This is a genomic window from Bacillus sp. FJAT-27231, assembly GCF_001183975.1.
In the GTDB taxonomy this organism is placed as follows: domain Bacteria; phylum Bacillota; class Bacilli; order Bacillales; family Domibacillaceae; genus Pseudobacillus; species Pseudobacillus wudalianchiensis.
The window spans coordinates 4,090,248-4,147,918 of the sequence record NZ_LFZU01000001.1; the positions used below are offsets into that span (position 1 = coordinate 4,090,248).

At 39.4% G+C, this 57,671-nt stretch carries 48 protein-coding genes, 4 tRNA genes, 2 pseudogenes and 1 riboswitch (1 of these 55 only partly in view); of the genes and pseudogenes, 16 read left to right on the forward strand and 38 right to left on the reverse strand.

Annotated features, from left to right (window positions below; translation table 11 throughout):
• The 3 genes from AC623_RS19555 to AC623_RS19565 all read right to left on the reverse strand — a co-directional run.
• Window positions 1-938, reverse strand: the start of a protein-coding gene (locus tag AC623_RS19555) for a GAF domain-containing sensor histidine kinase (protein WP_049665805.1). Its footprint begins 1,183 nt before the window's first position; the window shows 938 of its 2,121 coding nt (coding positions 1-938); it begins with the start codon at window positions 936-938; its stop codon lies beyond the left edge, outside the window.
• Between the two features lie 383 nt (window positions 939-1,321).
• Window positions 1,322-2,788 carry a protein adenylyltransferase SelO gene (locus tag AC623_RS19560; RefSeq protein WP_049665807.1) on the reverse strand — a complete coding sequence of 489 codons (1,467 nt, stop codon included), beginning with the start codon at window positions 2,786-2,788 and terminating at the stop codon, window positions 1,322-1,324.
• 243 nt (window positions 2,789-3,031) lie between these two features.
• On the reverse strand, window positions 3,032-4,423 hold the full coding sequence (locus tag AC623_RS19565; RefSeq protein WP_049665809.1) for an amino acid permease: 1,392 nt from the start codon (window positions 4,421-4,423) through the stop codon (window positions 3,032-3,034).
• 468 nt (window positions 4,424-4,891) lie between these two features.
• Between AC623_RS19565 and AC623_RS19570 the strand changes: the two genes are divergently transcribed.
• On the forward strand, window positions 4,892-5,386 hold the full coding sequence (locus AC623_RS19570) for a hypothetical protein (protein ID WP_049665810.1): 495 nt from the start codon (window positions 4,892-4,894) through the stop codon (window positions 5,384-5,386).
• A gap of 71 nt (window positions 5,387-5,457) precedes the next feature.
• Here AC623_RS19570 and AC623_RS19575 read toward each other — a convergent pair whose 3' ends face one another.
• Complete coding sequence (locus AC623_RS19575; RefSeq protein WP_082174493.1) at window positions 5,458-6,075, reverse strand: DUF3298 and DUF4163 domain-containing protein; 618 nt, start codon at window positions 6,073-6,075, stop codon at window positions 5,458-5,460.
• 165 nt (window positions 6,076-6,240) lie between these two features.
• On the opposite strand from AC623_RS19575, the gene AC623_RS19580 reads away from it, so the two are divergent.
• The 3 genes from AC623_RS19580 (at window position 6,241) to AC623_RS19590 (ending at window position 8,392) form a co-directional block, all read left to right on the forward strand.
• A complete protein-coding gene (locus tag AC623_RS19580; protein WP_049665812.1) occupies window positions 6,241-7,467 on the forward strand; it encodes an NAD(P)/FAD-dependent oxidoreductase in 1,227 nt (408 codons plus the stop codon).
• Window positions 7,468-7,670: 203 nt separating this feature from the next.
• A complete protein-coding gene (locus tag AC623_RS19585; protein ID WP_049665816.1) occupies window positions 7,671-7,985 on the forward strand; it encodes a PepSY domain-containing protein in 315 nt (104 codons plus the stop codon).
• 182 nt (window positions 7,986-8,167) lie between these two features.
• Window positions 8,168-8,392, forward strand: coding sequence for a DUF5342 family protein (locus AC623_RS19590; protein WP_049665819.1), 225 nt, complete (start codon window positions 8,168-8,170; stop codon window positions 8,390-8,392).
• A gap of 351 nt (window positions 8,393-8,743) precedes the next feature.
• Here AC623_RS19590 and AC623_RS19595 read toward each other — a convergent pair whose 3' ends face one another.
• Window positions 8,744-9,484 (reverse strand): SDR family NAD(P)-dependent oxidoreductase, encoded by a 741-nt coding sequence (locus tag AC623_RS19595; protein ID WP_049665823.1) that lies wholly within the window; start codon window positions 9,482-9,484, stop codon window positions 8,744-8,746.
• Window positions 9,485-9,607: 123 nt separating this feature from the next.
• On the opposite strand from AC623_RS19595, the gene AC623_RS19600 reads away from it, so the two are divergent.
• Window positions 9,608-10,456 carry a LysR family transcriptional regulator gene (locus AC623_RS19600; protein ID WP_049665825.1) on the forward strand — a complete coding sequence of 283 codons (849 nt, stop codon included), beginning with the start codon at window positions 9,608-9,610 and terminating at the stop codon, window positions 10,454-10,456.
• Window positions 10,457-10,712: 256 nt separating this feature from the next.
• On the opposite strand, the gene AC623_RS19605 is transcribed toward AC623_RS19600, so the two are convergent.
• From AC623_RS19605 to yeiL, 4 genes are all read right to left on the reverse strand, one after another.
• Complete coding sequence (locus AC623_RS19605) at window positions 10,713-11,258, reverse strand: PadR family transcriptional regulator (RefSeq protein ID WP_049665829.1); 546 nt, start codon at window positions 11,256-11,258, stop codon at window positions 10,713-10,715.
• A gap of 82 nt (window positions 11,259-11,340) precedes the next feature.
• Window positions 11,341-11,949 carry an L-2-amino-thiazoline-4-carboxylic acid hydrolase gene (locus tag AC623_RS19610; protein ID WP_049665831.1) on the reverse strand — a complete coding sequence of 203 codons (609 nt, stop codon included), beginning with the start codon at window positions 11,947-11,949 and terminating at the stop codon, window positions 11,341-11,343.
• A 400-nt stretch (window positions 11,950-12,349) separates the two neighbouring features.
• Window positions 12,350-13,216: a CPBP family glutamic-type intramembrane protease gene (locus tag AC623_RS19615; protein ID WP_049665833.1), complete on the reverse strand. Its 867-nt coding sequence runs from the start codon at window positions 13,214-13,216 to the stop codon at window positions 12,350-12,352.
• A 161-nt stretch (window positions 13,217-13,377) separates the two neighbouring features.
• Window positions 13,378-14,049: a transcriptional regulator YeiL gene (gene yeiL / locus AC623_RS19620; protein ID WP_049665836.1), complete on the reverse strand. Its 672-nt coding sequence runs from the start codon at window positions 14,047-14,049 to the stop codon at window positions 13,378-13,380.
• Between the two features lie 79 nt (window positions 14,050-14,128).
• Between yeiL and AC623_RS19625 the strand changes: the two genes are divergently transcribed.
• Complete coding sequence (locus AC623_RS19625) at window positions 14,129-15,301, forward strand: MFS transporter (protein WP_049665840.1); 1,173 nt, start codon at window positions 14,129-14,131, stop codon at window positions 15,299-15,301.
• 134 nt (window positions 15,302-15,435) lie between these two features.
• Here AC623_RS19625 and AC623_RS19630 read toward each other — a convergent pair whose 3' ends face one another.
• Both AC623_RS19630 and AC623_RS19635 read right to left on the reverse strand, forming a co-directional pair.
• Window positions 15,436-15,588 carry a hypothetical protein gene (locus tag AC623_RS19630; protein ID WP_197091028.1) on the reverse strand — a complete coding sequence of 51 codons (153 nt, stop codon included), beginning with the start codon at window positions 15,586-15,588 and terminating at the stop codon, window positions 15,436-15,438.
• 103 nt (window positions 15,589-15,691) lie between these two features.
• A pseudogene (locus AC623_RS19635) lies at window positions 15,692-16,278 on the reverse strand (NAD(P)H-dependent oxidoreductase).
• A gap of 66 nt (window positions 16,279-16,344) precedes the next feature.
• On the opposite strand from AC623_RS19635, the gene AC623_RS19640 reads away from it, so the two are divergent.
• A complete protein-coding gene (locus AC623_RS19640) occupies window positions 16,345-16,776 on the forward strand; it encodes a MarR family winged helix-turn-helix transcriptional regulator (RefSeq protein WP_049665841.1) in 432 nt (143 codons plus the stop codon).
• A gap of 97 nt (window positions 16,777-16,873) precedes the next feature.
• Here AC623_RS19640 and AC623_RS19645 read toward each other — a convergent pair whose 3' ends face one another.
• Complete coding sequence (locus tag AC623_RS19645; RefSeq protein ID WP_269429931.1) at window positions 16,874-18,073, reverse strand: MFS transporter; 1,200 nt, start codon at window positions 18,071-18,073, stop codon at window positions 16,874-16,876.
• A gap of 568 nt (window positions 18,074-18,641) precedes the next feature.
• Window positions 18,642-18,725, forward strand: a riboswitch (cyclic di-GMP riboswitch).
• Between the two features lie 31 nt (window positions 18,726-18,756).
• Here AC623_RS19645 and AC623_RS19650 point away from each other — a divergent pair.
• The 5 genes from AC623_RS19650 to AC623_RS19670 all read left to right on the forward strand — a co-directional run bounded on the left by AC623_RS19650 (window position 18,757) and on the right by AC623_RS19670 (window position 23,309).
• A complete protein-coding gene (locus AC623_RS19650) occupies window positions 18,757-19,908 on the forward strand; it encodes a hypothetical protein (RefSeq protein WP_049665845.1) in 1,152 nt (383 codons plus the stop codon).
• A 273-nt stretch (window positions 19,909-20,181) separates the two neighbouring features.
• Complete coding sequence (locus tag AC623_RS19655; protein ID WP_049665847.1) at window positions 20,182-20,622, forward strand: GNAT family N-acetyltransferase; 441 nt, start codon at window positions 20,182-20,184, stop codon at window positions 20,620-20,622.
• Between the two features lie 334 nt (window positions 20,623-20,956).
• The gene (locus tag AC623_RS19660) at window positions 20,957-21,394 is read left to right on the forward strand and encodes a LytTR family DNA-binding domain-containing protein (protein ID WP_049665849.1); all 438 of its coding nucleotides are present in this window, start codon (window positions 20,957-20,959) and stop codon (window positions 21,392-21,394) included.
• A 14-nt stretch (window positions 21,395-21,408) separates the two neighbouring features.
• Window positions 21,409-21,840: a DUF3021 family protein gene (locus AC623_RS19665; protein ID WP_049665852.1), complete on the forward strand. Its 432-nt coding sequence runs from the start codon at window positions 21,409-21,411 to the stop codon at window positions 21,838-21,840.
• Window positions 21,841-22,004: 164 nt separating this feature from the next.
• On the forward strand, window positions 22,005-23,309 hold the full coding sequence (locus AC623_RS19670) for an alpha/beta hydrolase family protein (RefSeq protein WP_049665853.1): 1,305 nt from the start codon (window positions 22,005-22,007) through the stop codon (window positions 23,307-23,309).
• A gap of 154 nt (window positions 23,310-23,463) precedes the next feature.
• Here the strand turns inward: AC623_RS19670 and AC623_RS22045 are convergent, their stop codons facing one another.
• From AC623_RS22045 to AC623_RS19680, 3 genes are all read right to left on the reverse strand, one after another.
• The gene (locus tag AC623_RS22045) at window positions 23,464-23,985 is read right to left on the reverse strand and encodes a DMT family transporter (RefSeq protein WP_231603561.1); all 522 of its coding nucleotides are present in this window, start codon (window positions 23,983-23,985) and stop codon (window positions 23,464-23,466) included.
• Entirely contained in the window at window positions 23,982-24,248 is a 267-nt protein-coding gene (locus AC623_RS22050; RefSeq protein ID WP_331457023.1) for an EamA family transporter, read from the reverse strand. Before AC623_RS22050 ends, AC623_RS22045 begins: the two co-directional genes overlap by 4 nt.
• A gap of 452 nt (window positions 24,249-24,700) precedes the next feature.
• Window positions 24,701-26,002, reverse strand: a complete 1,302-nt coding sequence (locus AC623_RS19680) for a GHKL domain-containing protein (RefSeq protein WP_049665859.1) — start codon at window positions 26,000-26,002, stop codon at window positions 24,701-24,703.
• Between the two features lie 861 nt (window positions 26,003-26,863).
• Here AC623_RS19680 and AC623_RS19690 point away from each other — a divergent pair.
• Window positions 26,864-28,045, forward strand: a complete 1,182-nt coding sequence (locus tag AC623_RS19690) for a NupC/NupG family nucleoside CNT transporter (RefSeq protein WP_049665862.1) — start codon at window positions 26,864-26,866, stop codon at window positions 28,043-28,045.
• 315 nt (window positions 28,046-28,360) lie between these two features.
• Here AC623_RS19690 and AC623_RS19695 read toward each other — a convergent pair whose 3' ends face one another.
• A complete protein-coding gene (locus AC623_RS19695) occupies window positions 28,361-29,209 on the reverse strand; it encodes an MBL fold metallo-hydrolase (protein WP_049665865.1) in 849 nt (282 codons plus the stop codon).
• A gap of 349 nt (window positions 29,210-29,558) precedes the next feature.
• Window positions 29,559-31,031, reverse strand: coding sequence for a purine-cytosine permease family protein (locus AC623_RS19700; RefSeq protein WP_049665867.1), 1,473 nt, complete (start codon window positions 31,029-31,031; stop codon window positions 29,559-29,561).
• A gap of 423 nt (window positions 31,032-31,454) precedes the next feature.
• Between AC623_RS19700 and AC623_RS21290 the strand changes: the two are divergent.
• Window positions 31,455-31,730, forward strand: a pseudogene (locus AC623_RS21290) (flavodoxin-dependent (E)-4-hydroxy-3-methylbut-2-enyl-diphosphate synthase); the annotation flags it as partial.
• A gap of 344 nt (window positions 31,731-32,074) precedes the next feature.
• Here AC623_RS21290 and AC623_RS19705 read toward each other — a convergent pair.
• On the reverse strand, window positions 32,075-33,247 hold the full coding sequence (locus AC623_RS19705) for a DUF2515 family protein (protein WP_049665869.1): 1,173 nt from the start codon (window positions 33,245-33,247) through the stop codon (window positions 32,075-32,077).
• A gap of 73 nt (window positions 33,248-33,320) precedes the next feature.
• Here AC623_RS19705 and shc point away from each other — a divergent pair, with 73 nt between their 5' ends.
• The gene (gene shc / locus AC623_RS19710) at window positions 33,321-35,228 is read left to right on the forward strand and encodes a squalene--hopene cyclase (protein ID WP_049665871.1); all 1,908 of its coding nucleotides are present in this window, start codon (window positions 33,321-33,323) and stop codon (window positions 35,226-35,228) included.
• Window positions 35,229-35,584: 356 nt separating this feature from the next.
• Window positions 35,585-36,130, forward strand: a complete 546-nt coding sequence (locus AC623_RS19720; protein ID WP_049665878.1) for an HXXEE domain-containing protein — start codon at window positions 35,585-35,587, stop codon at window positions 36,128-36,130.
• A gap of 950 nt (window positions 36,131-37,080) precedes the next feature.
• On the opposite strand, the gene AC623_RS19725 is transcribed toward AC623_RS19720, so the two are convergent.
• The 20 genes from AC623_RS19725 to AC623_RS19815 form a co-directional block, all read right to left on the reverse strand.
• Window positions 37,081-37,608: a 3-phenylpropionate/cinnamic acid dioxygenase subunit beta gene (locus tag AC623_RS19725; protein ID WP_231603677.1), complete on the reverse strand. Its 528-nt coding sequence runs from the start codon at window positions 37,606-37,608 to the stop codon at window positions 37,081-37,083.
• 2 nt (window positions 37,609-37,610) lie between these two features.
• Window positions 37,611-38,969 carry an aromatic ring-hydroxylating oxygenase subunit alpha gene (locus tag AC623_RS19730; protein ID WP_442853545.1) on the reverse strand — a complete coding sequence of 453 codons (1,359 nt, stop codon included), beginning with the start codon at window positions 38,967-38,969 and terminating at the stop codon, window positions 37,611-37,613.
• Window positions 38,970-39,607: 638 nt separating this feature from the next.
• Window positions 39,608-40,087 carry a 23S rRNA (pseudouridine(1915)-N(3))-methyltransferase RlmH gene (rlmH, locus tag AC623_RS19735; protein WP_049665880.1) on the reverse strand — a complete coding sequence of 160 codons (480 nt, stop codon included), beginning with the start codon at window positions 40,085-40,087 and terminating at the stop codon, window positions 39,608-39,610.
• 287 nt (window positions 40,088-40,374) lie between these two features.
• Window positions 40,375-40,524 (reverse strand): CxxH/CxxC protein, encoded by a 150-nt coding sequence (locus tag AC623_RS21295; protein WP_082174495.1) that lies wholly within the window; start codon window positions 40,522-40,524, stop codon window positions 40,375-40,377.
• Between the two features lie 76 nt (window positions 40,525-40,600).
• Window positions 40,601-41,815, reverse strand: a complete 1,215-nt coding sequence (locus AC623_RS19740) for a S1C family serine protease (RefSeq protein WP_049665883.1) — start codon at window positions 41,813-41,815, stop codon at window positions 40,601-40,603.
• A gap of 169 nt (window positions 41,816-41,984) precedes the next feature.
• Window positions 41,985-42,779 (reverse strand): MBL fold metallo-hydrolase, encoded by a 795-nt coding sequence (locus AC623_RS19745; protein WP_049665885.1) that lies wholly within the window; start codon window positions 42,777-42,779, stop codon window positions 41,985-41,987.
• Window positions 42,780-42,800: 21 nt separating this feature from the next.
• Entirely contained in the window at window positions 42,801-43,589 is a 789-nt protein-coding gene (locus tag AC623_RS19750) for a two-component system regulatory protein YycI (RefSeq protein ID WP_049665887.1), read from the reverse strand.
• Window positions 43,576-44,910 carry a YycH family regulatory protein gene (locus tag AC623_RS19755; RefSeq protein WP_049665888.1) on the reverse strand — a complete coding sequence of 445 codons (1,335 nt, stop codon included), beginning with the start codon at window positions 44,908-44,910 and terminating at the stop codon, window positions 43,576-43,578. The genes AC623_RS19750 and AC623_RS19755 overlap by 14 nt, the downstream gene beginning before the upstream one ends.
• Window positions 44,907-46,730: a cell wall metabolism sensor histidine kinase WalK gene (gene walK / locus AC623_RS19760; protein ID WP_049665890.1), complete on the reverse strand. Its 1,824-nt coding sequence runs from the start codon at window positions 46,728-46,730 to the stop codon at window positions 44,907-44,909. Before walK ends, AC623_RS19755 begins: the two co-directional genes overlap by 4 nt.
• 5 nt (window positions 46,731-46,735) lie before the next feature.
• Window positions 46,736-47,446, reverse strand: coding sequence for a response regulator YycF (yycF, locus tag AC623_RS19765; protein WP_049665891.1), 711 nt, complete (start codon window positions 47,444-47,446; stop codon window positions 46,736-46,738).
• Window positions 47,447-47,744: 298 nt separating this feature from the next.
• Window positions 47,745-47,817, reverse strand: a tRNA-Phe gene (locus AC623_RS19770).
• Window positions 47,818-48,103: 286 nt separating this feature from the next.
• Window positions 48,104-48,180 (reverse strand) — tRNA-Asp (locus tag AC623_RS19775).
• Between the two features lie 266 nt (window positions 48,181-48,446).
• Window positions 48,447-48,518 (reverse strand) — tRNA-Glu (locus AC623_RS19780).
• A 13-nt stretch (window positions 48,519-48,531) separates the two neighbouring features.
• A tRNA-Lys gene (locus tag AC623_RS19785) sits at window positions 48,532-48,607 on the reverse strand.
• Window positions 48,608-48,998: 391 nt separating this feature from the next.
• The gene (locus tag AC623_RS19790) at window positions 48,999-50,291 is read right to left on the reverse strand and encodes an adenylosuccinate synthase (protein WP_049665893.1); all 1,293 of its coding nucleotides are present in this window, start codon (window positions 50,289-50,291) and stop codon (window positions 48,999-49,001) included.
• Between the two features lie 166 nt (window positions 50,292-50,457).
• Window positions 50,458-51,807: a replicative DNA helicase gene (gene dnaB / locus AC623_RS19795; protein ID WP_049665895.1), complete on the reverse strand. Its 1,350-nt coding sequence runs from the start codon at window positions 51,805-51,807 to the stop codon at window positions 50,458-50,460.
• A 122-nt stretch (window positions 51,808-51,929) separates the two neighbouring features.
• Window positions 51,930-52,379 carry a 50S ribosomal protein L9 gene (gene rplI / locus AC623_RS19800; RefSeq protein WP_049665896.1) on the reverse strand — a complete coding sequence of 150 codons (450 nt, stop codon included), beginning with the start codon at window positions 52,377-52,379 and terminating at the stop codon, window positions 51,930-51,932.
• Entirely contained in the window at window positions 52,376-54,346 is a 1,971-nt protein-coding gene (locus AC623_RS19805) for a DHH family phosphoesterase (protein WP_049665898.1), read from the reverse strand. The genes rplI and AC623_RS19805 overlap by 4 nt, the downstream gene beginning before the upstream one ends.
• A 37-nt stretch (window positions 54,347-54,383) precedes the next feature.
• Entirely contained in the window at window positions 54,384-55,322 is a 939-nt protein-coding gene (locus tag AC623_RS19810) for a YybS family protein (protein WP_049665900.1), read from the reverse strand.
• Between the two features lie 216 nt (window positions 55,323-55,538).
• Window positions 55,539-57,539, reverse strand: coding sequence for a methyl-accepting chemotaxis protein (locus AC623_RS19815; protein ID WP_049665902.1), 2,001 nt, complete (start codon window positions 57,537-57,539; stop codon window positions 55,539-55,541).
• Window positions 57,540-57,671: the final 132 nt, after the last annotated feature.

Sequence of the window (57,671 nt, forward strand, 5' to 3'; positions counted from 1 at the left end):
ACAACTGCTATTACGCCCAACACCTCTCCTACAGAAACAAACGGAAGCATTAACAGACTTTGAATATTAAAATGCCCACAAACATCATGATCAAGCCTTTCGTCTGCACAAACATCTGGGATCAAAATAGCATGTTTAGTCTTAATGACTTCTTGGATGATCGCTTTGTAGTTCTGGTCCATCCGAATATTATGATGAGTGTTCATCCACTCCACTTCTGTCCAGCCGCTGTCTTTGCTTAACTGCATCGTCTTTATTGTTTTTTTATCTATCGGATCTAATAGATAGGCAGCTATATGATGACTGTCTAGCACTTTTCCTACATAAAAAAAGCATGTGTTAAGGCTTTCCTGTACCGAGGAGCACATCGACAACTCACGTGTCACATCAAGCAGTAACTGCTTTTCTGCAATCAAGTTTTCCTTTTGAGCTAAATTATTTGCATTTTGAATAGCCACCGCAGCCATGTTCACATAAGCTTCAACACTTTGAATCTGAAACTCTTTTAAATTCATGGAAGTGCCATAATTAAATAAAAATACAAGCCCAAATAACTCTTCCTCAAATGAGATAGGCAGAGCTAATAAGGAGTTAATTTTAAAAGCGGTCACCGCCCTTTGGTCCGGCCGGTTATCCTTTGAGGTGTCAGGAATATAAATTGTTCTCTTTGTTTCAATCACCTCTTTGGCGAGTAAGTCCTTCTCAGGATCGATCACCTGCTTATCAAGCGTCATTCCATTGATAAATTCAGGCTTTCCAACAAATCCCCTGAACGTCCCATCTTCCTGAGGTAAATAAATGCCGACAGCATCGCATTGAACAATTTCTTCAGAGATAGCCTTTGTAACATGCTCCAGCACTTCACGCAGGTTTAACTTTGTATTAATCACTCTTGTTATATTTGCAAGACGAGAATATCTCATTTGTTCCCTTACCATTTGTACGTTCTCCAATCATAGGGATAATAAAATAAACCTTATGGTAATACCAAGGCCCAAGTACTTTCATCACGTATATTTATTATCTCTATTGTACATAGGTTCCATTGAATTGAATACAGGAAATCGGGAACTTTGAAAAATACCAAAAGAGTAAATCAGCAGCAGAGGCGTTCAGGCACTACAATAAAAAAGCGTCTAGGCTTAGATAATGATTGTGTATGGACTCTCTTTATGATTCACTCTTCTCGTTACTATTTTTTATATTTTTATAATAAATTCCCCATCTATCTATAACAAAAGGGACCATTCTTTTTGGCTATACTTCTTTATGTTTCACAAAAAAAGAGAGAATTATTTCTCTCTCTTTTGGTGCCCACCGATCAAGTACCGCAAAAAGTCCGATAAGGGCGGTTAGATGGTGCTGGCGGTGTAGTATAATCATTCTGCTCAGGAGAATAAGCGTAAGGATTCGAAAGGACAGTCAAAAGCTTTTCCATCACGCTGTAATCTCCTTGTTCCACCGCAGCTTCCAACGCTTCCTCTACCCGGTGGTTTCTTGGAATAACCGCAGGGTTGCTCTTTTGCATCAGCTGCTTAGAAGAGTCTTTTGATTCCTGCTGCCTGTCTAGCCTTGCTTGCCAGCGTTTATTCCATTCACTAAACTTCGATGTGCCACACGTGGATATCTCCTCCGTTGTGCCGAGAGTTAAGGCTCGGAAAGTATTCGTGTAGTCAGCCTTATTCTCTTGCATAATGCTTAGCAAGTCTTTAATAAGAGCTTCATCCTCCGCCTCTTCGTTAAATAATCCTAGCTTTGCTCTCATTCCCACGAGCCAGTTAGATTGATACAGCTTAGTATAGCTCTCCATCTCCCCTTGGGCTAATTCGACAGCCTTCTCTTCGTCCTCATTCAGTAGTGGCAATAACGTTTCCGCAAATCGCGCCAAGTTCCAGCCGCCAATATAAGGCTGATTGCCATAGGCATAGCGGCCTTGGACATCAATTGAACTAAACACGGTTGCAGGATCATACGTATCCATGAAGGCGCAAGGACCATAATCGATCGTTTCTCCGCTAATCGCCATGTTATCCGTGTTCATCACTCCATGAATAAAACCAACAAGCTGCCACTTAGCAATCAATTTAGCTTGGCGCTTGATCACTTCTTGAAGCAGCGATAGATATTGGTTCCCGCCGGTTTCAATATTAGGAAAGTGACGCTTTAATGCGTAGTCGGCCAACTTTCGGAGGTCCTCTATTTTCCCCCAATTGGCTATATATTGAAAAGTACCGACACGTAGATGGCTGGCTGCTACACGAGTTAAAATGGCACCAGGAAGCTCAGTTTCTCGAATGATCGTTTCGCCCGTTGTCACTACGGCTAAGCTGCGAGTAGTCGGAATACGAAGCGCATGCATCGCTTCACTAATAATATACTCGCGCAGCATCGGCCCAAGTGCCGCCCGGCCATCTCCTCCGCGGGAGAAAGGCGTTCTGCCCGAACCCTTCAGTTGAATATCGAACCGTTCACCATCAGGCGTTATTTGCTCACCCAGCAGCACAGCCCGGCCGTCCCCCAGCATAGTAAAATGTCCGAATTGATGTCCGGCATAAGCTTGAGCAAGGGGTGAAGCTCCTTCAGGAATTTGATTGCCGGCAAACACTTCTATGCCCTCCTTGCTTTGAAGTGCATCCACCTTTAATCCAAGCGATGCGGCTAACGAATGATTAAGAATAACCAACTGCGGCGATTGCACAGGTGTTGGGTTAGTGCTAGAAAAAAATAATTTCGGCAGACGGGCATAACTGTTGTCGAAGCTCCATCCTGTTTCTTTACTCTTTGTCATAGCGTCTCCTTTCTATTTATAAATGTTTTTTATTTAAGTAAAAATGTATGTGTAACGCTCCATACTCATAAAAACATCATATTATCTGTTTTAATGTCTACTTCTGCCAATTTATTATACCCTTTTCACTCGATGATGACGCTCTTTAAGCAAGGCGGAACAAATGAAAAGGTGGATACCTTAATAGATATCCACCTCTTTTAAATCTATTTTTATTATTTTACAACACCCTAACAAAGGAAGTTATTTATCTGTCAGATCATGATCCTCTTGAACCTCTAACGGTACATGTTTACCTATCTTAAAGGCATAAAAACTAATGATCATCATAATAAGGAAAACAATCCCGACAATAAGCGATATGCGTGTGTCGTCATTAAACCACATACCGACCAATACCATGACCAAAAAGGCAATGGTTAAATAGTTCGACACCGGCGCAAAAGGCATTTTAAACGGATGATCCTTTATTTCTGCTCCTTTTGTTTTCCTGAATTGAATTTGACTTATCAAGATAATAAACCATGGAACCATGCCTGGAAGTACACTGGCACTGTAAACATAGACGAACAGATTTTCCGGAGCGATATAACTTAAAACAACACCGATCGCTAAACCAATAAGCACCCCAAATGTACCGACTAACGGAACCCCATTGTGTGACAGCTTCGTAAAGAATTTAGGTGCCTGTCCATTCACTCCTAATGTATAAAGCATCCGGCCTGCACTATAAATACCGCTGTTACAGCCAGACATGGCAGCGGTGATGACAACAAAGTTAATCAAAGCAGCAGCCGCTGTAATTCCTACTTTGGCAAAGGTCGCTACAAACGGGCTGCCAATAGAACTTAATTGATCCCACGGATAAACCGTCACAATAACAAAAATAGCACCAATATAAAAAATTAAAATACGCCAAATAATGCTTTGAATCGCTTTTGTTAATGTTTTTTGCGGATCTTTTGCTTCACCCGCTGTGATCCCGATTAATTCAACACCTTGATAAGCTGCTACCACGAGGGACAAAGCAAAGAAAAAGCCTGACCAGCCGCCCGCAAAAAAGCCGCCGTGTCCCCATAGATTGGATAAGCCGATCGCATCCCCGCCGTTTCCGATTCCAAAGAAAATAAGCCCAATTCCCGCAATGATCATCAATACAATCGTAATAATCTTAATCATCGCAAACCAAAATTCAAACTCACCAAACGATTTAACAGAAATTAAATTGGCTGCACCGAGAATGACCATAGCAACCATGCCTGGAATCCAAGCAGGCAGATCCGGGAACCAGTACTGCATATATGCCCCGACCGCAATAATTTCTGACATGCCTACGATCACCCATTGAAACCAGTTGCTCCATGCCGTAATATACCCAGCCAATGGATGAATGTATTTATAGCCAAACGTTGCAAATGAACCTGTACTTGGCTCTACATACAGCATTTCTCCCATTGCACGCATGATGAAAAAAATAAAAATACCTGAAATTGCGTAAGCCAGCATAACAGATGGGCCTGTCCATTGAATCGTGCTGGCCGAACCCATAAATAAACCAACACCGATCGTTCCGCCTAAAGCAATCATCTGAATGTGACGCGACTCTAAGCCTCTCTTTAATTCTTTATTTGCCACTTTTATTTCCTCCTCTTTTACCAACGATCGCCGAAAATTTAAGCGGCATACACATACGCTTTTTTGACATCGAAGGAATCCATCCAGCGTCACTTCTTAATCTATACCATAATATTTCCTTGCTTCTTTCTGGCGTTCCAAACAAATAGAAAGGACTTTCATCTTCCTCTTTACGATTTAGACCTTAAACCTTCTTATTCTATAATAATATTTTTTCAGGAAAATACAACTGTCTTTCTCAGAAAAACACTTATTAATCAATGTAAATAAAGGTATTATCTTTCAAAAATAAAAATAATAACTATATTCAGATAATTTAGTACACAATTGCCTTCGCCTTATAAACGGCGAATAGCCGAGGAAAAAATTTTCCCTTGGCTCTTAGTGTTTTCCGTATAGATCACCTCTCACCATTCTAGGTAATTGTCATACATTATTTTGAAATGAAGCAGCATGGGAGGTATGAGAATGGTCAAGTTTAAGTCATACACAGGGACGATTACAATGATCAGCGATTTGATGAGCAGTCAAAATGATACAGGTGCAGGCTGCTATAAATTAATGTCTATAGATGATGGGACCGGCTCCATCATAAATTTTGTTGTTTCGCCTGCCACCTACTTTGTAGCCCATGCGATGGTAGCTGTAGGGGATAAAGTTACCGGCTATTATGATGCAAATGCACCTGTCCCGCTTATTTTCCCGCCGCAATACCAAGCACTTATTATGGTAAAGCTTAATCCGCTTCAGAATGTAAAAGTAGACTCCTTTAACAGCCAGCTGGAGAGCCGCGATGGCCAATTAAAATTAAATCTTTCTCCATTTACCCAGATTATCCTAACAAACGGGCAGGCTTTTTCTAAAAATCCTGCAAACCGAAATCTCATTGTCATCTATGGTCCTAGCACAAAAAGCATTCCTGCCCAAACGAACCCCTATAAAATCATCGTTTTATGCTGGTGAATTTTATAGGAGATCTCTTTATTTCCCTTCGGTTTTTTCCAGCACCCTCCTTTTAAAATTGATTCTCCCCTTTATGACGCAGCCATTCGTCCAAGGGGACCGTTTTCATCTACAATGTCCTCTAGATCAAATACAGAGATCGGGAACATTGGAAAACCAACAACGTAGGGAGTGATTTCATAGAGCTGAAAATAGATGACCAGTGTCTTATCAGCAATATAAAAATCCTGATCTGGACGGATAGCTGTGAAGCCGTCGAGCAGCTGGATATTTCGTTGTTTGATCTGCTCATCAATTAAGACGGAGAGCCTTTTTACATAATCACTTCTCGGCTTAAATAAGTCTTTTAATTGATAGAGCCTTCCTGTTCTCAGATCAAATGTTAAAGACTTTATATACGTCATGCCATGAGCTGCGTGATAGTGATAAGCGTAATTGATTAGTGATAGGCTCAAAACTTCACGCTGGTTGTTCTTAATTTCATAATATCCGATCATTTCCTCTACTGATGAAGGCATATTCCCAATTTGCTCATTTATCAGCTGCTGGTTTCGCTCCCTAATGGCGCGATTTATTGCTCTTTCTACCTCTTGATTTTGCATCCTAAATAGTTGAGGATAAAAAACTGTTTTGTTTGGACTGCCGCCCACTTTAACAGTGTACGTGTTTACCGGTAATGTAATAGCCATCATGATCCACCCTTAGAGGTTTTTAACTTATTGTATTCTTGAAAAGACAAAGGTGATTATTAAACGAGAAAACCCCCTTCCTCCTGATTAGAATACTTCTGTGTGCATGCGTCACAACAGTTTGGAAATATTAACAGTATGGTTAGAAAAAATAGGAGGAAGCAAATGAACTTACAATCCGGAAAGTATCATTGGCCAACTACGTTTCCTGATGCCCCCTCATATCCATCCTTAGAGGAGGATCTTCACTGTGACGTATTAATTGTTGGGGGCGGAAGCTCCGCCGCGCAGTGTGCTTACTATCTTGCAGATGCCGGTTTAGATGTGGTCGTAGTGGAAAAAGAAAAGGTTGGCAGTGGCAGTACTAGTACAAATACGGCACTCATCCAATACTCTGGTGAAAAAATGTTTACAGACTTAATAAACACTTTCGGAAAAGCTTATATTGAGCGGCATCTACAGCTGTTAAAAGAGGCCATTAACGAAATTGAAAAAGCATCAAAAACTGTCAAAATCGATTGCGAATTCAATCGAAGAGATACTCTTTATTTTGCTAGCTCTACAGAGGATATTGACCGCTTAAAAAAAGAGTACGAGTTATTAAAGAAACACAATTTCGAACTCGCTTTTTGGACAAAGAGTGATATTGAAGCTAACTATCCTTTTAGCAGAGAAGCGGCCATTTATTCTTACAATGATGGAGAACTAAACCCTTTTAAATTCACACATGCCCTATTTGATTATGCAGCTAAAAAAGGGGTTCGGATTTATGAACATACAGAAATGAATGGCCATCGTTATGATCCCCAACAAGAGCGGATGATCATTTCAACAAAGACAAAATACTCTATTAACGCACGCCAGGTTATTTTCGCTGCAGGCTATGAAGGCATGGATATTAAAAAAGAGAAAAAAGCCTCCTTTGTGAGTACGTACACCGTGACGACTACTCCAGTAGCTGACTTCTCCACCTGGCATAACCGGACACTCATTTGGGAGACAGCTCGCCCCTATCTATTCATGCGTACAACTGCCGACAATAGAATTATTATTGGCGGGCTCGATGACAATACGACCTACCCTGAAGATCGAGACAGCAAGCTAATGCACAAAAAAGAGAAACTTGTCGCAGAATTTAATAAAATGTTTCCTGATATTCGCGTAGAACCTGAATATTATTTAGCAGCATTTTATGGGGGAACCGTAGATGGCCTGCCTATTATCGGCGTTTACGATGAATATCCTAACAGCTATTTTTTATTTGGATTTGGAGATAACGGAACGGTGTACAGCCAAATGCTAGCGAAAATTATCGTTCAAGACATTGTGAAAGGGAATCATCCAGATCTACCGTTATATTTGCAAAACCGGCCTCTGCTTGCCAGGCATTAATTCCAAGACTCTATAAGAAAGCGCCTGAATTCCTTTCACTAGGGAAACAGGCGCTTTCTTTTAAACCTCTTCTTTACTTCTAGGACATCCTTTCGACTTTAATATTCTTCTCATTTTCTAAGACAATTTTAAACTTCTTCTTCTGCTCCTTTAAAATTGAGCGGCTACTATAAGAATACGAACAAAACAAGGAGGGGTTAAAAATGAAATCAGTTAAAAAGCTATTTACAAGTTTTTTAATCGTAGGTGGTCTAGGGATAGGCGCTTACGCTGTAACAGATCCTCAGCCGGAAGCCGCTCAAATTAATGTATCTTCACACACAATCAATGAATTAAAAGCTAAAGATATTGCGTTATATGCCTCAAAGGGCGGGCTAGTAACGGATAGCCATGTAGAAACTAAAAATGGAATCAAAAAATATGAAATTACGATCGTAAAACAGGATCAGGAACATGACGTAGAGATTGATGCCTTAACGGGAGAAGTGACCCGGTATGAGGAATATGTTCGCCATTAAAAGGGATTTAACAAAAAGCAAATTCTAAATCATTGCTTTTAATCTGGCATTAAATGAATAGTAAAAGTATTAACTTCATTAAGAGATCTAATTAAAAAGAACACAGAATCATAAAATCGATTTAGTGTACAAATTTTACACCAGTATAACCAATTAATTTAATTATCTAGGAGGAATTTATCATGTTTCAACATTTTGAAGTAAAACCAATGTTTAAAGACCAAGTACACGAACGCCATCAGTTCAAGCTGAGTGTTCAAGGAACAGATTATCGAGGGATTTTTCATCAAGATGAAATTCACTGGTTTCATCCACACCCTATGCAAATTCTTGAGGAAGAGTATATGGAAGCAATGGAGTCTCAAGTTTACAACTTGATGGTACATCGCCTGAAACAACCCATTTAACGATAAATCTGCCTATAAAAGCCTATATGGATACAGAATGTTTTAAGTTATTCCTAAAAAAGAGACGACTAAGACACCGCATCACGTAATAGGACTTCTATGCAGCCTCATTAAACTCAAATGAGATAAACGATCGATCCCCTACATCATTGTCGCTCTTTTTCTCCGTTCTTACGAAAACTTTAAGATATCAAAGGATAGAGGCAGCCTACGTTATATCGGCTGACTGCAAACGCCTGTCGTTCAAGTGGAAGAAGCGAGACCATTAGAGCCCTGAACACTAAAGAAGACAAGCGTTTTTAGATAGCCAATATTTGCGTTATTAAATCCAACTCATCCGTCGCATCTGTGTCAAAGAATCTGTCCATTGTCTACTATAAATGTTTGTCCCGTTATGGAATTCTGGATCATTTGAAAAACAATGGATTCTGCAATATCCTCAGGCGTTGAGATCCTCTTAAGCGGCAATTTTCCAGCAAGATGATACATCTTCTCTTCATTGCCGTTCCACCATTTTGTATCCACAGCTCCCGGTGCAATGGCATTCACCCTAATTTCCGGCGCCAAAGCAATGGCTAATGACCTTGTCATCGTATGAATCGCTGACTTGGTTGCAGCATAGGGAATGGATGAGCCAATACCCGTCACTCCTGCCACGCTTCCCATATTGATAATGACCCCTGATCCTTGCTGTTTCATATGGGGCACTACTGCTTTTATACAATAAAACATGCCTTTCACATTGACATCAAACAGCTTGTTCCAAACTTGATCCGTGACGGAGTCTAAATCGTTCATAGAGATGTGGGCGGTAATACTGGCATTGTTTACTAACCCATCGACGGCTCCATATACTTCAACCGTTTTAGCCACCATTTTTATAACTTCCTCTTCATTGGCCACATTCGCTTTAAAAGAAAATGCTTCACCCCCTTGCTCCCTAATTTTTCTTACCACTTCCTCTGCGTCACAGGCAGACTCATAATAATGAATAACGACTTTTGCTCCTTCATTTGCTAACTTTAAGGCCGTTGCTTTTCCTATCCCTGTTCCAGCACCGGTTATAATGATTGACTTATTCACTAGTTTTATTTTGACTCACCCTTCCTCATTCATTGGATATTTTTATTATATTTTGAGGGATCAGAGCTGTATAATAAGTAAAAATCAGAGAGGTATCAGTTTAAATGATACCAAGGAAGGATAGGAAAACTTGTGGAGTCTCATGATTTATTGATTTTCAAACATGTTGCAGAATCGCATTCTATCTCTAAAGCGGCTGAAAAACTAGGCTATGTACAATCAAATATTAGTCAAAGAATTAAAATATTAGAGGAAGAATTAGGTGTTAGATTACTGAATCGAAACAACAGAGGAGTAACCATCACGAATGAAGGAGCAACTTTACTAGATTATGCTAACCAGATCTTGCTGTTAATGAAGGAAGCAAAAATAGAACTGAACCCTGAAAAATGGCCAGAACAGCTAACAATCGGTGCTACCCAAACAGTCTCTGCTTTAAGGGTTCCGAGAATATTGTCATCTTTTCTTGATGTTCACCAGCAAGTTGAGGTAAAAGTGAAGACAGATACGACTAGGCTGTTATTAGAACAGGTGCTATATGGAGAAGTAGATGGCGCCTTTATTAGCGAGCCATTTGACCAAGATGGGCTGAAGACAGTTTACACAATTGTTGAAAAGGTAAGTCTTATTTCATCAACGTCTTGTCCTGTTGAGAAGCAACCTGAACAGACCTTGCTCGTAAATAGCAATCCTCAATGTATTTATCGACAGAAGCTTATTCACTTAGCAAAAAAGAATTCGCAGAAGAATGTTCGCCTCATTGAATTTGATTCGCTTGAGGCTATTTTACAATCTGCTAGTGATGGGTTAGGAATCAGTTTAGTCCCTTCCGATGTGGCAAAACTTCCAAGGTACGAACATGCATACACCATATCCGAACTTCCCGAGACGGTCCAAATAAATTTTGTTATAAAAAATAGACAACAACAGCCTAAAGGCTTAAAACGTTTTATCAAGTTTCTATCAGAAAAAACGTATTAAAAGTAAGATTCTTCTAATGGAACTTTCAGCATATCCCCTTGTTGTCATTTATACAACTTACTGCTAAACAACAACAAGTGGATATGCTTCTTTGTTCAAAATCCTTGAATGAATGATAACAACTAGTTTTAAAATATAAATCATCAGAGTCATCACTGTAAGTAAATAGAATCGGAATCATTCCTTAAATAAAAAACAGGCAGTCATTCACTGTCTGCCTGTTAAAAAATCGACACTGTTCATCATTTATGCTCTGTTATTCCCTAATTATTAAGGTATTTTTGATTCTTTCCAAGAAATCTATTTGAAGTTGATATTGGTCGATCATATTTTGAAAGGTTAGGTTCGTTAATTCATTCACTTCTATATATTGCGCTTTTATCTCCTGTCCAGCCCGAATATCAGCTAGTGCTGCCTGAAGCTCCTCGATTTGATCCTCAATGGCTTTAATGATTTTCTTGGGATCTGCCTGGTTATGAGGCATATTCAACATAGAGAGTCCGGTATACAAAAGGACAGGCAATTTCACGGAAGGTTCCCGAAAAGACTCGATCAACAGCTTCTCATATTCTCTCTCGCCTTCCTCTGTAATTTCGTAGATGGCCTTTGTGCGATGTCCAGTTGATTCGACGTTAGCTACTTTAATGAGCCCTTCTTTATCCATTTTTTTTAGTGCATGATAAATCGAACCTGGAAGGATCCCTGCCCATTTATCTACTTCACTTACTTGCAAAAGCTGTTGTAATTCATAGCCAGACATTGGTTTTGTCCGCAGCATGCCTAATACCATGAGTCTCGTCATTCCCACACCTCAACATTAATTATTCAACGTTAACTATTATAGTAAAAAATATAACACTCTTTAGGCAGTGCTGTAAAGAAAGCTATTTTACATCCGTGCGATCAAATTTAAAAAAGCAGTGCTCATCTCCCTTTGATAAGAGCTGCGGCCGCTGAAATTGAACGCCATGCTTATGTGGTAGTAGTAAATCTCCCCAAATGTCATCCATACTGCAAAAAATCGGCATAATTTCTAAGGCATCATGTTTACAGAAAAAATCAAAGAAGAAACATTTTTTCACATGCAGATGAAAAGATTGATTTGTATCTTTGGCAATATGATGGGTAAAATTCTGACTGCCATAGTGCTTTACTTGCTTTGCTTTAGAAATCTTAACAATCCGCTTAAACGGCTTTCTGTCAAAAAATAAATACAGCTTCATAAAAAATTGCTGTTTCTTCTTTGTCCGTTCCATTAAACAATACCGAATAATTTCCTCCCAATTTGTATATTGATATTTCTTCAATACTCGAAAAGCCGCAAGCACCATTGACGTAAAGATTAAGTTAAATTCAGTCGGCTTATCCGTTGCCCAAGCTTTGTTCTCCTCTAAGATTTCAACAAATAATTTTTGGGCTTCTTTCGTTTGCTCTTTCCCAACCTTCTGACGTAATCCTTTAAAAAAAGACTTTTGAATGATATTATTTAACACTCTGTTTCGCTCCTTTCTAAACATTGTATATTCAACGTTGACTATATATTAACATACAATCCATTATCCGGTAAACTATCTTCTAAAGAATTATTTAATTATTCTTTTTGGCAGGCTCGACTAAATTTTATCTATTTATTTTAAACAAGCGCAGTTATAAGGCCACCCTAACTTTGTGGATCCCGTTGATGGGAATTGACATCAACAGTCCCTATCCGTAAGCAAGATAAAAGGGACTGCAGTTAAAGTCTACTAGCTCATTGAAAGCGAACGCTTGTCAACAGCCTGAGAAGATTAGGCATAGGCCTAATCTTCTTCATGGTTCACTGTAACTTTTCTATCTCTCATTTGTATTCATTTCATGTTAAGTGAGTAAATAATACCGTGAGAGGATAAGACCTTAAAGAGTAAGAGACGGGTCTATCTTAGCATTTGAATTGCGCTCTTTTTCAATTCTTATCGATCTAAGAAGCAGCCCAATTCCAAGGAACAAAATTGTTGCTGCTACGCCGCTAATGGGATTCAACCAAAAATCACCGCTCTTAGTAAACGTTATCACACCGCTGATTGTTACTAAAACGGTCGGAAACGCATCTTCGATGGCATGCATCAATACACATGGCCACACGGACTTTGTCAGCCTGTATATCTCAACATACATAACAGTCCAGCATAACATCAGCACACAGCCTGACAACAGCATATCCACCCGCGAAACCGATTCAAAATAGCTGTCTGGAAGAAACACCATATAGTACGCAGCGTGCCACAATGCCCAAACAAGACCAGAAACAAGATAAATGAGCCAGTCATTAACCTTGAGCTCAATCAGCTTTGGCGTTAGATACCCACGCCAGGAAAACTCTTCGAATATATTTTTAATAAAATTTCCTGTAACAGAGACAACAACAAGTGAAAAAAACGGCCTCATGTCAACATTAGATAGGTCAGTAACTCCGAAAAGCGCCGCAAGGCCAACTGTTAAGAGTGTAACAAGAGGATAGATCGCAAATGAAACAAGATACCACTTCATATTGCCTTTAAGATTGGGGTTCACCCCGATGTCCTTCCAATCGCGACTGATGGTTCTAAGGAATATCGCTGTTAGAAACGGCAGCACTAGCCATAACCCCATCCCTAAAGAGTTGCCTTCAGGTTGTTCTGTTAGAACGGAATCAAGCAATATACCAAGCCAACCGCTTGCTAGTACAAGAATAATGAAAACAATCAACTGGGCTCCTGGATTACCTTTCTTCTCTTTCACCATTTTGAATATCTCCTTTTACTTTTTTAAAGCCCCTCCATTCCTCATCTTTCTCTATATTTAACAGCGTCGTTTATTGCATGGCTTTATTCATAATGATATGCTGCAGCTGTTTTGTACAGCTCACAAACTTTACGAGTGCTTTCTTATGGATGGCAAGTTCATTATTTATTCCCTAACACTCCGGCAAGTTCGTATAACGGCTGGTACTGCTGGATGCGATAGTGACGCCCTTCTTTTTGTAAATATCCTTTGTCACAAAACTGGGCAAGCACATGCAATAAGTGTCGATAAGATACACCTAAAAAGTCACAAACTGTTACATGCTTCTCTTTATAGAACCCTTCATCAGCGGTTTGCAAAATAAAATCCGCCAGCCGGTTCTCAAGCGGAAAGGCGAGGCTTTGCGAATATTTAGCTGCCATTTGGGTGGCCTTTACACTTAAAAACTTCGTCAGCTCACGCAAAAATGTCACGTCTTCCAGCAGTTGTGTGCGGCAGCGATGCAAGGGAATGGCAAAGCAAATTGTCTTCGTCGAGGTTTGAATTCCTTTCGTATAATACACTTCATGTAATAACTCCATTTCCCCAATGTAATCATTTGCATTGATAAAATTAATTAAGGAAACTTTCCCGTTATGGTGGGTGACGTAGATTTTTGCTTTTCCTTCAATGACAAAAAATAAAAAATCCGGCCGCGTGCCTTCTTGGATAATCCATTCATCACGCTGGTATTCATGCACTTCTATAAACTCTTCAATCGGAAAAGAGAATAAATGGGCAATAGAATGGTCCTTTAAATAGTCCTTCCTTTTTTCCTTCTTATAAACTTTCATCATCCACCTCAAAATGTGAGATATCTCATATTTTTGTATGTATCTCCATGATATCATGCAAACAATGGGAGGATCGAGAATGAACACACAACGCTGGATGAGTAGACAATTCTTTAGTTTTTTTATGACATGGGGCATTTTTCTCCCCTACTGGACAGGGTGGATGATTCATACAAAAGGGATTACGGTTTCAGAAGCTAGTTTGATTATGAGCCTAGGTTTGGTCGCTAGAGGCCTTTCTACACTGGTTGTATTTCCTTATTTATCAGGAAAATTCAGCAGCAAAACATTATTAAACGGGATGGCGATTGGCACGCTCATTTCTATTTTGTGCCATATTCCAGCAAGTTCTTTTACCAGTCTGCTTATTGCAACATTACTGCTGAACTTTTTTTATCCAAGCTTAATGCCTGCTTTAGATACTATTGCCGGCTTCCTGGCACAAAATAAACAGTTAAAGCATTACGGGAAAAGCCGCTCATGGGGATCGGTTGGATTTGTTGTCGCTGGCATGATCTTAACCATCTTTACAGGGGCACTTGGAGATGAAGTGATTTTATGGGCGCTGTTGCTCTGCACAGTTGTCTTCTTATGTCTCGGCATGATGCGTGCCCCCGCTGTTTTAGCGGAAAAGCCGACAGCAGCACAGCCAAAAGCGGGTGGCATGCTCAAGTTATTTCGCATTAAACACTTCGGTCTTGTGCTTGCTATTGTTGTTTTACTGCAGGCGGCACACGCTTCTTATTACAGCTATGGTTATATTTTTCTGCAGGAGATCCATGCACCTAAATATTTAATTGGCGTCATTATCAACATTGCTGTGATCGCAGAGATCATTTTCTTTTCCATCGCCGACCGGCGCTTTCAAAAATTTTCTGTCGGCTCCTTACTGGCACTCGCTGCACTTGGTTCATCTTTACGCTGGATATTAGTATTCGCTTTTCCGAGCGTTATTGTTTTCTCTATTGCGCAAGCGTTACACGCCTGCTCCTTTGCGATGGGGCATTATGCTTTTATGAAATACTTAATCAAACACATTCGACAGGCGCAAATCCCGAAAGCACAAGGCATGTATTCAGCACTGGCCCTCAGCTGGAGTACAGCTGTATTTACAATTTTCGGCGGCTATTTATATGAAATAGAGCCGAGATACGCCTTTATCGGAATGATTGTGTGCAGTATCCCATCCATGCTGCTGGCGCTTGTTTATCGGCGATTGGGATACAAAAAAGAAGTTGTGGTTTCTGTTTAAATGGTTGACCTAAGAACAGGCTTGTCTAAATGAGATGAGCCTGTTCTTTTTTCGTCCGGGGCAATTTCAAGATGTTTTTTCCTGTATCCTTGCACATGAAAACCTTGTAGCGCAATAAGATGCCAATACCGCGATTAAAGGATCTTCGCTAGATAAGATTGAATGGAGTGAGGCAAGAGTTGAAAAAATAATCCTTCATACTTAATATCAAGTAAACCAGCAACAAAAAGTAAAATAATAACAAAAAGTAAAATTGGTTTTCTATTCTTTTTAGACATCCGCTTCAAAAGGTTCCCTCCATTAAAAAATACATTCATCGTAACTTGTTCATTATATATGAATCTGCCGAAGATGATTGATATTTCTCCGTTCATATTTTATAACGGACTTTTAACATGCTACTTCCTTGAAATAATGATAAATCTTTTCCAGTTTCTTTACCTGGTTTCCTTTTGGACTTTCCATATTCCCGAACTCAAAGAACTTTACTTTCTTGATTCCCACAAAATTAAATAAAGCTCTTTTCATTAAAATTTTATGTGCATTATTCAACTAGAGAAATGGATAGTGAGCAGGCCCCTTCATCGTAGACACACAAACAACGGATTTTCCTTTCAGAAGCCCCTCTGGGAAAAGTCCTTTTCTATCTCGATAGGCAAAATTAGAAGCAAATAATTGATCGATATACCCCAGCAGCATAGCAGGTGGTCTTCTCCACCAAATTGGATAAATAAAAACAATCTTGTCAGCCCACATCAATTGTTTTCTATATTTTTCAGTATGAGGATCGGTATGCATGTCACGTCTTCGTTTTTGATCGTTAAACACTAGAAGTGGATTAAATCCCTCTTCATATAAATCTAACACTTGGATCTCCTTTATCTTTGTGTTTTCGTTGCTTCCTTTCATCACTTTTGTAAAAATACATAGTTTAAGCTGTTATGATTTGGATAGGTAAAAATGACGAGCATCTTCATTATGGACGCACCCCTTAATTATCATTTGATAACAATTTTGTTATTCTGTCTATAAGAGGTGAGGAAATGGACAAACATGCTCTTTTTTATAAACTTGTATCCTTTACAGCTTCTGTTCATCATGTAACGCACGAATTAACGAAAAATGCGAAGCCAGATTCAATCTCACAAGTTCAATACAACATGCTTGAATATATTGCAGTGAGTCAACCGGTAACACCTAGTGAAATCAACGAATTCCAGAATATGTCTATGCCGAACACAAGTCGCGAGCTTAGCAAGTTAAAAGAGAAAAAATTAATTGAAAAAATCACGGATAGCCAAGATCGGCGGAAACAATACATTCGTCTCTCACATGAAGGAGAAACGGTAATGAAAGAAGCTTTTGCAACGATAGAATCCCGTTTTCAAGAGCGAGTAAAACGTGCTTCAAAAGAAGACTTAGCTGATATCGAACGCGCAATAGACATTCTTCAGTCAAAATTGTTTTACCGTTAAATACGAACAAGCTCCCTCAATTGAAACTTAAGGGAGCTTGTTAATTTATTATTGATGAATTCAAAAATATAGCCTTTTTCCATAGCAGCGTATATGTCTAAGTTAACTCGACCTGCCGTGTTTCTTTCCCTAGAAATGCAAGTGTAAGTACACCAATAACGATACTGGCGCAAAACAGCCCAAAAATGAAGCCAATAGAATTACCTGCTGCCACAAGTGAACCAACAAGAAGCGGTCCAAGGATCCCGCCTACACGCCCGATCGAGGCAGCCATACCGGCCCCTGTCCCGCGAATGACAGCTGGATACTGTTCAGGAGTGTAGGCATATAACGCCCCCCATGCTCCGAGGTTGAAGAAGGATAAAAAGATACCTGACACGATAAGAACTGCCGTCGTTTCTGCATTGCCGAAAATAAGCGCAGAACCCGCCGTCCCTAACAAATAGGTGACAAGCACAAACTTTCTTCCCATTCGTTCGATGAGCCATGCAGCTGTAAAATAACCTGGCAGCTGCGCTAGAGTCATGATTAATACATATTCGAAACTTTGAATCATACTAAACCCTTTCATGACCATCACACTTGGCAGCCACAGGAACATTCCATAGTATGAAAAAACGACCGTGAACCAGACCATCCAAAGCACGAAGGTAGAGCGTGCGTATGTCTTCGACCAAACATCTCGGACGTTTTGACCAATTGACCGTCTCTCCGCTTTTTTCGGTGAAAATGCCGGAGAATCCGGAAGCTTTAGCCGCAAATAAATAGCATAAAAAGCAGGTAAAGCACCAAGGATAAGAGCTACTCTCCAGCCATATGACGGAATAATAAAATAGGAAATAAGTGCGGCAATCAGCCAGCCAAGTGCCCAAAAGCTTTCAAGCAACACAACCACTCGTCCGCGCTCTTTCGCCGATACACTTTCTGAAACGAGCGTTGAGGCGACAGGTAATTCTCCACCAAGCCCCATGCCAATAAAAAAGCGTAGAACTAAGAAGGCAAAAAGGGTCGTCGTTAAAGCAGAGATACCGCTCGCAAGCGAAAACAGTACTAACGTAATAATGAATATATTCTTCCTGCCAATCCGATCTGCCCATAGACCGAAAAGGAGTGCGCCAACAGCCATTCCGATGGAGTTCACACTGCCGATCCATCCCATCTGTTCTGGTGTCAGTCCCCACTCTGCTTTCAGGGCTGCAATAATAAACGAAAGCATCCCAACATCTAGTGCATCAAACATCCAGCCGAGCCCTGCAATGCCGAGAAGCTTTCTCTGTGAAATTGTTCTTTCTGCCATCATCTTTACCTCCGGTGTCTTGACAGTTGTCATTGCCATTTCACTATAATCGGATTCAATGGAAAAAACAAGGTCTATTTTTCTGAAAAGGCTTTACTATGAACCCTTCATCCTCTGCTAAATTAATAGAAGAAAATGACAGATAAACCCTAAAGGGTAATAGGGAAAAAAGGAAATCATTAAAAGATTTACCCTCTGCTTAAAGGTTTATACACCCTCAGATTAAGAATATAAACTATATCTCCATTATCATTGCGCCTATCACCGATTGAAGAATATTAAAATGTTGACCGACGAAATCATATACAGTATGACAATTAACGATAGATTTGAAAATTGTTGATTCATTTTGTCGATGGAAATTAGTTCTTTTAGCCTAAAATTCCATTTATAATAATTTTATGTATGAGATGTTCGATATATCGAAGTGGCCACGGATCGTATCAGTACATCAATTACTTGCAACATTGGTTGAAATGATCACTTATTCATCTCAAACCAATCATTGGCGGATAAACGTTGAAGTATATCCTTTACCAGGGTACTTAGGTTATATGGAAAACGAACCTCCTTTAAGGGATGCTATGAAGCATAGTCTTTATTTGGACACTTGGACTATGTGGAGCAAGTAGTGTAACCGACCCTCTTATTTAAAAAAATACTATTTAAGAGGAGAATACTAATTGATGCTAAAAGTCTATTCAAAAAAAGTTATTTCTACTGTTGTAGCTAGCTCTCTAGTTTTTGGACTCGGTAATGCTGTTATGGCTGCTGCTCCAAAGGTTGAGACAAAACAAACTGGGCGTACAGAGCAAAATGTTCAGACTGGAGTTATTAGTTTCGATGAGATCACGGTGCCAAGATTTGCGAAAGAAATTCAATTAACCGGTACAGTCCTTATTGATGGGCCTCAATTGGTAGTAACAATTCCAGGAGCAAAAAATATAACCGTTACTAAGGTTGGAGATACACAGTGGAAATATGAAGCAACGGTTGATGTTTCGGCTCTCAAAGGTGATAAAGAGTTTGCGATTTCTGCCTATACCATTTACGCGAATGGGAAGAACGCTGGCAGCATTCATACAAGTGCACCTACGGTAAGCCAAAAAGTTCATATCCCTTATGTCACATCGACTGTTGCTGAAGATACAGAATGGACTTCTTATAATCGCTCTGTTAATGAATTCACTTTGTCCTATAATGAGGTTCAAAACTGGTCAGTGGGTGATCCTGTCATCACCGCAAAGACATTGGCTGTGAACGGTGTTGAATCAGAAGTGACCGTTCTAGGGAAAGCCATTGAGGTTCCGACTGCCATTCAAGATTTTAAATTTTCACAAGAAGCTCTAACTTGGGAGTTTGATACAAATACTAAAACCTATTCAGCAACTTTTAATATTTTAGTTACTGATAGTAAAGACCGTACCACGACTGAATCGGTAACGAAAACCGGTTTGCAGCCAGGTCAGACCAATACAGTTTCTCATGCTCTCTCTGACGGGTTTGGAACGATACCAAAGACTCACGAATTTGCCGTACCTGCTGCTCCGGCTGTTGAAGTGGTTCCTGTCGAGTTAAGCAATTTAAAGCTGACTCTACAAGCTCAAAACAGCAATCAGTTTAAGATATCGGCAACATATACCATCGTTTATTCCGATCATTCAACGAAAACTGAAAACGATAAAGTATTAGAAGGCAATATCGCAAACCCAGGTACTCAAAATCAAAATTCATCCTCAAAAGATTATCAAATTGGAGGATTTGTCTATAACGTTACGGTGACTTACAATTCTGCTAAAAAAGATTATGAGGCAACTGCCGTCTTAAAAAAATAACCAAGCAACACAAGAGGCTGGACTTATTGGTCAGCCTCTTGTTATTTTCAGAGCTGATAGCCATGTTTTTTATTTAGTAATATTCTTAAAAACCTTATTTACATACAGTGCCTTTCATCGTAATATGCCGAAGGAGAATTTGATGTGTACCTAGTTAAAGCTGGATTTACATTCATTTGCCTATAGCAAAACAATTAAGCATCCATATGATAATAATCAGGTAAAATCACTTTATTTCCTCTCTAATTTCCTCGGTAATAAGGAGGCACATACATGATTATTAGAAAAGCCAATCAGAAAGAGATCGATTTTATTTTAAATTTTTCACAAGAGGTGATCGAAGAAGGTTCAATGGGATACCTTAAACCTAGTCGGGACAATATTATAAGCGAGATATTCAAACCTGCTCTTGAAAATGGAGCTTACTATTTGGTAGCCGAGAAAGAAAATACCCTATTAGGATGGATCCTAGTCGGGACAAATATTGATCTTTATTCCTTTGAAGAAATTGGATACCTTCTTGATATTTACGTTTTCTCTCCATATAGAAAATCGGGGATAGCCAAAGAACTCACACAGGAAGCCTTAAAACGGTTAAAACAAGACCAGTATAAAAAAGTTCAATTAAGTATTTTTTCTGGTAATCACTCAACAGCTCTTTGCCAGCAACTTGGTTTTCAAGAAGTGCTAACTGTTTTTGAAAGACCTCTCTAAATTCCTTAGTGACCCTATCTAGACGTTTCTTCATGATGGGGTTCTCCTTCCCCTGTCGTTTGCCAAACGGTCTTTTCCTCTACACGTGATACAACGAAATGAATAGACTTTGGTTAATATCGTAGTATCAATACCAAGTGACAATCTGATAAAATGTAAAATATAACAAAGTGATCTGAAGAATGTCAGCAGTCTCCCCCTCGATGACCATACTCAAAGTCTTCTATCTTTAATTTTGAGGATAGACAAGCTTACTTAACCTTGCACCTTTGTGAATGGATAAAACCGAAGCCATCGTCGATCTGAAATAGTTTAAATTTCCGTAGGTGATCATATGAAAGTGTCAATAGAGGAAATAAGCAAAGAATTAGAAGAAGAAATCCTCATTAGATGTCACGAAATAAATGACGAAATACATGCAATGGCAAACAAGCTGAAAATCGACATCCCTATTGTACTCGGATATCAAAATGATCAAGTTCATCGTATTAAGCTTAGTGATATCTATTATTTTGAGGCAGTGGACGGAAAGGTTTTTAGTTACTGCAAGGACAACGTTTTTGAGGTAAAACAAAAACTGTATGAGTTAGAGGAATTATACAAAGGAAAGAACTGTTTTCGTGCATCCAAATCAACGATCTTGAACATAGCTAAAATTTCATCTATTTATCCATCCATAAGCGGCCGATTCGAAGCGGTGCTTGATAACGGAGAACGTGCTGTTGTATCCAGGCAGTATGTACCCGTCCTTAAAAATATGCTTGGATTGTAAAAGGGAGGATAAATATGAAGCTTTCCGAATTTGTACAAAAGATGATGAAGGATTTCCTGATAATCTTTGCGTCTATCATTATCATTATTACGATTTTGCGACAGGTGTATTATCCCGATATGGCCTTCGATTTAAAATCAATTTATATTGTAATGGCTTTTTCAATTTTTAGTGCCTTAATAGGGTTTATTTTGTATTCTCCTCATGATATGAGCGAGAAGGAAATACGCATAAGAACGGTTATTCACTTTGCCGCTTTGGAGATTCTATTAATTGTCCTTGGCAGCATTTTTGATATTGTAAATAATACATCGGATGCCATTACTCTGGCACTAGAAATCGCAGTGATCTATACGCTAGTTCGTCTGCTATCATGGCGAAATGATAAAAAAGAAGCCCAAAAAATCAATGAAAAACTAAAGGCGTTCAAGAAAGATGTGTATTAAACTGAGCATAAAACAGATTGTCATGCAGTAAGCTTTATGGCTTACTGCTTTTTTGCATCTTATTGCCTTATAGATACAACTTACTATTTTTCTATATACAACCTTTTCACAATTTTTTATGATGAGTTCATAAATAAATTATTTAAAGAGAAGGAGTAACCATTATGGGAACTTTACTATTGTTGATCGTTTTACTATTCGAGATTGGGTTTGCCATCTATTGCATGGCAACGAAGCAAAACCATAAAAAATTAAAGAATTGGATTAGAATTGCTGTATTTGCAATCTTTATTCTGCTTACACTTTCATCGGTCATTGTATGGAGTTTCCGCTGGGTTATGCTTGCCGTGCTGCTTTTCCTATTAGCGCTAAATGGAACGGTTTCTCTTGTCCGCAATAAAACAAACATACAAACATACAAAACTTCTTCTATTGTGTGGAAATCTATTGTGATGACAGCGGTATTCGTATTTGCGCTTGCACCTGCCATTGTTTTTCCGCAGCATCCATCACCAAAAGTAACAGGCAAATATGACGTCGCAACGGCTTCTTACACCTATACTGACAAAAATCGCATAGACGAATTCTCCGACAAAAAACAAAATAGATTTGTGAACGTGGAGTTTTGGTATCCGAAAAATGCAAATGGTACCTATCCTCTTTTAGTGTTCTCACATGGAGCATACGGCATTAAGGCCAGTAATACTTCTACCTATACGGAGCTGGCAAGCCACGGATATGTAGTCGTGTCCATCGATCATCCTTATCACTCCTTCTATACTGCTTCAGCCGATGGCACAAAGACTTTGATTAATACAAATTATAATCGCGAAGTCAGCAACGCCAATAAAGAAGGTGTTTACACGAGGAAAGAACTCTATGGACTCATTCAAAAATGGATGAAGCTGCGAACTGATGATATGAATTTTGTTCTTGATACGATCCTTAATAAATCTAAGAATAACCCTAGTTCCGTGTATCAAAAGATTAATACAGAGAAAATTGGTGTATTCGGACACTCAATGGGCGGATCGGCAAGTGTCTGGTTAGGCAGAGAGCGTAACGATATAGATGCCGTTGTCAATATTGATGCCCCGTTCTTTAGTGAGCTTGTGTACAAGAAAGATGTGGGGGATTTTGCGGCAAGCAGCAAAGCCTACAAAACCCCCATTTTTAACCTATATTCCGACGATGTTTGGGGACAGCTCGACAGCAACTCTACTTATGCAGCGAACAAACTCAATAATAAGAACTTCAAAGAAGCCTATACCGTTCATTTTCAAGGGACAAAACATCTAAGCTTAACCGATTTACCACTTTTCTCTCCTCTGCTTGCCAATAGCCTGCAAGATGGAAAAGCCGATATCGATCCATATTACTGTGTTGAAACTGAAAATAAACTCATTCTTGAATTTTTCGATTATGAATTAAAGGGAATTGGCCATTTTGCTCCCAAAAAAACCTATTGATTTTTATTCAGAAACTATAAAAGAAAAGTAAGTAATACAGCTTTTTGTATTCTTTCCATGTAAAAATTAGCTTGAAGAGCTTTGCTGATCTAAACGATTAGCAAAGCTCTTCTTATATTTAAGCGGTGTTAAAGTTTTTATAATAGAAGTCTTGTTAATTTGATCGGCTATGCAGCTTTCTTCGTTGGTACGTAGATAGCACTACTCCTCCCACTATAAATAGTGATCCTAAAATTTCTGCTCCCGTTATTGATTTGTATAACAATATCAATCCCATGATCATTGCTACAAAAGACTCCAAATTAGATAATATAGAAGCCTTCGAAGCATCAACATGCCTAATGTTATTATTCCACATCAATGTTGCCACACCGTGTACAACAACGGCAGTTCCAATCAGCAAAACCCAATCTGGCACTTTAGAGCTTAACCGTAAAGGATTATCTAATAAAAAAGCAACAAGAACTGATACAACCAAGCTTACAACATTTGAGTATAAAGTGATGGTAAATGGATCGATTCTTTGAGAAAGAAGCCTCGTTATGATAATCATAATGGCGAAGGTTATCATGGTGATCACAATCCATGATAGACCTTTATCAATATGCACCGAAGATAAATTCCCTTTTACTACAATAGACCCCATCAACATACGAATGGTTAATTTTTCTTTCAAAAGATAGCAGCTAAGACACTAGTTAAAATAGGGGGAGTAGCCAAAATAAGAGCAGAGATTGCAGGATCAGCCGTTTGTAATCCTACAAAAAAAGACCATTGGTTTATAAAAACACCAATAACTCTTAGAAAAAAACCGCCAGTAAAATCCGATTTATTAATTCGTTTAAAGTGTTTTTGGTATGAAGATAATCCAATTAAAAATAGTACAATAAAGAAAAGTCTAAGCTTGGTTAACAGAGCTGGGAAAAATCTTGGACTAATATCTTCCTAAACACAAAGTTGCTTCCCCACACCATTACACAAAATGTTAGCCATATATGCTTTTAACATCGTTATCACCCTTCCTACAACAAATGCTAACTGTCCTATTTTATACTTAATAGAATTTTTTCATATACCTTTTTATTTGGATGTATTCATTCACTAATATGTAGATTAAGTGCTGTTTAAAAGATTGAACCAAAGGAAGAGTACAGAAATGCCTTGGAAGAAAAAAATTTCACAGACAAAGGGGTGAGTTTTCAAGAAGCGACATAAAATATAGTGAGTTTATTTCGTATTTAATTAGGAGCTTCTCCTGTCTAAAATGCAAGGAACTTCAAACAAATAATAAAGCTGTACCATACAAGTATTATTCTTAATACTTGTATGGTACAGCTTCTTTCCGGAATATGTTATACCCTGTATATACTAGCATTTCAGTCTAATTTTCCTCATTTGGGGATTTCTACTACGGCGGCAGTCTCTAATTCAGTTGAATCGATGGAGATACGCCCGCCGTACTTATTAACGACTTCTTTCACAATAAATAAACCTTGCCCTCTTGCTTTTCCTGGCACTGCTTCTTTCGTCGAAAATCCGCTTTCAAAGATATTTTCCTTATCCTTAATCTTTGGTCCTGTATTGGTAATTTTAAATACATACTGATTTACATCTGCTCGACATACTATGTCTATTTTCCTTTCATCCTCAGGCAGCTCGATTGTTGCATCAATGGCATTATCAATTAAATTCGATAATACTTTGATTAAATCCGTTGTTTTGATCGTATTAAATGGATGACTAGAGATTGTAAATTGAATATCAATATTATAATTTTGAGCAGAAAGTTTCTTCGTTTGCAACAATACAGCGAGTCCAGGATTATCTACATTTAATTTTATAGATTCAATAGCCTGAACTTCTTTAAATAAGGAAGCGGCATAGTCTAATGCCTGATCTTGCTTCTCTAATTTGAGAAGCCCGTGCAATACTTGAACATGATTAATAAAGTCATGTCTTAAAGATTGAACAGAGGAGATTAACGTTCTAATTTCTGTTTGGTAAGTACCCTCTGTCTCCTCAATTTCCTTTGCGGATTCTTTTTGATACCATTTATTCATCATAAAAAAGGATAGTAACACAATGAATACGAAGACACCATTAAAAACAAGGATAGAAATACTGTTTTCTATTACTTTTCCTCCGATATCCTCCAGCATATCAGCTCCAATATCAATCCCTAAATAGCCAATAATCTTTCCGTCATGACCCTTTATAGGTGCTCCAACAGATAAATAATCTCCATACTTGGCATCCTTAATGACTCCTGTGACATATGCCTTTCCTTTATAGGCTTTCTTAACCTGCTTTTCCGGTACTGTGCAAACCTCTCCTATCGGAAAACTTCTTTTTGCCTCTTCCGGCATCCCCACGATCATGGTTTTTGCTACTTTTGGATTGTCAATCGCAAGGGTATAAACATATAAGGCCCCTATTTTTTCCCTCGCATCATTTAAGTAGCTTCTAAGTTCCCAATAAGGTTCGTTTTTTACAGGGTTAAGCAAAAACTGCTCATACGTTTCTATATCTATCGAAGAAGCAATTGACTTTGCCGCTTCCACACTTTGATTTGCAATTGACTCTTCAACCGTCCTTTTGATTTTTAAATAAGAAGTATATATATTCAAACTTGTAAAAAACAACAACAGCATAATAGATAAGACAAAAATTAGTTTTATTTTATTTCTTTTCATAATGAACTTGTACTTCCTCACCTTTATAAAATTGAAAAGGTAGATAATCTGTTTTTCGTATTTATACACCCCGTACGACTTAAACAAAACTCAGCATTTTCACCTTGAAGCAGCTATTTCTTTCTCCATAAACAACTTTCTATAGCCCATCATAAATCGATGATGAAACTACATTTCAACTTTTTATACAAATCCTGGGCCTGCATAATCATCATACCAAATATCCCAATTAAGCCAATTAAAATTTTATCGTTAGTTATGTTATAGTTCATTGCGATGTATTTAAATAAGTTTTTTAACCGGTTTTCATATAGTCCCTCTCTTTGCACTAAAAACAGGTTTCCAGCCTATAGACATAGCCACACCTGAGTAAGGGACTTTTTTTAAGTGGCCATTATTCATGGGTATAGGTCACTACAAACCTTTTTTGTATGATTCTTAAATAAAGAAGGGGAAAAAAACCGTCTGCTTTTGCTGCTTCCTTCTATTGCCTGAAAATGCTTTATCCTAGGCATAAGGTTATACATCACGATGAAGTCTCCCCTGATAAACTGAGACATCATTTAATTCAACTTGAACAAATTGGTATAAATGTTATTTTCACTTTTATAAAAATCCTTCCTATCTCTTTCAACATTTAGGGCATTCTAGTTAATAGGTAGTTGCATAAAAATAATCTCCTTAAATTTACTGCCCTTACAAACCATTGTTAGACGAGCTTTTGTGTTACTTTTATGAAACATGGACAAAATATCCATTGTAATCATGAATAAAAGAGGTTACTATTCTAGCGGTAACCTTACCAGTGGTAAATTCACTGGAAGCGTGCCCATATTGTTTAAATTCATCAGGAGGTTACGTATGCGATATGTTATTGCTATCTTAGGTATTTTTGTTGTATTGTTTTTGGCTTGGTTGGCAAGTTCCAATCGAAAAGAGATAAAAGTCAAACCCATTATCACAATGATTCTCATTCAAATTATTTTATCAGTGTTACTGTTAAATACAGAATACGGCTTAGTCATCATCAAGGGAATAGCCACTATTTTCAGCGTACTGCTCGAATATGCAAACGAAGGGGTTTCCTTTGTATTTGGCGGCATGGCGAACAAGGGAGAGGCTCCATTCTTTTTAAATGTATTGTTGCCAATTGTATTTATTTCTGTATTAATTGGTATTCTTCAACATCTGAAAATTCTACCGTTCCTCATGAGGGGAATTGGATTGCTATTAAGTAAAGTCAATGGAATGGGTAAACTTGAATCATATAATGCAGTTGCTTCGCTGATGGTGGGACAATCGGAGGTTTTCATCACATTGAAAAAACAACTCGACCTGCTTTCGACACAGCGTTTGTATACTCTATGTGCTTCGGCAATGTCGACTGTGTCGATGTCCATAGTTGGTGCTTATATGACGATGCTGGAGCCAAAATATATTGTTACGGCCCTAGTTTTAAATTTATTTGGCGGTTTTATCATAGCTTCTATTATTAATCCGTACGAGATAAAACCAAATGAAGATCTATTAGAAATACAACAGCATGAAAAGCAATCCTTTTTTGAAATGCTCGGGGAGTATATCCTTGATGGTTTTAAGGTTGCCATTATCGTTGGGGCCATGCTGATCGGGTTCATTGCTTTAATGGCAGGATTCAACCATGTGTTTGAGCTATTGTTTAACATCTCTTTTCAGCGGCTACTAGGTTATCTCTTTGCTCCAATCGCCTTTATTATGGGAATTCCTTCATCAGAGGCGGTTAGTGCTGGAGGGATTATGGCGACTAAACTGGTGACCAATGAATTTGTCGCGATGATGGATTTATCAGGAGGTAACCATCACTTTAGTGACCGCACACTCGGAATTCTTTCTGTATTCCTGGTTTCTTTCGCCAACTTCTCATCCATCGGTATTATTACCGGGGCGGTTAAAAGTCTGAATGAAAAGCAAGGAAATGCCGTTGCGCGCTTTGGGTTGAAACTGTTATATGGTGCCACACTTGTAAGCATACTTTCAGGCATCATCGTTAGTCTCATTTTATAACACATGCTAGGTAACCCCGGCGTAGTGGTTGAAATGGAAAACAACGGCCTTTAATGACATAGTTCTAATCGCATTAGAGTCCTTACTTCAAAAAGGCAGTGGGAATGAACCACTGCCTTTTGCTAATAATGTAATTCCATTCAAAGATCTTTCATTTCCTCATCAAACATTAAGGCATCTTCAAGTTTTTTCATAATCTTTGCTAAAACAATATCAGGATAAAAAAGTCGGCAAAGAATTTGATAAGGGGCTCTGATTTGGCAATCACAGAAAAGCAAATTTCATAAAAAAACCCCTGCTAAACGCAAGGATCATTTAATAACCATTTACAAAGTCAGCGATTGTTTCTTTTTCGTCTTCTGTCAGTCCCCTTTTTACGTACTTTTCGTATTCCTCCATTATTTTCTGTTTATCACCACCGCAAATTTCTGTATATTTCGCAATGGTTCTAAGCTTAGCAGCTTCCTTATTAAATTCCTCTTTTGAAATCGGCTTTTGATGCGAAGGTATATATGTATCTGCGTCAAAGGATTCTAATTCATCTAATAGCCGCAGTGTTTCCTTGATTGTGTAGTTTTCTTTTTCGGAAAAAATATCAGGATAAATACAGTCACCCAGAAAGAGAATCTTTTCTTCTTCAATATACACGATGACTGAATCTGCAGCGTGATCCCCTCCAACATGTTGCACGATACAAGTTATCCCACCAAGGTCAATTTCCACTCGTTTTTCAAAAGTTAAATCCGGCAAGACAATCTTGATATCTCGGTGATCCGTGAATTCCTCCTTGATTGCATTCGCGCAAAATTCAATTTCCGATCCTTCTTTCACTCGTGCATCTAATGCCTCGTCTGACCATGAAAGCGGGATTAGCTTCTCCATTTCTTTTTTTGTTTCTTTGGAAGCAATAGAAACTGCATGGGGTAATGCTGAAAGACCGAAAATATGATCCCAATGCCAATGAGTAAGAACAACCATATCAGGATTAGGGACCCCTTTTTTTGAAAGTTCTTCTATAAAATAATTTGCATGATCTTCCGAGTTACCTGCATCAATCATTAATGTTTTGTTAGTGCCCACTACCATCCCTAGAATGGGCCGGTCGGTCACCGATATTGGAGTAATGTACCAAAAACTATTACCTATTTTGTTAATTGAGTGCATAAAGGGCTGCCTCCTTTCTTTTACAATATTTTAAACCGAATAGCGATTGTTTACTCATAGAGGAATCTTTCAAAAAAACTACCTCTATTTACGGTAAGGCTATCCATGCAATATTAAAGTGAAGCCTTACACTTGTTGAGGGACTTTTATACAACTTTTCTGCAAAGAGTTGTCCTTCATTCCCCGCTTATAGAATTCACCAACTATATTTTAATCTTAAATAAAACCTTACTTACTTACGATAAGGTGCACCATACTATACTATGTTAAGGTGCGGTTTCTTACCTGTTTAGCTTTCAAACATCAAAAGGTCCCGCTTATCCTAGCAGGAACCTTGATCAAACTTGGATTATTTACTTTTATTTGTATTTGCCAATTGGTAATTCTCTTGTGTATATTGACTTTTTCGCTCCTTTTGCCGTTTTACACTGGTTTCCACAGATTCTTTACTGTAGTATCTCCCCTTTGTATAGATAGCTACTGCAATAGTAAGGAGTGACGCTAACACGGCCGCAAAGAAAGTGGCTGTATTTTGCAAGAATGTCCCCATAAAGCCTAATGCCGCAATTGTTCCAAGAACACTTGATACAATTAATGGTAAAACCCCAATAGGATTCCATTTGTATAATTTTTCTTGTCTCGCTTCATATTCTTTCGGTCCAATTTTCAACAGCTTCTTCACGACTAATGCATCTGTGACCAAAATAGCAGCCCAAGCCATTAAGAGAACACCTTGGAATGTCATTGCACTTCCTAAATAATCTAAGATGCCACCAAGCATGAGCGCCATCGACACCACGCCTGCGACAACAACCCAAAATCGGCGATCCGGTTTGAAATGAAATACATTCTCAAAAAAGTTTGACAATGATAGGGAAGCACTATAAATATTTGTCACGTTAATACGTAGTTGGGTTAACATCGTGAAAAGAACTCCACCAAGTCCGAGAATGGTGACAATGTATATACCTGGATTGGATTCAGCTAACCGGACTCCAAACCATATTCCAAGTAACCCCATGATACCAAAACAAAAAATTTGTGGAATAAATCCGATCATAATCGATCCCAATTTTATATCTTTAGGTTTAAGGAAGCGCGCATAGTCAGACGCAATTAAAGCTGTTAATCCCATAATCCCGTGCTGCATTCCAATACATAATAGTAAAGCTGTTCCACCTATTTGTACACCATCTGGCATATACGTCCAAAAGTGTCCAGCATATTGTGATGGTATAGTGGCTGCGACAATGATAATAGTAATTAAAAAGATAAAGAAGATTGGTAATGACCATTTTTGTAATTTATCCAATTGTTTAATACCAAACCAATTAAGTGGAATGACAATGGATCCAAATACAACAATCAAAAGCCATAGTGGTATTTCGGGGAAAAATGCATGTACTGCTGATACGAGGATCATCCCTTCAAAGGCACAATACATGATGAAATTAGATGCGTAAATTAATGAGGTTAACGAAGCACCAATATAACCAAACCCTTGTCTAGACATAAGGTTTACGTTCATTCCTGACTTCGCGGATAAATAGGCAATTACTGTACCTAAGACACCTGCAATCACAATGGCATAAATCGCTGAAATAATCGCATTCATCGCACCAAACTGAAGGGCCATTACACTACCTGTTTGAAAATAAAAAATCGCCGTGGCAATACCAAACGTGATGTTGGTAACACTAAACCATCCCATATTCCGTTTTTCTGCCGGAACCTTATCATATGAATAATCCGTTTCTTCTTGGAGACCTTGTGCTATGTCTTTTTCCTTTTCATGGAGACCTTTCGCTAGATCTGCACTCATGCAATCATCCTTTCATGGTGCTCTCCACATCCTGTCCCCAATTTTCTTCCTATCCCCATCCTTCGTTTTATTTTCACATCCAATTACACCCTTTTTAATTGAATGCTAGCTTAAGGGGGTAGCAGAATGTGCGTTTTTGAGCATTTTAAAAAAAAGAAAATATCTTCCTTTTTTTATAAATTATTTTCTACTGTATTTATATTGTATACATAGTTTTTTAACATAATCAAGTGGCAGGGGGCAAAGCAAGTAGGAATAATCCTTTAAAATTAAGGTTTTTCCTCAACTTTATATAATATTTTCATATAATATTATTCATAAAAAAATAATAGCTAGCTTATGTTATGTATACTCTAAAATTACATCTATCTCTCGCCTGCGAACCTTTTTCATTCAAAGCATGATAATGTCAAAAACATATGATGTGGAAGCATTGAAATTGATTTAATCAGCATCGCAAATGAAGTTGAAGAATATATCTCCACTATTCGAGCACCGATTAAAGTTTCGGTACTTGGTTGTGTTATAAATGGCCCTGGGGAAGCAAAAGAAGCTGATGCCGGAATTGGAGGAACGCGTGGTAAAGGCTTATTCCATAAAGGATAAATTTTTCGCAAAGTGCCGGAGGAAACTATGGTTGAGGAATTAACAAAGGAAATTGATCAATTAGTCAAAGAATACTTCGAAAAAAGAACCTGAAAAACAAAAAGCCTAATAAAGAGCAAAAGCGGAAACGCTTTAATATTCATCTCAGTATCATCATGATAGTGAAATAATTATATTCATATTATTTTTACTTCTGCTAAGAAAATCTTATATTAATCTAGCCCCCCCGTCCTTAAGGAGAGGCATTTGGCTAAAAAACCCATTTATTTATGGTACGGTTCACCGCACCTGCTATACCAGCAGTTTTTTTATCAACTGCTGAAAAACATATTAAAAATTCATATTTTATAATGAATTTTTATAACCCTTTATATATTAATGATTCCACATTACACTGCCACCATTTAAACAACACTAGGACCATCACTCATTAATGATTATTCTTCCCGTAACAGAAGGGCTTCCTTCGCCATAACCGCAAGTTCAATTGTTTCAAGGGTTTTGCAATAATTATTTAAAATTTCACCGTTGAAACTAGCTTCTTTATGAATATAATCCAGAACACGCCAATCCTCAAACCAATCTTCACTCTTCGTATCTTCATGAGGGGTATTCGGCCAGGCGTATTTTAAAGACGGACTGTACAGCCGCTTAGCACCCTTTCTTAACAAACAATTCTTGACCCGTCTTTTATAGAGGGAACGGGGTAAAGATTCATTTACATCATTAAATAAATCAGGCCAATAATCTTTCCTTGAGCCGGTATGAGGGCATTCATGTGCCCATTTCAAGACCCCCTCCAGAATCTCTTCGCGCTGAAAAAGAATGGAGTACAATTTTTTTCCGAATAAAATTCTTTCGTGGAGCGAAGTGAAGTGCCGTGAGGTGGCACCGACAAGTGAAGCTTTCTCCACTTTTTCCCCTGCATAGCAGGGAAATAGAATGTTATTCAGTCGCAAAAACTCATACATTTTGAAACTGACCGTACCGGTTACATTTTTTTTGAAATGATGATTTTGAATCAACCCTTTTTCCAAATAGCTTTGTTCATTTATCACCATCGCAATTGCCAACGTATAGCTATCCCCGCTGCGCCAAAAATAACGCCACATCGTCTCCATGAAGGTAGAAGTGTAAAAGAAAGGCAAAAGGTGGAACATTTCTTTGCTCTCCCTCACACTCAGATCATAAACCGAAAATTGAGGATATACATCTCGAAAAATCAACCAACTGCCACGTTCTAAAAAGGAAAAAAAAGCTTTCTGATCTCTTTCAGGCAGAAGTTTCGTCAGCAATTCCCCTTTTAAGTCCGTCATGTTCCAACCGACATTTCGCGATATCAGGTGTCCAAGAAGAGCCCAATGTATTTCAGGATACTGAAGGTAAAACTGCAGATAAGCTTGCGTCCGTGTTACATTGTTTTGGTTAAGTTGTTTCGTCTGTTCTCTTATAAGGCCAATACATTGTTTATCATTTTCTGATAAACGTGGCAGAGGATAGTCAGATTTCTTCTTCATCTTTTTTTTCAATTCTTTTTTTACATCTGATAAAGAGTCCAGCAAAACGGCATCATCCTTTTCAAAGCATTTTGACTGTTCCCATCTCCCCATCAAAGGAGCATATTCATATTGCTCACGGAATATGAATGATAAAAAGGGGGATTTTTGGGGGAGGATAGGTAAAATGATGGATCGGGTATATAAGGAAATGAACAGAATCGCCTATCAGTTGGTCCAAGACCAATCAGAGGACGGGGCCTGGCATTATCCTTTCGAGACCGGGATTGCAACGGACTGCAGTATGATTATCTTATTACGGACATTGGAGATAAATGATGAGGAGTACATAAAGGAATTGGTGCAACGTATCGCTAGGAGACAGCAGGAAGATGGGTCTTGGAAGCTGTTTCATGATGAGGAAAAAGGGAATCTAACATCCACTGTGGAAGCATATTATGCTCTTCTTTATTCCGGTTATCGAGATTCAAAAGACGAGGAAATCCAAGCAGCAAGAAGGTTTATTTTGGCCAACGGAGGGGCCGCGGAAGTCCATATGTTTTTGAAAATTCTGTTGGCCCTAACAGGACAATGTGCGTGGCCGCACTTTCCCATTAATATTGAAGTGATGCTTTTACCAGACTCCTTTCCAATTAACCTTTTAGATCTCTCCGTGTACGGAAGAGCGAACATTATCCCTTTTTTAATTCTCGCCAATACGAATTTCCGTAAGAGAACGCCTCGATCGCCCAATCTCTCCGATTTGTTTCAAAAAAAAGATGTTTGTTTTTTTACAGAGAATCAAGAGGAAGAGGCCCGCTCGATGATCAAATTGATTAAACAGAGAATTAAGGGTCTGAAATCCCACGTAAACCTTCGTGAATTGGCATTATCTCGTGCTGAAAAATATATGCTGGACCGAATCGAACCGGACGGCACCTATGTTAATTATTTCAGCACGACCTCTCTCATGATTTATGCCTTACTGGCGAGGGGGTATCCAAATACACATCCGGTGATTACTCGTGCTGTACAAGGATTAAAAGCGATGACCTGCCGAATTGACGGGGAACTTCACTGCCAGTACACGACTGCTTCAGTCTGGAATACGACTTTAATCAATTATGCTCTGCAAGAAGCCGGAGTTCCCTATTCATTCAACACTATACAAAAGGCAAACAATTACATTCTCTCCCGTCAGCATCTCAAATACGGGGATTGGGCCATTCATGAACCGAACCTGTTACCGGGAGGTTGGGGGTTTGCGGACATGAACACGTTCCACCCAGATATTGACGACACAACAGCTGCACTCCGAGCGATACGTACTTTGGCCATAAAGCAAGTGGATTGCCGGCAAGCATGGGATCGTGGAATAAACTGGCTCATTTCCATGCAAAACAATGACGGCGGTTGGGCTGCATTTGAAAAGAATGTAGATAAAAAAGTGTTGAACTTGTTACCGATAGAAGGGGGAAAAGATTTACTGATTGATCCGTCGACGGTTGATTTAACGGGAAGGACTTTAGAATTCTTCGGAAACTATACGCATTTGGATCACCATCATCCCATGGTGAAACGTGGAATTCGTTGGCTGTTGCGGCATCAAAATTCAGATGGCTCCTGGGTAGGACGATGGGGCGTGTATATTTATGGTACTTGGGCGGCTGTAACGGGATTGATTGCGGTTGGGGTGCCTACAAATCATTCAGCTATTCAAAAGGCACTAGCGTGGTTGCGAAAAATTCAAAATCCCGACGGTGGTTGGGGAGAATCCTGTAAAAGTGATATCGAAAACTGTTATGTGCCGTTGGGCGAAAGTACCCGCATTCATACCGCTTGGGCCCTTGACACACTCATCTTAGCCGCAACTAGCATAACACCTGAAATTAAGAACGGTGCAGCTTTTTTAGTGGATAAAAAAGAAAAGAATTGGACGACGACCTATCCAAAAGGAAGGGGAATGGCAGGCTCCTTTTATATTAATTATCATTGTTACGAATATGTTTTTCCATTGCTTTCCCTTGCCCATTATCAAAAATTAGCTGGCGGGCAGCTTCTAACGGATTTGTCACATAAGAAGAATACTACTTAACAATTTATTTACTAAAAGGCATGCTTTGTTGTTTTATATCCTGAAGTAACATGCTCGTTCCATTGCGCTCCAGACACAAGATTCCCTGGGGAGGAAGTTGAGCTTCCTTAGCTTCGCCTTTGGCGTCTGGACTTTCCTCTGCTTCCCTTAGCAGCCAGAGTATCTTCCACTTCATTCTGCTATGTGTAAAATTATATTCAAAAGCACAATCTTTAAGGTAATAGCCTGCTAAAAAAATCTCTTGAGTGATTTTTCGGTATACTTTACCTCTTGCCCCGCAAAATGGAGAAACGACAGAAGACAGCAGGTATTGGAGAAAACGGAATCTAACCAACTAAAAAGGAGGGAGACAAAGGATGCTAGGAACTCTCCAACAATTTTTCAATTTAAACACATTAATATGGTTGCTTCCCATCATTTTTATTTTCCATGACTTAGAAGAAATCATAACCATTGAATCTTCCATGACTGCAAACAAAGGCCATTATCCGAAAACTAACTTCGTCAAACTTGCATTAAGAATGAGGGAGAAAACAGGTTCAACCGCTGCCCAGCTTGCTATTTCGGCTACATGGATTTTACTGTTTATTTCCTTCATTACATTGATGACCGCCCATTTTTCATCTAATGGAAGGGGCTTTCTTTTATTTATAGCCATTCTTAATTTATTTGTTTTGCAGGCATTCATGCATATTGTTCAAACCATCATGTTTAGGGGCTACACGCCTGGCATCATAACGTCATTGTTCCTCCTTATCCCTTACTGCCTCCTTACGTATTATTCTTTAGCTGAATATGGACAGATGGACTGGCATTTGATATTTACTAGTATCCCGGTCAGTCTAATCTTTATACTGATCTTTCTAGTTGGTAATCTTTTAGGCCGTTATTTTATTCAATAACTGGGCCCGACTTTTTTATAAGGTTACTTGACCTACTTGAGTTAAAGAATCCTCCTTTTTAATAACTAGTAAGTTTGCATTAACGAGCGCTTTCGCAAGATCATTTTTGGTTTCTATCTTACCCTATTCCATTTTGTTATAGGTTTCTTCATTTATGACCATTGTTCTACGTGTCGCCCTTTTCCTTAAATCTTTTATTGTTTTTTCTTGACTTTGGTTAGGATTAAAATTCACAATGGCACCCCAATACGTTTTGACTTTCATCACATAACCATAATTTATGTAGGCTGTTAAACATAGATGAACATATGTCTTGACCCATCATTAGAGATGCGAATTTTAAAAATTAAAAACAACTACCCATAGCTCCATCAGAAAAGGATAGTTGTTTTCGTCACAGTAATTTGCAGATGAATCTAACCCAATGGGCTTGGTGGCTTACGAGCGGTGACAGGCTCTTATTTTTAACAGAATGGTTTAATTTCTTCCTCCGCGAGCGTTTGATCTCCCTTTCTTTTTTCTTTGTTCATTTGGCTGCTTATCAGTATCATTTCTTTTTTCTTTGTGTGCATTTGAGTCTTTTACCATATTTATTCCCTCCGTTATCCCTTAAGAATGTTATTCAGCAATATCAAGTATTATCATAACCGAAGCATGTTGAATTATTCGATGGCAAGCAAACGTTTAGTTGACTAACAGTTCCTACTGCCAAGCCTGTAGTGGACCTTCATCACCAAGTTATCGTCCATGTCAGGCGCACATAAAAAATGAGGCCATGCTCCTAAAAGCATGGCCTCATTTTTTCAAACTATTCAGATAAATGTACCTGTATTGCGGCATACCTCTGCACCCTTAATCCAAATTTTTTACAACAAATTCGAATCCAAAGATCAGATTATACAGAAAAGGTGTTCGCGTCATCACCAGGGGAGACTCGAAATGGCACAATTCTACAAAAACATACTCAAATTCATAACCGTTAATACTGTCTGATCAGGAATGATTGTCCTTGCAGCAATCTTCCACTGCCCATCTACTTTCCGAATGATATCCTCCCGCTCGCCAATAATTTCTTCTATTTGATGTTCGGAAGCTCTGCTGCGTTTGAAGTAAAAATAGCTTCGGACGTTATATTCATCAGAATTAGCACCAGGCTTTATCATGATGTTGGTGATATAATGCCTCTGCCTTGTTCGCGGATCTTCAACCCACGCGGACTTCGTATAAAGCCGTTTCACCCTCGTCTCAAGGGATTTTTTCGTTTCTTCAAAATATGTCATATCATCAACGATATTCGAACCATCTCTTCTTTCCGTTGTCACACGCAACGGCATGCGGTATATAATATCATCGGTTAATAAATCATGCCATTCTTGATACATATGGTGGTCTAACAAATAGGCTTCATGATATAGAAATTGAGTAATTTCATGTTGTAATTCTGAATTCACTTGAGTGTTTGGAAATTGTAATTCCATGCTCACTGGCTATCCTCCTCTTCGTCCAAAAGACCTTTTGAAATTAGTTCGAACCAACGTTTTTGAATACTTCTTGCTAAGTTATCCGTATAAGTAGATGGGTAAGCAACACCTGGTCCAGGGAAGTTTTCAACTGGCTCAAATACGTCTTCTCCCAATAGGTAATTGCTGACATTATTATAGCTTAATTCTTTATCTTCCATCATGAGTGCGTCGCTTACTTGAATAATACGAGCCCAAACTTCTGTATCATCCTGTTCTAATGTTCCAGAGGGACCAAAGGAACCGACATAAGACTTATATGCTTTCTCCTTGTATTCTTCGGGTGCTGCCTTATCAATTAAGAACCAACACCATATTTCTACTTTATCAGGCCCTAAAGGTCTCCAAATCCGAAGATTTAAGTAGTTGATCATCTCGCCTTCCATCCCATGCACTGGACTGTCGAAAGCAAGGTTAGGGAACATACCACCGACAAAAACGGTCGCATTTGAAAAGATTTCATTTTGTTCAGGACTTAAATTTCGTTGAAACATTGGCCACATCGATTCAGGCAATGTTTGATATTTATAGGGTGATTTGCCTGTTGCAGACGTCATAATACTTAGGCCGTGACCGTTACCTAAAACGATCTGATGGCCATAGCTTGCAAAATTCGGGTCACTTGGGCTGATTCCTAATTCAACAGTGGACCGGTGATTCGTTTGAACATGATATGGATCTGAAGCGAAGTTTTCTTGTGTCATCTTCCAATTGGCTTGTGCTGTCCAACGTTGAGGAACGCCTCTAACTTCCATTCCGCCATCGCTTCTGCCTAACAGGATGTCTAAATACCATTTCATATCCCCAAGATAATCCTCCAAAGGCATGGCTTGATGATCCAAGCTTGCAAATATCAACCCTTGGTACATTCCAACTTTCGGAATTGGACGCAGCCCCCACTCGTCCTTTATCATTTTTTCTCCGTATACTTTTTTTCCGGATACGACACCAACCAGTTCCCCTTCAAGGTTAAAACTCCATCCATGATAGGGACAAGTAAACGTTTTCTTTTTTCCGAAATCAGCCGTACATAGATGTGCCCCTCTATGGGTACAGGAGTTTAGAAAAGCTTTAATCTCTCCGGAATTTGTTTTCACAAGTAATACTGGATCACTCGCAATCCAACGCGTCACATAACTTCCGGGCTCTTTTAATTCAGATTCATGACCTAGGAATTGCCATGTTTTACCAAAAATCTGTCTGCGTTCCAATTCATAAATATCCTTATCTGTCACTGCCCATTGAGGCATTAAACCCTTATCTAACTTTTCTTTCAGCTTCTGTAATGTTTGCTTATTTACGCTATCTTTAACCAACATTCTCTGCTCACCTCTTTAAATCTAATTTTGATTCTAATTATATTATTATTTGAAATCTTCTGCTTTTTTATAGTTTAGAATCTATCTTATATAATGTAAATACAGGTTTTTTATGATTTTTTATAATTATTTATCATTATTTATGATTAAAGCCTGTTTGGCTAACGCTCTATCATTTAACGGGTTTGATTCGACATCAGCATCATAATCCATCAATGCATTTTCTTCATCTTCCATTTGTCTATAAACATCCCCACGGAGCTCATAATAAATTGAAAGTTTTTCAACTGTGTGAGAATCCATTTGTATTAATTTAGTAAAAACATTAACAGCCTTTCCTCAATTCCCTTTTTCCCCACTATTATTGTGATTGTTGTCATTATGGAGATAGGGTAAGCAAAGGGAACAAACCAAGACCAAAAGTTAGGTAAATACAATTTCAAAAAATTATTAAGGGTATGGCAGCCATATTCATAATATAATTCTTTAATTCAGTACAGCATAAAAAAGGCAACTATTTAAGTTGCCTTTTTTATGCTGAAAAATTGCTAGTTCCAGTGCTATTTTCTACTATTTAATTTTTCCCTTCCAAAAAGAGAACTCGTTAATACACGAACTACTCCTGTAAAAAACCTCACTTACTTATGATACGGTTCCCCCCGATTAATCCGAAAGCTCCGGTAAATCTGTTCTACTAAGATCAGCCTCATCAGCTGGTGAGGAAACGTCATTTTCGAGAAGGATAACGTGTCGTTCGCCCGCTTCATAACGTCTTCATGGAGGCCGAGTGAGCCGCCAATGATGAAGGCGATTTTGCTTTTGCCATATGTGGCAAGCTGATCGAGGTTTTTGGCGAGTTCTTCGGATGTTTTCATTTTGCCTTCAATCGCCAGAGCGATAACGTGAGTATCCGGACTGATTTTAGCAAGAATTCGTTCACTTTCTTTTTGTTTTACTTGCTCCATTTCTGTTATACTTAGTTCTTCCGGGGCTTTTTCGTCTGCGACTTCAATGATGTCGATTTTGGCGTAAGCGGAAAGACGTTTGACGTATTCGGCAATTCCTTGCTTTAAGTATTTCTCTTTTAGCTTTCCAACGGTTACGATTGTAATATTCACAGCATTTCCTCACTTTACAAACAGGTTGTCCACAAAACTATCCACATATCCACAAATCTGAAAATTCTCATCTATTTTTATCCGAATTTTCAAACTGAATTTCAATTTTACACCAAGAGGCGATTCCTATCGAAAAACAACGAATCATCTGGTGCCAAAATAGCCCTGAAAAACAGCAAACCTGTGTATAAGTCGCTCTTTTCTACTTATCCACAGGTATTTTTTCTATTTTTCCGAAAAGTTATACACATACTCACAATAACTATCCACATCTTGTAGGGAGAATATTAGTTTGCTACTACATATTCCGCTTCTTTTTGACAATATTCACATGAACGCTTCTCGCCTTCTACTTTCTCGATGACTGGAGCTTTTTCATATTCATCTACGATTACATCTAATGCTAGCTCTGTATGTTCCTGACAGCAATAAATCATTCTATCCGCTCCTTTGCTTGTATAGTTTATCACGAAAAAGCGCAGAAAAGCATCATTGCTTTTCTGCGTCTTTTCATTACAGTGCTTCTTCAGAAGTTAGGGTCATTGTCTCTTTTCTCAATTTTCCATTGCGATAGAAATGGATTTCCATTTTATCGCCGACTTTTTTCTTATTATACATGTATTTACGAAGCTCTAAAATATCATGTATCTTTTGGTTGTCGAGCTGCACAATGACATCAAATTCCTGCAAGCCTGCTTTTGAAGCTGGCGTATTAGGATAAACCTGTTCTACCATCGCTCCGTCAGTAATGTTTTTCGGAAGCTTCAACGTTTCCTGCTGATGGTAGGCTGGTATTTCATTAACGTTTCTAAGGGTCACACCCATTGCCGGACGTACCATTTTGCCTTTAGTTTCTAAGTTATTGATAATGGGTTTTGCAAAATTAATGGGGATGGATAAACCGATGCCTTCTACTGATTGCTCGGCAATTTTCATAGAATTGATGCCAACAACCTGCCCGCCAATATTCACGAGGGCACCGCCGCTGTTACCTGGATTAATTGCCGCATCTGTCTGCAGAACTTCTGCCTGCCAGTCCACTTCACCGTCACCATTTATATCAACCGGTATCGCACGCTCCAGCCCTGAGATCACTCCCTGGGTCACTGATCCGGAAAACTCCAAACCGAGCGGATTCCCGATTGCAATGACAGGCTCTCCAGCTTTTAATGCGTCCGAGTCACCAAACTCAGCTACTTTCTTTACACTTTTTCCGTCTATTTCAACGACCGCTAAGTCGCTCCAAATGTCTGTACCACGAAGCTTTGCAGGGACTTTCGTTCCATCCGCTAAAGTGACCTCTAGCTGCTGGGCACCTTGGACAACGTGATTATTCGTGACTACGTATGCTTTGTCACCGGTTTTTTTATAAATAACACCAGAACCTGTTCCGGCTGGCTGGGCAGATTCCCCTTCCCAAAAGCTGCCGGATTGAATGTTCGTAATCCCGACGACTGCATCCTGTGCTTTGTCCACTGCTTTGGTCACATCAGTCGTAACATTGAGCGAAACCTCTTGCCCTTTTGGCTGCTCCTTATTTGGTTCAATTTGTACGTTTTTATCTTCTTGTTCATTTGGTAATGCATTATAATCAGCCAGCTTAGGAAGCACTAAAATTACAAGCAGCGCCCCTATAATAAGCCCCGCCAGACTAGCTAAAAAATAACCGCTTTTCCGGGGGCCGCGCTGATATCGGCCATTGGCTTTGTCATCATCATAATAGCCCAAACACCCTCACCCTTTCCACTACATACTTTCAGTTATTTTCCCCATGTAGCACAAATTATAACGCTCTAGTCAAAAAATTCAACAAAAATGCCATACCGTCAGGCCCTTCCTTTACAATAATCTATAAAAAAACCGCCTGATTCAGCACTCAGGCGGTTTTGTTTATAGGTTAAAGCTCTGTTAGCAAGGTCGGTACTTTCGGATCGGTATGCAAGAGTTCAAATTGTTCGCCGACCGGCATGTCTTTCATTTCAAGCGTTTGTGTTACGCTCATTTTTGCCAAGTCTTTCATATTATTATCTTGGCTTAAGTGTGCCAGATAAATCCGTTTTGTCCGGTCACCAATCACGTCACTCATGGCGATCGCAGCATCCTCATTCGATACGTGGCCGAAGTCACCTAGAATACGGCGTTTAATATTCCACGGATAACGGCCCACACGAAGCATTTGAACATCGTGGTTGCTTTCAAATACATAGGCGTCCGCGTTTTTAATGACGCCTTTCATCCGATCACTGACATAGCCTGTATCCGTAATTAACGCTAGTTTTTTGCCTTCGTGATGGAAAACATAGAACATCGGCTCGGCTGCATCGTGAGATACACCAAATGACTCAATATCCAAATTTCTGAAACTTTGCACCGTTTCCATGTCAAATGTGAATTTTTGCTCTGTATCGATATTGCCTGTTAACTTGTCCATCGCCTTCCACGTCTTTTCATTCGCATAAATTGGCAGTTTATATTTTCTGGCCAGTACACCAAGCCCTTTAATATGATCACTATGTTCATGTGTCACAAGGATACCTGTTAAGTTCCTTAATTCACGGTCAATGGAAGCAAACAGCCCCTCCATTTGCTTGCCGCTCAATCCGGCATCTACTAAAAATGCTTGATCCTCTGTTTCCACGTAGAAAGCATTTCCTGTACTGCCGCTTGCCAGAACGCTAAAACGCAAAGTCATGTTGCTTCACTCCATCTATCATTAGCTGTTTTTCTCATTCTTATAAATCGATCCGTCGAAAGCATTCACAAACATCTTTTCTGTTTTATTGCCGTTTTTAATTTTAAAGTACCAGGTAGGCGATAGTACTTGTAATTCTGTTAAGTGCACAAAAGTATAGTAGCCAAGTTCTACATCAGAAATTTTACTGTTAGGCTTAATTAGACCGTTCTTGTATAGTGTCTGAATGGCTTGATGGGCAGACAAAATAGTTTCTTCTTGGCCATTTTCCTCGAGATCTTCCAGCATAGTCTGCCTGTAATCAGTAATTTCTCCATTACTATTCAAACCTACTTCGAGCTTGCCGTTTTTAATTTCAAATAGCTTCTTATCTTTATAATGCTGATAAAAAATAACTTTATTTTCTTCGTTATCAAGCTCCCAATATTGGTATTGATCACCGAAAAGAACATTATTTTCAACAAAGGATTTAAGATCATCCAGTTTTTTCTCACCAAGCTTGACTGGCTTTTGCAAATAACTTTCTAAAACGGTCTGGTCGTCAGAAAGCTTAACGTTTTGATTTTGCAGGAGACTAATCTCTTTTTTAGTAAAACTTTTTGATTTAGCGGTGATAATAGACTCTTCACTTACTTCCTCGGGTAACTTGCCATATTCGATGTTATAAGATCTTAATTTGTCTTCAATGGAGGCTTCTTTGATAAATTCGAATTGACTTGCACTATGTTTATTTAAAAATACAGCCAAGAGAAATATGTCCAAAATGAGAAAAACTGTAATAAAGATTGTTTTCGTTTTACTCCAATCCATGGACGCTTCCCTCCGTCTTCTTAGTAAATGAGAGGTATTCCCAATGGCCTCCATATTTATAGAACCAAGCAGGCTCAAGAACAAGAATTTTAGATGATTGAGGATCTGGCAATAACTGATATCCTACTGTCATGTCCTCTAGCAGTTTAGGTTCAAACCCTGGCTGTTTTTTCACTTGTTCTAGTACAGAAGCACTATCAGGCAAGGTAACCTCCTCTCCTTCCGATGGGAGAGAAATATCCAACGTGAAATAAGGACGAGTATACTGATAAATCTTATCTTGTCCCCATACTTGTTTAATTTCTGCCATGCCTTGCTTATTAAACACAGGCAATCCATTTTTAAATAACCGGTAACCAACTGTAGAAGATCCAGGATTGGCTTCGAATAATCGATATTGATCTGTCCATCCGCTATGTTCATTAATAAACTTAATGCTCTTGTCCAGCAAATCATGTAAGCTCCCTGGACTGTTAATCTCAGATTCTTTGGCCGGATTTACATAAAAAATCATTTTCGTCTCGTAATCAACTTTCATTAATGTAGAGCCGTCGGTATACTCCTCACCATTTGCTTTTGAACCTTTTTTCACTAAGCTTGGATCACTAAACAGCAAGTCTTTAAAGTCCTCTATGTTAATATCGTCCGGCAAATATTTGTAACTAGATAATATCGGCTGCTCTTTTGGAAGAAACAACTTTTCATTTGCGGCAAGTGGATACTCAACGTACACTTCCCACTTTTCAGCATCTTTAATAAACTGCTTTTTAAACGCAGAAAGATTTTGAGAGGATACTTGACTACGGAAAACAAGATGCTCTCTTGTTGAGACAAAATAGACATTGGCTCTCTTCTCCCCCGTGTCCACGTCTGTAATAATGATCCGGTCAAATACGGCGTTTGGTACAGAATCATCTTCAAAGGAGATAATAGTACTCATCGTGTAAAAAGGAATAAAAGCAGAAAAAATGAGTTCCAAACGATTTTCTCCATGGAGGAGTTCTTCAAACTCTTTCGGGCTTAAACTACTAGATACATCTACTGTATTAGTAAATGTCCATTTCTGCATTTCCTTCATAATTTCGTCTGTTTCTAGATCTCTTGTGGATCCGTAATGCTCGTCCTCCTTGTGAAACAGCACCTTAGAAGGTTTTATTAAGTGGGAGGCCTCTTTCGTTTCACTAATAGAAGATACTTCGTGAATGTTATCTCTCTTAATCGTTTCATAATTTGGTTGGTAGTTCCATATACTTAAGGTCAGGATAATGCTGATTGCCACGAGCAGCGCTAACCCAATTGATTTCAAATTTTCATATTTCATAACCAATCATCCTCTTGAGACATTTCATAAGGAAGCGTGAAGAAAATGGTCGTTCCCTTTCCTTCAACACTCGTTGCCCAAATGTGGCCGTCATGGGCAGTAATCATTTCTTTTGCAATCGCTAATCCTAGACCAGTTCCGCCCATTTTGCGGGAACGTGCCCGATCGACACGATAGAAGCGTTCAAAGATCCGATCGAGATTCTTCTTTGGAATCCCCATTCCTTGGTCGCGAATGCTAATTTCAATTTTATCGCTTTTTTCCTCTACTTTAAACGTAACCTGACCACCTTCTGGGGAATACTTTAATGCATTAGAAATAATATTATCAATCACCTGCGTTAACTTATCGGTATCTATTTCGACGTAAATTGGATAACGCGGTAATTTACGTTTAAAGGTAACATCTTGCGATTTCGTCATTTCGAACCGATCAATGATCCGGTTAAAGAACTCCGTAAAGTCGACGTCTTTCTTCGTTAGCTGATAGTCACGGCTATCAAACTTGGACAATTGCAATAAGTCATTAACAAGACGAATCATCCGCTCTGTCTCGGTTTGCGTGACTTCTAAGAAGTGTGGAGCAATATCGGCATCCTGCCATGCCCCTTCTGCTAATGCTTCTAAATAACTTCTCATCGTTGTTAACGGTGTTCTCAATTCATGAGACACGTTCGCAACAAACTCACGGCGATCCATTTCAATTTTTTCTTGTTCCGTTATATCGTGAAGGACTGCAATCAAACCATTTACAAAGCCTGTATCTTTTTGAATAACTGAAAAATTAGCCCGCAGTACATATGGCTGGTCATCATTGCTGTAATCTAAAATGATCGAGTCTTGTTCATTTAGCAAATCATCAAAGGTATATTCTTTTTCAAGGCCGAGTAAATTAGTAATATGTTGTGAAATAACCGTTTCACGTGAAACATTTAACAGCTTTGATGCTGGTTCATTGATTAAAATCACACGGCCTTTTCGATCAGTAGCAATGACTCCATCCGTCATATACGAGAGCACAGAAGACAGCTTTCTTCTCTCTCCTTCTGTCGTTGCCTGGGCTTCCTGCAGCCGTTTCGTTAAGTTATTAAACGTAATCGCCAGTTCACCAATTTCATCCTGTCCATACACTTTTACCTTACGCGAAAAGTTTCCTTTTCCTAATGCCACTGCCTGCCGGCGCATATCAGTAATAGGACGAGTAATGGTTCTCGCTAGCAAAATACCAAGTATAGCTGTTAGACCTAAAGCAAGCGCAGTAGCCGAAAACAAGATTTCATTGATTTCTTCCATCTGGCCAAACACAGTTTCAACTTTGCCAATTAAATAGATAGCCCCAATGACTTCCCTATTAGAAATAATTGGAGAAGTATAGACCCAAATTCTCTTATTTGATTGTTGGTCTATATACATTTTATCTTCTTCTGCACCGAGGGAAAGCGTCCGCTTCACCGAAATATCTGTAATCCTCTGACCAATAATCCCCTGCCTATTCGAGTCAGACGTGCCAATAATGCGGCTGCGGTGGTCAATGACACGAACCTCCGACACATCCGGTGCTGCAAAGTCTTCTAATATTCTCCGGATATCCTGCTCAAGAGTCGGTGTTTCTTCTGTCCTCTCTTTCAGCATTTCTTCTCTTAGATTGTATTCAAGAAGATTTACGCGCTCTTGAAGAGAGGTTTTAAAATTTGTCAGGAGCTTCTCCTCAAGCTCCTTGACAAAATAAACACCGATAATTTGCATCGCAAACAAGATAAGCAATACGTAAATTAACACAAACTTTAGTTGTATCGACCGAAAAAAGCCAACTCTTTTCATGAACGTTACTCCTGTTCAGGATTGCGCAAGTAGTAACCTACCCCTCTTCTTGTCACAATCCATGAAGGGTGGCTTGGATTATCTTCAATCTTTTCACGAAGGCGACGGACTGTCACATCGACGGTGCGGACATCGCCATAATAATCATAGCCCCACACGGTCTGTAACAAATGCTCCCGCGTCATGACTTGTCCAATATGCTTCGCTAAATAATGAAGAAGCTCGAACTCACGGTGTGTCAATTCAATCGTTTCACCACGTTTAGAGACAACATAGGCATCCGGATGAATCGTTAACATTCCCACTGAAATTTCATTCGTGTCTTCTTCTTCCTCTGACTGCGGAGGAGCTGCCTGATGGCGGCGCAGGTTCGCTTTCACACGGGCGATCAATTCTCTCGTGCTGAATGGTTTCGTTACATAGTCATCCGCCCCAAGCTCCAGACCGAGCACTTTATCAATTTCTGAATCTTTTGCTGTCAGCATGACAATTGGCATTTCATATTTTTTTCTTACTTCCCGACACACTTCCATTCCATCGCGTCCCGGAAGCATGATATCAAGCAATATTAAATCAGGCTGTAGTTCTTCTACCATTTCTACTGCCTGGTCACCGTCGTAAGCACAGTGAACGTCATAACCTTCTTTTTTTAGATTAAATTGTAGAATGTCAGCAATGGGCCTCTCATCATCTACGACTAATATTTTCTTTTGCATGTTCTTCTCCTCATTTCTTCAGTTTCACAGCATTCAATTTTAGAAAAGATGATTCTACTATTTTATCATATTTTCCTTAGAAAACAGTTTGATCTAACATTTAAACAGAATGTGGAAAACACTACTACAAACAGGCCGTTGTAAAGACAAACGACCCTGTATCTATACGATATTGAATAGCTCCTCAATAACTTTATCATGAAAAGCACCGGTTTTCATCTTTTTCAGGAAACTGGAAACTTTTCTTTGTATGAAAAAAAGCACTGCGAGAGTTATCATCGTCGCAATGCTTCTTTGATGGCTCAGGACGGAATCGAACCGCCGACACATGGATTTTCAGTCCATTGCTCTACCGACTGAGCTACTGAGCCATAATAAGAGTATGTCATAAAACTATATTCATTTGTCCATCAACCCGCTCTCGGGAAGTGAACGCAAGGAGCAACCCGAACCGTTTGCTGAAGCGTCGCTTCGAAGATGATTCGATCGTGCTTACCGACTGAGCTGTAATAAAGTATGTTGTACAACTCAAGTGCTCTCTACTTTAAGGCTACTAGATTGTTATAAAAAATGATGCGGCCAACATTGAAGTAAACTCATGAAGTAGTGGCCGTCATCTGGGAAAATAGGATTCATTAAATTAAACGGTTATTAAAATGGCGGTCCGGACGGGACTCGAACCCGCGACCTCCTGCGTGACAGGCAGGCATTCTAACCAACTGAACTACCGGACCGTATAAAGTATATTGCATTGTCTATCTGCAGGCGCTAACGCGTACGCTGATTTCGTTCTCTCTGTCGGAGTCTCAAAAACAACTCCTCGTCAAGAGCTCCAATCCGCTAGCGCGCTAAACGAGCGCTTTTCGCTTTTCTTGTCTATCTGCGCCTTCTTGGGTTTCGGGGTCATAAGCCAATCTGACTACATGGCTGAAAAACGCCATTCCATCAGCCTGTCTTATGCTTGTCGCCCCAATGCAGTCGGCTGCGCTTTTCTAATTAATGACCCCTACGGGATTCGAACCCGTGTTACCGCCGTGAAAGGGCGGTGTCTTAACCGCTTGACCAAGGGGCCATCCTAATAAAAATGGTGAGCCATGAAGGACTCGAACCTTCGACCCTCTGATTAAAAGTCAGATGCTCTACCGACTGAGCTAATGGCTCGTATTTAGTGCTTGTTCTTAGCAACGTTGTTAATATTATCACATAGTTAAATGTCTGACAACAGGTTTTTGAAAAAAATTGTCGAAAAAAATAAAATGATTGGAAAATGCCTGTAAAAAAGCAATTTAGTAAACAATAAAATAAATCAGTTACTTTGACCTGTCTAGAAAAAAACTCTATAGGCTTTTTTTCTTACAAAAAAACCCGTTTTCTCAAAAGAGAAAACGGGTTTAGACTATAAAAGTTATTTTATATATCTCCTGAGGCTAATTGAAAACAGTCGTCTTTCAAGGCACAAATCTTGATGAGGAGCGGATAGACCACAAAGGCCGTAAGCACCACAGGCAAGCAAGCGAGCGTTTGTCAATTGCCTTAGATTTTATGCAATTTATTATCTTTGTGCCCAGACACTGCGAACAATATTTGTTTGGTTGCGGTCAGGACCTACTGAGAAAATGGATAACGGAATACCTGTCAGTTGAGATACGCGCTCTAGATAATGACGAGCATTTTCAGGAAGCTCGCTCAACGTCTTGCAGCCGGTAATATCTTCTGTCCAGCCAGGCAGCTCTTCATATACTGGCTCACACTCTGCAAGGACATTTAAATTAGCCGGGAATTCCTCAATAATCTCACCTTTATAACGGTAAGCTGTACAAATTTTTAACGTTTCGATGCCAGTAAGTACGTCGATGGAATTAAGAGACAAGTCAGTCAATCCACTTACCCGGCGGGCATGACGGACGACGACGCTGTCAAACCATCCTACACGGCGTGGACGGCCAGTTGTTGTACCGTATTCCCGGCCCACTTCACGAATTTGATCACCAATTTCATTAATCAATTCTGTAGGGAATGGACCATCGCCTACACGAGTTGTATAGGCTTTAGAAACACCAACCACATGATTAATCTTTGTTGGTCCCACACCTGATCCAATGGTTACACCGCCGGCAACTGGGTTGGAAGAAGTAACAAACGGGTAAGTACCTTGATCAATATCCAGCATAACACCTTGTGCACCTTCAAATAACACGCGACGTCCTTCATCAAGAGCATCATTTAAAACAACAGATGTATCACACACGTATTGTTTAATTTGTTGGCCATATTCATAATACTCTTCAAAGATGTCTTTAAGCTCGAAGCCTTCTGTTTCATAGAAACGCTCAAGTAGACGGTTCTTTTCTTCTAAATTTCGAGTCAGCTTCTCTTCAAACGCTTTACGATCTAGAAGATCAGCCATACGGATACCGATACGAGCTGCTTTATCCATGTAAGCGGGTCCGATGCCTTTCTTAGTCGTACCAATCTTGTTGGCACCTTTGCGCTCCTCTTCCACCTCATCGATTTTCAAATGGTAAGGAAGAATCACATGGGCACGGTTGCTAATACGCAAGTTGTCTGTCGATACACCATGCTCGTGTAAGTATTTTAGTTCTTGAATCAATGCTTTTGGATCAACGACCATTCCGTTGCCAATGACACAAATTTTATCATCATAAAAAATTCCTGATGGAATTAAATGAAGCTTATACGTAACGTTATTGAATTTAATCGTATGTCCTGCATTGTTACCACCTTGATAACGAGCTACTACTTCTGCGTTTTCTGAAAGGAAATCAGTAATTTTCCCTTTCCCTTCATCGCCCCACTGTGTTCCGACTACTACTACTGACGTCATGAATAAGCACCTCCGAAGAGTCCATTATTTTGTTGATTTTTAACCAAACTTATTTTAACAGTTTAAAACTAAAGAAGTCAATTACAGAACACGAACATTTTTAATACAAAATGTGAATTTGTTCGTAAAAAATAACCTCGGCAGTTTAAACTGCCGAGGTTGTCCTTTATCCCGTTTCATCAAATCGCCGTTCTAAGTTTACAAACTTATTATATTCCTTAACAAAAGCAAGCTGAACCGTTCCAACAGGACCATTCCGCTGCTTTGCAATGATAATCTCAATGATATTTTTGTTTTCGGATTCTTTATCATAGTAATCATCACGATATAAGAAAGCAACAATATCAGCATCCTGCTCAATTGATCCTGATTCACGAATGTCGGACATCATTGGACGCTTATCTTGACGCTGTTCCACACCACGTGAAAGCTGAGAGAGCGCGATAACAGGCACTTCTAGTTCACGAGCGAGCGCTTTTAAAGAACGAGAAATCTCAGAAACTTCTTGCTGACGGTTTTCACCAGAGCGTCCGCTTCCTTGGATCAGCTGTAAATAATCAATTAAAATCATACCGAGGCCATGCTCTTGTTTTAATCGGCGGCACTTTGAACGGATTTCGCCGATACGTACGCCTGGTGTATCATCAATGAAAATTCCTGAGTTAGACAAACTCCCCATCGCCATCGTCAGCTTGCGCCAGTCTTCATCCGTCAAAGAACCAGTCCGCAAGTTTTGAGCATTGATGTTGCCTTCCGCACAGAGCATCCTCATTACAAGCTGCTCTGCTCCCATCTCCAAGCTGAAGATCGCGACATTTTCATCCGTTTTGGTGGCGACATTTTGGGCAATATTCAAAGCAAACGCTGTTTTACCAACGGAAGGCCGCGCAGCTACGATAATCAAGTCATTACGCTGAAAACCGGCAGTCATATGATCAAGCTCCGCAAATCCGGTAGGAATGCCTGTAACATCTCCCTTACGGTTATGAAGCATTTCAATATTATCATAAGTGCGCACAAGTACATCTTTTATGTTGTGAAAGGCACTTGTATTTTTTCGCTGAGCCACTTCCATAATGCTCTTTTCTGCTTCATTCAATAAAGCGTCCACTTCATCTTCACGGTTGTAGCCTTCTTGGGCAATCGTGGTAGCGGTACGAATGAGCCGGCGTAAAAGCGACTTTTCTTCAACGATGCGGGCATAATATTCAATGTTAGCTGCGGTTGGAACCGATTCAGCCAGCTCTGTTAAATACGTTACACCGCCGACATCCTCTAAGTCCTTTGTGGCAGCCAGCTCTTCTGTCACGGTAACGACATCCACTGCTTTTCCATGATCATTGAGCTTCAGCATCGTGTTATATATTTTTTGATGAGCAGTTCGATAATAGTCTTCCGGAATTAAAATTTCCGAAGCAACCGTTAAAGCAGCAGGCTCCAGAAAAATAGCACCAAGCACCGCTTGCTCCGCTTCAATGCTTTGTGGCGGGATACGATCAGTCAACAAATCATTCATCACCTAAACCTCCTCGCAGGAAGCGTTGTTTCTTTCTTCGCTAACTGTCTGTTTATCAAAAAAAAGTGACCAGAAAAATCCGATCACATGTTTTCAACCTTATTATTTTAGCATGAAACGACTTATTTTTCTTCAGTAACATGAACTTTTAATGTACCAGATACTTCATTATGAAGTTTCACCGGTACATTTGTGTAGCCAAGTGCCCGAATTCCTTCAGGCAGATCCATTTTACGCTTATCGATTTTAATATTATGAGTTTTCTTCAGTTCTTCTGCAATTTGCTTTGTTGTCACAGAGCCGAACAACCGGCCGCCTTCGCCAGACTTTGCTTTAATTTCTACTGTTAGTTTTTCTACTGTTTCCTTTAGCTTTTTCGCTTCTTCAAGCTCCTGTTGAGCTAGCTCTGCTTCTTTTTTCTTTTGCGCTTCAAGTGTTTTCTTGTTTCCAGCTGTTGCTTCTACAGCTAAACCATTTTTAATTAAAAAATTATGGGCATATCCGTCTGCAACATTCTTAACTTCGCCCTTTTTCCCTTTTCCTTTTACATCCTGTAAGAAGATTACTTTCATTCTTCATTGCCTCCCTCGTATAAATCAGTTATGACTTCCTTAAGCATACCCTCAGCTTCTGCAATTGTGACATCTTTTAACTGAGTAGCCGCATTTGACAAGTGACCGCCGCCTTGCAGCTGCTCCATAATAACCTGTACGTTCACTTCTCCAAGTGAACGAGCGCTAATTCCCACGGTGTCTGTTTCTCTTTTAGCAATGACAAATGATGCTTGGACGCCATCCATTGCCAGCAATGTATCAGCAGCTTGAGCAATCAAAACAGAATCATACGTTTCGTTTTGGTCTCCCTTTGCAATCGCGATGCCATCTTTATAGAAATAGACCGTTTTAATAATTTGTGAACGTTGGATATACGTATCGATATCTTCCTTTAAAAACTTTTGAACGAGTACGGTGTCAGCACCGCGGGCCCGCAAGTAAGACGCGGCATCAAACGTCCTGGAACCAGTCCGCAATGAAAAGCTTTTCGTGTCAACAATAATACCCGCAAGCAGAGCCGTCGCTTCAAGCATAGACAGCTTGCTGACCTTTGGCTGATACTCCAATAGTTCTGTAATCAGCTCTGCAGTAGACGAGGCGTAAGGCTCCATATAAACGAGCAGTGGATTTTTCACAAATTCTTCTCCGCGGCGATGGTGGTCAATGACGACTACCTTATCTACTTTGTGAAGCAATTTCTCATCAATGACCAAGGACGGCTTGTGCGTATCGACTACGACAAGAAGAGTATTCTCTGTAGCCAAATCAAGCGCTTCTTCCGGAGCAATAATACGCGAATAAAGATCCGGATTCTTTTTTGCTTCGGCCATTAATCGTTTTACAGCCGTATCCATTTCTGAAAAATCAAGCACAATGTATCCTTCTCGATCATTCATCTGTGCGACACGGCGGATTCCCATTGAAGCACCAAGTGCGTCCATATCCGGATATTTATGTCCCATTACAATTACTTTGTCGCTCTCCACAACAAGCTCCCGCAAAGCGTGAGAAATCACACGAGCTCTAACACGTGTTCTTTTTTCCATTGGATTCGTTTTACCGCCATAGAACTTGACCTTACCATTCAACTGCTTTAAAGCAGCCTGGTCGCCGCCCCGGCCAAGCGCAAGATCTAAGCTTGATTGAGCAAGAGTGCCTAATTCAGGAAGCGACAGCTCTCCATGTCCAACGCCAATGCTTAGCGTCAGTGAAGCAGCCTGCTTGGCAGTGCGTTCTCTTACCTCGTCTAAAATGGAAAACTTTGATTCTTCAAGCTTTCGCAGTATTTTTTCATTGAGTACAGCAAAAAAGCGCTCCGAAGAAATCCTCTTTAAGAAGATTCCATGTTCCAATGCCCAATCATTTAAGATGGAAGTGACCATGCTGTTTAAGCTGCTTTTTGTTTGGTCATCCATTCCCTGTGTTAAATCGTCATAGTTATCCAAATAGATAATCGATAAAACCGTTTGCTCCTCTAGAAACCTTCTAGCTGTCTCTTCCTGTTCTGTCACGTCAAACAAGTATAGAAGCTTTTCCTTTGGCTTTATAATCACATCAAATTTACGGCCACGAAGTTCTATCACGTCGCCTTTTTCATTCTTTATAATCGTGATAAGAGAATCAGCAAGCTCCTGCAATGATTTCCCTGCTAATATCTCTTCTTCAAAATAAGAAGTTAAAAAGGTATTAGCCCATTCTATGTAATAATCATCATTATAGAGAAGAATACCAATCGGCATCTCCATCAGTGCCTCTTCCCCTACCCGCTTCAGTCGATAGGAAAGAGTCGTCACATAACGTTCAACTTCCCCATGTATACGATCTTCTGCTTTAATCAGCAAGAAAAACAACACAGCACTTACGATAAATCCCACGAGCGCTGCCAGCCAATTAAAGATAGCAAGTACGGCAAGAACAATAAGTAAAACGATCAGTAATCCATATAACGGAATTTGTATTTTCCGCCTGCTATAATAAGAAAGCATCATTTCAGCTCCTAGAAATCAAAGTAGCCTAAGCAAATTATCTTTTCCGTTGAAGACGCTGCCGCAAGTCGAATCCTAAATCAATTATACCTAATAATCTCACAATATAAAGGAGAGGAAGGACAAGAATTGAAAAAATCGTTAGCAAAATTGGAATGATTTTTGGCCATTTTTTCGAATGAGCGATAAAATAAAGAAATGATAATCCTTGAAGCAATAAACAAAATTGCAGCATAAACATGATATTTATGTAAGAAGAATACCACATACTTCCTTTTTCTGGTGCAGCAATTAAGCTCGCCAGCAACAAGATAATATAGTACCATAAAATACTTTTTGGAACATGCCATTCCCGAAAGGGCTTAAATTTCGGCACTTCTACGCCCAATCTTTTAGCAATTGGAAAGTTGATCGCCATTATGACTAAAATTGAGCCCATAGAAAAAAGCACAAGCAAGCTTGGCATAAGCGCCAGTAAGTAATCAAACATTTCTTTCGCCTGCTCGATCGCTGTCTCCGGCAGAGGCTGGCCCATGCTTTCCATTAACCTTGCAGAGTCTTCATATGATTGTTTAAACGACTCGCTTATATTCGCTGCTTGATCTCCTGCCACGCCCATAACCGTTGCATATAAAACAACTATATTCAGCAAAAAGATTAAACTTCCTGCCATGAATATCGAAAACTTGTCTCTCTTTTTTTGAACCATGCTTCCCATGACGGTACCTGTCATGATAAAAATTAAAGCAAACGGAACGGCCGATAGACCACCCACAAGCAGGGAAAGCGCCAGACATATAGCGGCAAAGCTGACAGCTGCCTGAGCTGGATACTTGGCACTATATACTAGAAACGAAAGGGGCAAGAAAAGGCTGATAATCATTCCTAAAGCCGGGATGTAAAGCGAAAGTGCAAGTAATACGACAAAAATGATTGCCCTTCTTACTCCTTCAGTAATCATGTTTTTATTTTCCACCTAAACACCTCATTAATATCTCTTTGCCTACTAGAAGGTCTTTTTAACCCTCTTCTAAATGACTAACACCCTTATTATTTTATCTTGCTTTCACCATTCATTCAACTTTTCAAATTTATACAAAAAACTGCCGGCGCTTTCCCGGCAGTTCGTTTCATCATTGTATCCATTGTCATTTAAAAATCCAGCAGTTCATCGATCGATTTGCTGATCTGTTCAGCTACTTAACTTAAAACGGTTAACCGCTCTCTTTAATTCAACGCTTAATTCTATTAAACGCTCAGAAGAGGTGGCCACTGATTGAATGGCCCGCAGCTGCTCATCGGAAGAGGCACTAATTTCCTCACTTGCGGAGGCTGACTGTTGGGCAGAGGCCGCAATTTCCTCCATTACTTGCAGCACTTCGTCTTTAGCGGTGGCTGCTTCTGTGATCTCTCCATTAATAGCTGATACAGAGGTTTCCATCTTCTCGACAAGCATAGACAGCTCTCTGAAAATGGTTTCGGTCTCTTCAACCGCTGCTGTTTGGCTGTCAAAATTCGTCCGCGTTTTCGCCATTTGCTCTACCGCTTGCCCAGACCCTTCCTGGATGTCACTGATCGTTGCTTTTACCTGATTGGTCGCCTGCGCAGACTGTTCAGCAAGCTTCCGAACTTCCTCCGCAACGACCGCAAAGCCTTTGCCGTGTTCGCCTGCCCGTGCTGCTTCAATCGAGGCATTTAAAGCGAGCAAATTAGTTTGTGAAGAAATATCCGTAATTGTCTGCATAATGATTTCAATTGATTTAATTTTTGATTCCAAAGCGTGGATGACGCCTTCCATTTCATCAATATACTGCTTCGTTTCCGCATTGGATGAACCAAGCGATTCTACTTGCTTAAGGCCTGCTTTTTGTACGCTGTCCGTTTGGCGGGCTGCCTCGTTCATTTCTTCAGCCTGATGAGCGATTCGATTAATCTGATCGCCGAGGTGATGCGAACGTTCTGTTGCTTCACTTGACTCCTCGGATGATTTGGCTGCCCCTTTGGCAATGTCGCTGATCGCAGCAGCGATTTGTTCACTGGAAGCGTTCGTCTCTTCTGAAACGGCACTTAAGCTTTCCGCTGCTACTGTTACATTGTCAGCTGAGTGATTCACAATCGAGATAATTTCCCGTGTGCTAGTAATCATTTCATTAAATGCCTTGGCCAGCTCTCCGACTTCATCTTTCGAAACAACGGGTACTTGGACACTCAAGTCTCCTTTAGCTACTTCCCGGGCTGAGTTTCCAAGAATGTGAATAGGTTTTATCACTTGATTAAGTATGTAAAGAACCCCTGTAATCATGAGCAATAAAATGATCATTCCAGTAACAGTTAATGCCGCTTTAATAGATTTCGATAAACCGAGCAGATCTTGTTGATCGTAATCAGTCCCAACTTTCCACCCTATTCCTTTTACTGTGTTATACACAAATAACCGTTCTTTTCCTTTTTCTTTATAGGAAACAGTTCCTTGCTTCTGATCACTAGCTAACACGGATTTCATGTAGCTGTATTTTGTTAAGTCTTTCCCTTGATCAGTCGGATGGACAATCCCAAGCCCTTCTTTAGAGATAATAATCGGTACACCATTGTGATTGATGTGCATTTCACTCATTTTATCGGCCATTACCCCAAGAACAATATCGGCAGCAAGTACACCGATTTTACGGTTTCCTACAATGAGCGGTTCAGAGACTGTTACCATATATCTTCCTGAGTCTTCCTCTAAGTACGGCTCACTCCAAATAGCTTCTCCGTCTGACTCCATCGCATTTTTGTACCACTCCCTCTGCCGTGGGTCATAATCTGCAGGCATTGGAGTATCTGGATAGCCATCCATTGTCCCTTTATCCGTTGAGTAATAAATACTCGTCACATTTTCATGTTCTTGTAAGTAGCGCTCAAACATGGCTATTAAAGCGGCTCTTCCTTTTTTCTCATCTGTTTTTAATAGACTTTCTCCAAAATTGATAAGTATAGGATCTCGGGCAACTAAATCTACACTTTCCTTGTGTTGTTCCAAAAACAAATAAACATAATCACTCATCTGCTTAACCATGCCCTCAGACTGATTAACCACTTCTTCTTTTGTCTGCTTTTCTATTTTGTTTCCAATAAAGAAAACGATAAAAGCAAATGAAAGAGTAAGCAGGACAATGAGAGGGATCATTAATTTTGTCTTTATTGACTTCACTACCTTCGCCTCCTCAGCAACAATTTTTCATTATTTTATAAATATTTAGAATACATAAAACAATTATTTATTTTATCGGCATTCCAGTAAAAATGTATAGGATTTCATGAAAAATACATAAAAAAAGACCCA

Excerpts from the sequence above, each read along its gene's own strand:
- AC623_RS19560 (WP_049665807.1), bottom strand. The coding sequence starts at position 2,788 with ATGACAAAGAGTAAAGAAACAGGATGGAGCTTCGACAACAGTTATGCC.
- AC623_RS19570 (WP_049665810.1), top strand. The coding sequence starts at position 4,892 with ATGGTCAAGTTTAAGTCATACACAGGGACGATTACAATGATCAGCGAT.
- AC623_RS19575 (WP_082174493.1), bottom strand. The coding sequence starts at position 6,075 with ATGGCTATTACATTACCGGTAAACACGTACACTGTTAAAGTGGGCGGC.
- AC623_RS19580 (WP_049665812.1), top strand. The coding sequence starts at position 6,241 with ATGAACTTACAATCCGGAAAGTATCATTGGCCAACTACGTTTCCTGAT.
- AC623_RS19585 (WP_049665816.1), top strand. The coding sequence starts at position 7,671 with ATGAAATCAGTTAAAAAGCTATTTACAAGTTTTTTAATCGTAGGTGGT.
- AC623_RS19590 (WP_049665819.1), top strand. The coding sequence starts at position 8,168 with ATGTTTCAACATTTTGAAGTAAAACCAATGTTTAAAGACCAAGTACAC.
- AC623_RS19605 (WP_049665829.1), bottom strand. The coding sequence starts at position 11,258 with ATGACGAGACTCATGGTATTAGGCATGCTGCGGACAAAACCAATGTCT.
- AC623_RS19615 (WP_049665833.1), bottom strand. The coding sequence starts at position 13,216 with ATGGTGAAAGAGAAGAAAGGTAATCCAGGAGCCCAGTTGATTGTTTTC.
- yeiL (WP_049665836.1), bottom strand. The coding sequence starts at position 14,049 with ATGAAAGTTTATAAGAAGGAAAAAAGGAAGGACTATTTAAAGGACCAT.
- AC623_RS19625 (WP_049665840.1), top strand. The coding sequence starts at position 14,129 with ATGAACACACAACGCTGGATGAGTAGACAATTCTTTAGTTTTTTTATG.
- AC623_RS19640 (WP_049665841.1), top strand. The coding sequence starts at position 16,345 with ATGGACAAACATGCTCTTTTTTATAAACTTGTATCCTTTACAGCTTCT.
- AC623_RS19645 (WP_269429931.1), bottom strand. The coding sequence starts at position 18,073 with ATGGCAGAAAGAACAATTTCACAGAGAAAGCTTCTCGGCATTGCAGGG.
- AC623_RS19655 (WP_049665847.1), top strand. The coding sequence starts at position 20,182 with ATGATTATTAGAAAAGCCAATCAGAAAGAGATCGATTTTATTTTAAAT.
- AC623_RS19660 (WP_049665849.1), top strand. The coding sequence starts at position 20,957 with ATGAAAGTGTCAATAGAGGAAATAAGCAAAGAATTAGAAGAAGAAATC.
- AC623_RS19665 (WP_049665852.1), top strand. The coding sequence starts at position 21,409 with ATGAAGCTTTCCGAATTTGTACAAAAGATGATGAAGGATTTCCTGATA.
- AC623_RS19670 (WP_049665853.1), top strand. The coding sequence starts at position 22,005 with ATGGGAACTTTACTATTGTTGATCGTTTTACTATTCGAGATTGGGTTT.
- AC623_RS19680 (WP_049665859.1), bottom strand. The coding sequence starts at position 26,002 with ATGAAAAGAAATAAAATAAAACTAATTTTTGTCTTATCTATTATGCTG.
- AC623_RS19690 (WP_049665862.1), top strand. The coding sequence starts at position 26,864 with ATGCGATATGTTATTGCTATCTTAGGTATTTTTGTTGTATTGTTTTTG.
- AC623_RS19695 (WP_049665865.1), bottom strand. The coding sequence starts at position 29,209 with ATGCACTCAATTAACAAAATAGGTAATAGTTTTTGGTACATTACTCCA.
- AC623_RS19700 (WP_049665867.1), bottom strand. The coding sequence starts at position 31,031 with ATGAGTGCAGATCTAGCGAAAGGTCTCCATGAAAAGGAAAAAGACATA.
- AC623_RS19705 (WP_049665869.1), bottom strand. The coding sequence starts at position 33,247 with ATGGGGAGATGGGAACAGTCAAAATGCTTTGAAAAGGATGATGCCGTT.
- shc (WP_049665871.1), top strand. The coding sequence starts at position 33,321 with ATGATGGATCGGGTATATAAGGAAATGAACAGAATCGCCTATCAGTTG.
- AC623_RS19720 (WP_049665878.1), top strand. The coding sequence starts at position 35,585 with ATGCTAGGAACTCTCCAACAATTTTTCAATTTAAACACATTAATATGG.
- AC623_RS19725 (WP_231603677.1), bottom strand. The coding sequence starts at position 37,608 with ATGGAATTACAATTTCCAAACACTCAAGTGAATTCAGAATTACAACAT.
- AC623_RS19730 (WP_442853545.1), bottom strand. The coding sequence starts at position 38,969 with ATGTTGGTTAAAGATAGCGTAAATAAGCAAACATTACAGAAGCTGAAA.
- AC623_RS21295 (WP_082174495.1), bottom strand. The coding sequence starts at position 40,524 with ATGATTTATTGCTGTCAGGAACATACAGAGCTAGCATTAGATGTAATC.
- AC623_RS19745 (WP_049665885.1), bottom strand. The coding sequence starts at position 42,779 with ATGACTTTGCGTTTTAGCGTTCTGGCAAGCGGCAGTACAGGAAATGCT.
- AC623_RS19750 (WP_049665887.1), bottom strand. The coding sequence starts at position 43,589 with ATGGATTGGAGTAAAACGAAAACAATCTTTATTACAGTTTTTCTCATT.
- AC623_RS19755 (WP_049665888.1), bottom strand. The coding sequence starts at position 44,910 with ATGAAATATGAAAATTTGAAATCAATTGGGTTAGCGCTGCTCGTGGCA.
- walK (WP_049665890.1), bottom strand. The coding sequence starts at position 46,730 with ATGAAAAGAGTTGGCTTTTTTCGGTCGATACAACTAAAGTTTGTGTTA.
- yycF (WP_049665891.1), bottom strand. The coding sequence starts at position 47,446 with ATGCAAAAGAAAATATTAGTCGTAGATGATGAGAGGCCCATTGCTGAC.
- AC623_RS19790 (WP_049665893.1), bottom strand. The coding sequence starts at position 50,291 with ATGACGTCAGTAGTAGTAGTCGGAACACAGTGGGGCGATGAAGGGAAA.
- dnaB (WP_049665895.1), bottom strand. The coding sequence starts at position 51,807 with ATGAATGATTTGTTGACTGATCGTATCCCGCCACAAAGCATTGAAGCG.
- rplI (WP_049665896.1), bottom strand. The coding sequence starts at position 52,379 with ATGAAAGTAATCTTCTTACAGGATGTAAAAGGAAAAGGGAAAAAGGGC.
- AC623_RS19805 (WP_049665898.1), bottom strand. The coding sequence starts at position 54,346 with ATGCTTTCTTATTATAGCAGGCGGAAAATACAAATTCCGTTATATGGA.